Origin of the sequence: Methanolapillus ohkumae (assembly GCF_032594355.1) — an archaeon.
Classification (GTDB): Archaea; Halobacteriota; Methanosarcinia; order Methanosarcinales; family Methanosarcinaceae; genus Methanolapillus; species Methanolapillus ohkumae.
Genome location: NZ_CP131061.1, coordinates 980414 through 1038084 on the forward strand (window position 1 = coordinate 980414; position 57671 = coordinate 1038084).

The 57671-nt window shown below is 39.9% G+C and carries 54 protein-coding genes and 2 tRNA genes (2 of these 56 running past the window's edge); 15 read left to right on the top strand and 41 right to left on the bottom strand.

The genetic code is table 11. From position 1 onward, the window contains the following. On the bottom strand, nucleotides 1-207 hold the start of the coding sequence (locus MsAm2_RS04210; RefSeq protein WP_338097018.1) for a helix-turn-helix transcriptional regulator. The gene continues 582 nt to the left of window position 1, outside the view; 207 of the gene's 789 nt are visible here — the first part of the coding sequence; its start codon is at nucleotides 205-207; its stop codon lies beyond the left edge, outside the window. 373 nt (nucleotides 208-580) lie between these two features. Next, nucleotides 581-1801, bottom strand: coding sequence for a tRNA uracil 4-sulfurtransferase ThiI (gene thiI / locus MsAm2_RS04215; protein ID WP_338097019.1), 1221 nt, complete (start codon nucleotides 1799-1801; stop codon nucleotides 581-583). Nucleotides 1802-1982: 181 nt separating this feature from the next. Between thiI and MsAm2_RS04220 the strand changes: the two genes are divergently transcribed. Further along, complete coding sequence (locus MsAm2_RS04220; protein ID WP_338097020.1) at nucleotides 1983-2363, top strand: carboxymuconolactone decarboxylase family protein; 381 nt, start codon at nucleotides 1983-1985, stop codon at nucleotides 2361-2363. A gap of 62 nt (nucleotides 2364-2425) precedes the next feature. Here the strand turns inward: MsAm2_RS04220 and MsAm2_RS04225 are convergent, their stop codons facing one another. Continuing rightward, nucleotides 2426-4129, bottom strand: a complete 1704-nt coding sequence (locus MsAm2_RS04225; RefSeq protein WP_338097021.1) for a hypothetical protein — start codon at nucleotides 4127-4129, stop codon at nucleotides 2426-2428. A 1578-nt stretch (nucleotides 4130-5707) separates the two neighbouring features. Continuing rightward, the gene (locus MsAm2_RS04230) at nucleotides 5708-6424 is read right to left on the bottom strand and encodes a hypothetical protein (RefSeq protein WP_338097022.1); all 717 of its coding nucleotides are present in this window, start codon (nucleotides 6422-6424) and stop codon (nucleotides 5708-5710) included. A gap of 301 nt (nucleotides 6425-6725) precedes the next feature. Between MsAm2_RS04230 and MsAm2_RS04235 the strand changes: the two genes are divergently transcribed. Beyond that, complete coding sequence (locus MsAm2_RS04235) at nucleotides 6726-7028, top strand: DUF2551 domain-containing protein (protein ID WP_338097023.1); 303 nt, start codon at nucleotides 6726-6728, stop codon at nucleotides 7026-7028. A gap of 189 nt (nucleotides 7029-7217) precedes the next feature. Here the strand turns inward: MsAm2_RS04235 and MsAm2_RS04240 are convergent, their stop codons facing one another. The 11 genes from MsAm2_RS04240 to MsAm2_RS04290 all read right to left on the bottom strand — a co-directional run bounded on the left by MsAm2_RS04240 (nucleotide 7218) and on the right by MsAm2_RS04290 (nucleotide 21577). Next, the gene (locus MsAm2_RS04240; RefSeq protein WP_338097024.1) at nucleotides 7218-8735 is read right to left on the bottom strand and encodes a cobyric acid synthase; all 1518 of its coding nucleotides are present in this window, start codon (nucleotides 8733-8735) and stop codon (nucleotides 7218-7220) included. A 491-nt stretch (nucleotides 8736-9226) separates the two neighbouring features. Beyond that, on the bottom strand, nucleotides 9227-10051 hold the full coding sequence (locus tag MsAm2_RS04245; RefSeq protein ID WP_338097025.1) for a M48 family metallopeptidase: 825 nt from the start codon (nucleotides 10049-10051) through the stop codon (nucleotides 9227-9229). 82 nt (nucleotides 10052-10133) lie between these two features. Then, entirely contained in the window at nucleotides 10134-10436 is a 303-nt protein-coding gene (locus MsAm2_RS04250; protein WP_338097026.1) for a phosphoribosyl-ATP diphosphatase, read from the bottom strand. A gap of 188 nt (nucleotides 10437-10624) precedes the next feature. Further along, nucleotides 10625-11887 (bottom strand): 3-isopropylmalate dehydratase large subunit, encoded by a 1263-nt coding sequence (locus MsAm2_RS04255; protein WP_420846986.1) that lies wholly within the window; start codon nucleotides 11885-11887, stop codon nucleotides 10625-10627. Between the two features lie 175 nt (nucleotides 11888-12062). Beyond that, on the bottom strand, nucleotides 12063-12896 hold the full coding sequence (locus MsAm2_RS04260; RefSeq protein ID WP_338097028.1) for a YkgJ family cysteine cluster protein: 834 nt from the start codon (nucleotides 12894-12896) through the stop codon (nucleotides 12063-12065). Next, nucleotides 12893-13852, bottom strand: a complete 960-nt coding sequence (locus MsAm2_RS04265; RefSeq protein WP_338097029.1) for a class I SAM-dependent methyltransferase — start codon at nucleotides 13850-13852, stop codon at nucleotides 12893-12895. The genes MsAm2_RS04260 and MsAm2_RS04265 overlap by 4 nt, the downstream gene beginning before the upstream one ends. Before the next feature lie 68 nt (nucleotides 13853-13920). Further along, nucleotides 13921-15144 (bottom strand): beta/alpha barrel domain-containing protein, encoded by a 1224-nt coding sequence (locus MsAm2_RS04270; RefSeq protein ID WP_338097030.1) that lies wholly within the window; start codon nucleotides 15142-15144, stop codon nucleotides 13921-13923. A 128-nt stretch (nucleotides 15145-15272) separates the two neighbouring features. Next, nucleotides 15273-15839, bottom strand: a complete 567-nt coding sequence (locus tag MsAm2_RS04275; RefSeq protein ID WP_338097031.1) for a hypothetical protein — start codon at nucleotides 15837-15839, stop codon at nucleotides 15273-15275. Then, nucleotides 15836-17110, bottom strand: coding sequence for an AAA family ATPase (locus MsAm2_RS04280; protein ID WP_338097032.1), 1275 nt, complete (start codon nucleotides 17108-17110; stop codon nucleotides 15836-15838). The genes MsAm2_RS04275 and MsAm2_RS04280 overlap by 4 nt, the downstream gene beginning before the upstream one ends. A gap of 173 nt (nucleotides 17111-17283) precedes the next feature. After that, the gene (locus MsAm2_RS04285) at nucleotides 17284-19320 is read right to left on the bottom strand and encodes a threonine--tRNA ligase (protein WP_338097033.1); all 2037 of its coding nucleotides are present in this window, start codon (nucleotides 19318-19320) and stop codon (nucleotides 17284-17286) included. Nucleotides 19321-19447: 127 nt separating this feature from the next. After that, on the bottom strand, nucleotides 19448-21577 hold the full coding sequence (locus tag MsAm2_RS04290; RefSeq protein WP_338097034.1) for a phosphoadenosine phosphosulfate reductase domain-containing protein: 2130 nt from the start codon (nucleotides 21575-21577) through the stop codon (nucleotides 19448-19450). A 179-nt stretch (nucleotides 21578-21756) separates the two neighbouring features. Here MsAm2_RS04290 and MsAm2_RS04295 point away from each other — a divergent pair, with 179 nt between their 5' ends. From MsAm2_RS04295 to cutA, 8 genes are all read left to right on the top strand, one after another. Then, complete coding sequence (locus MsAm2_RS04295; RefSeq protein WP_338097035.1) at nucleotides 21757-22128, top strand: DUF3467 domain-containing protein; 372 nt, start codon at nucleotides 21757-21759, stop codon at nucleotides 22126-22128. Between the two features lie 376 nt (nucleotides 22129-22504). Then, nucleotides 22505-22882, top strand: coding sequence for a methionine-R-sulfoxide reductase (locus MsAm2_RS04300; protein ID WP_338097036.1), 378 nt, complete (start codon nucleotides 22505-22507; stop codon nucleotides 22880-22882). A 212-nt stretch (nucleotides 22883-23094) separates the two neighbouring features. Beyond that, on the top strand, nucleotides 23095-23337 hold the full coding sequence (locus MsAm2_RS04305; protein WP_338097037.1) for a HypC/HybG/HupF family hydrogenase formation chaperone: 243 nt from the start codon (nucleotides 23095-23097) through the stop codon (nucleotides 23335-23337). A gap of 40 nt (nucleotides 23338-23377) precedes the next feature. Beyond that, nucleotides 23378-24481 (top strand): hydrogenase formation protein HypD, encoded by a 1104-nt coding sequence (hypD, locus tag MsAm2_RS04310; RefSeq protein WP_338097038.1) that lies wholly within the window; start codon nucleotides 23378-23380, stop codon nucleotides 24479-24481. A 40-nt stretch (nucleotides 24482-24521) separates the two neighbouring features. After that, nucleotides 24522-24929 carry a hydrogenase/urease maturation nickel metallochaperone HypA gene (locus MsAm2_RS04315; protein ID WP_338097039.1) on the top strand — a complete coding sequence of 136 codons (408 nt, stop codon included), beginning with the start codon at nucleotides 24522-24524 and terminating at the stop codon, nucleotides 24927-24929. Nucleotides 24930-25367: 438 nt separating this feature from the next. Then, nucleotides 25368-26054: a hydrogenase nickel incorporation protein HypB gene (gene hypB / locus MsAm2_RS04320; protein WP_338097040.1), complete on the top strand. Its 687-nt coding sequence runs from the start codon at nucleotides 25368-25370 to the stop codon at nucleotides 26052-26054. 16 nt (nucleotides 26055-26070) lie between these two features. Continuing rightward, nucleotides 26071-27135 (top strand): hydrogenase expression/formation protein HypE, encoded by a 1065-nt coding sequence (hypE, locus tag MsAm2_RS04325; protein WP_338097041.1) that lies wholly within the window; start codon nucleotides 26071-26073, stop codon nucleotides 27133-27135. A 49-nt stretch (nucleotides 27136-27184) separates the two neighbouring features. Beyond that, entirely contained in the window at nucleotides 27185-27553 is a 369-nt protein-coding gene (gene cutA, locus MsAm2_RS04330; RefSeq protein WP_338097042.1) for a divalent cation tolerance protein CutA, read from the top strand. A gap of 137 nt (nucleotides 27554-27690) precedes the next feature. On the opposite strand, the gene MsAm2_RS04335 is transcribed toward cutA, so the two are convergent. Together MsAm2_RS04335 and MsAm2_RS04340 are read right to left on the bottom strand one after the other, a co-directional pair. Then, the gene (locus tag MsAm2_RS04335; RefSeq protein WP_338097043.1) at nucleotides 27691-28050 is read right to left on the bottom strand and encodes a TIGR00304 family membrane protein; all 360 of its coding nucleotides are present in this window, start codon (nucleotides 28048-28050) and stop codon (nucleotides 27691-27693) included. Nucleotides 28051-28079: 29 nt separating this feature from the next. Continuing rightward, the gene (locus tag MsAm2_RS04340; RefSeq protein ID WP_338097044.1) at nucleotides 28080-28316 is read right to left on the bottom strand and encodes a hypothetical protein; all 237 of its coding nucleotides are present in this window, start codon (nucleotides 28314-28316) and stop codon (nucleotides 28080-28082) included. A 178-nt stretch (nucleotides 28317-28494) separates the two neighbouring features. Between MsAm2_RS04340 and MsAm2_RS04345 the strand changes: the two genes are divergently transcribed. Continuing rightward, nucleotides 28495-29730, top strand: coding sequence for a proteasome-activating nucleotidase (locus tag MsAm2_RS04345; RefSeq protein ID WP_338097045.1), 1236 nt, complete (start codon nucleotides 28495-28497; stop codon nucleotides 29728-29730). A 435-nt stretch (nucleotides 29731-30165) separates the two neighbouring features. Here the strand turns inward: MsAm2_RS04345 and MsAm2_RS04350 are convergent, their stop codons facing one another. Next, nucleotides 30166-32619, bottom strand: coding sequence for a DUF5814 domain-containing protein (locus MsAm2_RS04350; RefSeq protein ID WP_338097046.1), 2454 nt, complete (start codon nucleotides 32617-32619; stop codon nucleotides 30166-30168). Here MsAm2_RS04350 and MsAm2_RS04355 point away from each other — a divergent pair. After that, nucleotides 32603-32812 (top strand): hypothetical protein, encoded by a 210-nt coding sequence (locus MsAm2_RS04355; RefSeq protein WP_338097047.1) that lies wholly within the window; start codon nucleotides 32603-32605, stop codon nucleotides 32810-32812. The genes MsAm2_RS04350 and MsAm2_RS04355 overlap by 17 nt on opposite strands. 48 nt (nucleotides 32813-32860) lie before the next feature. Here the strand turns inward: MsAm2_RS04355 and MsAm2_RS04360 are convergent, their stop codons facing one another. The 10 genes from MsAm2_RS04360 to MsAm2_RS04405 form a co-directional block, all read right to left on the bottom strand. Beyond that, nucleotides 32861-33409, bottom strand: coding sequence for a ParB N-terminal domain-containing protein (locus tag MsAm2_RS04360; RefSeq protein WP_338097048.1), 549 nt, complete (start codon nucleotides 33407-33409; stop codon nucleotides 32861-32863). A 259-nt stretch (nucleotides 33410-33668) separates the two neighbouring features. Beyond that, complete coding sequence (locus tag MsAm2_RS04365; RefSeq protein ID WP_338097049.1) at nucleotides 33669-34262, bottom strand: hypothetical protein; 594 nt, start codon at nucleotides 34260-34262, stop codon at nucleotides 33669-33671. A 436-nt stretch (nucleotides 34263-34698) separates the two neighbouring features. Next, nucleotides 34699-35997 carry a TrpB-like pyridoxal phosphate-dependent enzyme gene (locus MsAm2_RS04370; protein ID WP_338097050.1) on the bottom strand — a complete coding sequence of 433 codons (1299 nt, stop codon included), beginning with the start codon at nucleotides 35995-35997 and terminating at the stop codon, nucleotides 34699-34701. A 209-nt stretch (nucleotides 35998-36206) separates the two neighbouring features. After that, nucleotides 36207-36281, bottom strand: a tRNA-Glu gene (locus MsAm2_RS04375). 258 nt (nucleotides 36282-36539) lie between these two features. Next, on the bottom strand, nucleotides 36540-37649 hold the full coding sequence (locus MsAm2_RS04380) for a hypothetical protein (RefSeq protein WP_338097051.1): 1110 nt from the start codon (nucleotides 37647-37649) through the stop codon (nucleotides 36540-36542). Between the two features lie 93 nt (nucleotides 37650-37742). After that, nucleotides 37743-37964 carry an LSM domain-containing protein gene (locus MsAm2_RS04385; RefSeq protein ID WP_338097052.1) on the bottom strand — a complete coding sequence of 74 codons (222 nt, stop codon included), beginning with the start codon at nucleotides 37962-37964 and terminating at the stop codon, nucleotides 37743-37745. A 327-nt stretch (nucleotides 37965-38291) separates the two neighbouring features. After that, nucleotides 38292-39776: a proline--tRNA ligase gene (gene proS, locus MsAm2_RS04390; protein WP_338097053.1), complete on the bottom strand. Its 1485-nt coding sequence runs from the start codon at nucleotides 39774-39776 to the stop codon at nucleotides 38292-38294. Nucleotides 39777-39877: 101 nt separating this feature from the next. Then, complete coding sequence (locus tag MsAm2_RS04395) at nucleotides 39878-40036, bottom strand: Dabb family protein (RefSeq protein ID WP_338097054.1); 159 nt, start codon at nucleotides 40034-40036, stop codon at nucleotides 39878-39880. 6 nt (nucleotides 40037-40042) lie between these two features. Further along, nucleotides 40043-40183, bottom strand: a complete 141-nt coding sequence (locus tag MsAm2_RS04400) for a Dabb family protein (protein WP_338097055.1) — start codon at nucleotides 40181-40183, stop codon at nucleotides 40043-40045. A gap of 94 nt (nucleotides 40184-40277) precedes the next feature. Continuing rightward, entirely contained in the window at nucleotides 40278-41714 is a 1437-nt protein-coding gene (locus tag MsAm2_RS04405; RefSeq protein WP_338097056.1) for an MFS transporter, read from the bottom strand. Between the two features lie 396 nt (nucleotides 41715-42110). Between MsAm2_RS04405 and MsAm2_RS04410 the strand changes: the two genes are divergently transcribed. Beyond that, nucleotides 42111-42341 carry an Lrp/AsnC ligand binding domain-containing protein gene (locus MsAm2_RS04410; protein ID WP_338097057.1) on the top strand — a complete coding sequence of 77 codons (231 nt, stop codon included), beginning with the start codon at nucleotides 42111-42113 and terminating at the stop codon, nucleotides 42339-42341. Between the two features lie 536 nt (nucleotides 42342-42877). On the opposite strand, the gene MsAm2_RS04415 is transcribed toward MsAm2_RS04410, so the two are convergent. The 3 genes from MsAm2_RS04415 to rnz all read right to left on the bottom strand — a co-directional run bounded on the left by MsAm2_RS04415 (nucleotide 42878) and on the right by rnz (nucleotide 46762). Further along, complete coding sequence (locus tag MsAm2_RS04415) at nucleotides 42878-44371, bottom strand: aldehyde dehydrogenase family protein (protein WP_338097058.1); 1494 nt, start codon at nucleotides 44369-44371, stop codon at nucleotides 42878-42880. A gap of 137 nt (nucleotides 44372-44508) precedes the next feature. Continuing rightward, complete coding sequence (locus tag MsAm2_RS04420) at nucleotides 44509-45783, bottom strand: 3-isopropylmalate dehydratase large subunit (protein WP_338097059.1); 1275 nt, start codon at nucleotides 45781-45783, stop codon at nucleotides 44509-44511. 58 nt (nucleotides 45784-45841) lie between these two features. Further along, entirely contained in the window at nucleotides 45842-46762 is a 921-nt protein-coding gene (rnz, locus tag MsAm2_RS04425; RefSeq protein WP_338097060.1) for a ribonuclease Z, read from the bottom strand. Between the two features lie 99 nt (nucleotides 46763-46861). Here rnz and nth point away from each other — a divergent pair, with 99 nt between their 5' ends. Further along, nucleotides 46862-47734, top strand: coding sequence for an endonuclease III (gene nth, locus MsAm2_RS04430; protein WP_338097061.1), 873 nt, complete (start codon nucleotides 46862-46864; stop codon nucleotides 47732-47734). Nucleotides 47735-47782: 48 nt separating this feature from the next. On the opposite strand, the gene MsAm2_RS04435 is transcribed toward nth, so the two are convergent. The 8 genes from MsAm2_RS04435 to MsAm2_RS04470 form a co-directional block, all read right to left on the bottom strand. Further along, on the bottom strand, nucleotides 47783-48733 hold the full coding sequence (locus MsAm2_RS04435) for a hypothetical protein (RefSeq protein ID WP_338097062.1): 951 nt from the start codon (nucleotides 48731-48733) through the stop codon (nucleotides 47783-47785). 286 nt (nucleotides 48734-49019) lie between these two features. Further along, nucleotides 49020-49091 (bottom strand) — tRNA-Gly (locus MsAm2_RS04440). A gap of 704 nt (nucleotides 49092-49795) precedes the next feature. Continuing rightward, nucleotides 49796-50926 (bottom strand): TIGR04084 family radical SAM/SPASM domain-containing protein, encoded by a 1131-nt coding sequence (locus MsAm2_RS04445; RefSeq protein ID WP_338097063.1) that lies wholly within the window; start codon nucleotides 50924-50926, stop codon nucleotides 49796-49798. 108 nt (nucleotides 50927-51034) lie between these two features. Beyond that, the gene (locus tag MsAm2_RS04450) at nucleotides 51035-51493 is read right to left on the bottom strand and encodes a hypothetical protein (protein ID WP_338097064.1); all 459 of its coding nucleotides are present in this window, start codon (nucleotides 51491-51493) and stop codon (nucleotides 51035-51037) included. Nucleotides 51494-51738: 245 nt separating this feature from the next. Then, nucleotides 51739-52602, bottom strand: coding sequence for a DUF1638 domain-containing protein (locus MsAm2_RS04455; protein ID WP_338097065.1), 864 nt, complete (start codon nucleotides 52600-52602; stop codon nucleotides 51739-51741). A 430-nt stretch (nucleotides 52603-53032) separates the two neighbouring features. Continuing rightward, nucleotides 53033-53950 (bottom strand): bile acid:sodium symporter family protein, encoded by a 918-nt coding sequence (locus MsAm2_RS04460; protein ID WP_338097066.1) that lies wholly within the window; start codon nucleotides 53948-53950, stop codon nucleotides 53033-53035. An 89-nt stretch (nucleotides 53951-54039) separates the two neighbouring features. Then, nucleotides 54040-54390 (bottom strand): AzlD domain-containing protein, encoded by a 351-nt coding sequence (locus tag MsAm2_RS04465; RefSeq protein ID WP_338097067.1) that lies wholly within the window; start codon nucleotides 54388-54390, stop codon nucleotides 54040-54042. Nucleotides 54391-54393: 3 nt separating this feature from the next. Then, nucleotides 54394-55278, bottom strand: a complete 885-nt coding sequence (locus MsAm2_RS04470) for an AzlC family ABC transporter permease (RefSeq protein ID WP_338097068.1) — start codon at nucleotides 55276-55278, stop codon at nucleotides 54394-54396. Between the two features lie 398 nt (nucleotides 55279-55676). On the opposite strand from MsAm2_RS04470, the gene MsAm2_RS04475 reads away from it, so the two are divergent. After that, nucleotides 55677-56225, top strand: coding sequence for an FKBP-type peptidyl-prolyl cis-trans isomerase (locus MsAm2_RS04475; protein ID WP_338097069.1), 549 nt, complete (start codon nucleotides 55677-55679; stop codon nucleotides 56223-56225). A gap of 241 nt (nucleotides 56226-56466) precedes the next feature. Here the strand turns inward: MsAm2_RS04475 and MsAm2_RS04480 are convergent, their stop codons facing one another. Both MsAm2_RS04480 and MsAm2_RS04485 read right to left on the bottom strand, forming a co-directional pair. Continuing rightward, nucleotides 56467-56904 carry an FAD synthase family protein gene (locus MsAm2_RS04480; RefSeq protein WP_338097070.1) on the bottom strand — a complete coding sequence of 146 codons (438 nt, stop codon included), beginning with the start codon at nucleotides 56902-56904 and terminating at the stop codon, nucleotides 56467-56469. 40 nt (nucleotides 56905-56944) lie between these two features. After that, a protein-coding gene (locus MsAm2_RS04485) for a sensor histidine kinase (RefSeq protein ID WP_338097071.1) crosses the window boundary here: on the bottom strand, nucleotides 56945-57671 show its 3' portion. It continues 2 nt past the right edge of the window; 727 of the gene's 729 nt are visible here — the last part of the coding sequence; only part of the start codon is in view: it crosses the right edge, with 1 base visible at nucleotide 57671; it ends in the stop codon at nucleotides 56945-56947.

A 57671-nucleotide genomic window follows, 5' to 3' on the forward strand; every position in this document is an offset into this window, starting at 1 on the left:
AATCGGTGTTAAATGGTATTCGTTGTTGATTTTTTGAATCATATCCGCTTCAAGAAGTTCCTTGATGCGGGGATAAATTTCCGGTGTTTTCACATCGAAATAATTCTTAATTTCAACCAATGTGCGCGGCTTGTCGGAAATCAAAAAAAGCAAATCTCTTCTTTTTTCTGAAAACGTAACAAGACTTAAAAGGCCTTTTCCTTGCATGATTTTCCTCCATTTTTTCATTTTTCAAAAACAAAGCAGTTAATTATATCGATTATTATATTGTTTATTTTGTTTATTCTTTTGTTTATTATACAGGATATTATATTATTTATAATATAATTAATAAAATATTATTATATCTATCCATATAATTAATAGTTCATTCCATATGAAAATTATAGTAATCGTATAAATGAATCCATATATAAATATAAAGTTTTCGAAGTAAAAATGAACTCAAAATATAATATAAAATTAGAAAAATGTAGAAGAAGCGAAAGTATTCGGCACGTTTTATGATTTTGATACTTTATATTTAAATTATATTTAATATTTCTCATTTTATAATTTTTTTGATTATTTTATATTTTGATTATTTTATTTCAATTTCATTTTCCGGTGAAAATTCAATAATTTCGGCATCATTTACCATATTTTGAATCATTTCTTCTAAATTAAAACGGAAACGATTTTCTTCATCCAGCGCAACTGTCAGTTTAGCTTTAATTTCCGGTTTTTCAGGAACTGCCGAACACTCTTTTTCATCCGATGCCCGGATGGAATTATCAAACGTTCCGATTTTTCGTGCCAGGTCGATAATTTCCTGTTTGTCGTACGCAATGAGCGGATGATAAAGCGGTAAGCAAAGGCCGTATGTTTCACAAATCATATTTTCTGCCGTCTGAGACGCGACCTGTCCGAGAGATGATCCTGAAATTATTCCGACGGCACCTGTTTTTTTCATCACGGCGCCCGCAACTCTAAACATGGAGCGTTTGCACATCAAACAAATGTTTTTTGATGAACAGGTTTCCATCATGGATCTCATGTATTCGCCGTGCTTGATCCGGTAAAATTTATGCCGGCGGCCGGGTGCCCATGAAAAAAGAACTTGAGCGTTGTCGATGGCTTTTTCAATTGCAGTTTGACTCATGTAAGGGGAATTATCAAAAAAAATCGGAATAATATCAATGCCGCGCTTCATCATCAGCCAGGCCGCCACGGGGGAATCAATGCCACCGGACAGTAAAACCACCATTTTTCCTTGGGTCCCCGTCGGAAATCCGCCCGGACCTTTGAGGTTGTTCAAATAAACATACGATCGACTTTGTCGGACTTCAACGAAAATTTCACGGTCCGGATGAGTTAAATCAACCGATGGTGTTTTTCCGGCAGCGATGAGTTTTTCCCAAATAGCATCTCCGCAAATCCGGGCGATATCGTTTGAAGAATAAGAATGATTGCCGGATCGGCGTGCACGGACAGCGTAAGTTTGTCCGTCTTTGATTTCTTCTCCGCCGATGGTGGCGCAAAGCGCCGTTATTTCTTCCGGATCGGCCGAACAGGAAAAGGCCGGCGAGACGCTGACAACGCCAAAAACGCGGGCGATGATTTCCGGGGCAAGCGGGCTTTGGGTTTCCACAAAAATGCGCCCGAAATCTCGTAATATTTTTGAAAAAGGAATGCCGTTGGCTTTAAGCATGGCGGATATATTCATTTTTAAAATTTCTTCATATCGGTCCCGAACGCCGCGACTTTTTAAAGAGAGCTCTCCATACCGGACGATGACAATGTTTTTTTCGGGAAAAGACAAATTCATATCCCCTGATTCTGATGCTTTTTATATGAACTTTTTCATTTGGCTTTTCATTTCGGTTCTTTCATTTTTTATTACAGATGTGGTACCAAAATTTATATAAAAGATTTCAAATATTTATTTTGCTTAGTTGTTATTTGTTTGATTCAAAGTATTTCAATAGCCAGGTGGAAAAATTATGGAAAAATCAGGAAAAGAAATCGTGGATAGCATTGGCCAAAAAATGGGATTTACCCCGCACGTTCTTGAAACATTGGCCGCTCTGGATGAAGATTTTGTGAAGAGGTACGGCCACTGTGACGGCCGCCTTTTAAGTGATGGCGTGCTTCCGGCCAAGACAAAAATCTTGATGGCGCTTGCGGTGGTCGCGTCTAAACAATGCGAATATTGTGTTATGTCTCAAATGAGAAGCGCTCTTCACCACGGAGCCACCAAAGAAGAAATTATGGAAGCCATGGAAGTAATTTCCATCACTTCCGGTGCGCCGGCAGTTGCCGCTTGCCGTGAAGCGCTTCGTGTTCTTCTTTTGGAAGGAAAAACCAGTAACAAAAGGGACTAATTTCCCTTTTTTTATATTTTAATTTCTCATTATCGTTTTTTGTTATTGTTTTTCAGATTTTTTTATTCATTCAACCGTTTCTGATTGATTTTTTCGGGACCTTCAATTTCTTTTTCAATCTGTTTTACGATTGTTTTTAAAATCTTAATTCGGGCATAATATTTGTCGTCGGATTCAATGATGGTCCACGGTGCATCTTTTGTGTTTGTGCGGTCCAGCATTTGGTTGACGGCTTCGTAATATTCGTCCCATTTTTCCCGGTTTCGCCAATCCTCGTCCGTAAGTTTCCAGTGTTTGAGCGGATTCGCCGCCCGCGCGTTGAACCGGTCCAATTGTCTGTCTTTACTGACATGCATCCAAAATTTAATGACAATAATTCCCGGATCGGTCAGCATTTTCTCAAAGAGATTGATTTCATCATAAGCCCGCTGCCATTCTTCTTTTGTGCATAATTTTTCAACACGTTCCACCATCACACGTCCGTACCAGCTTCGGTCGTAAATGGAAATTTTTCCGCAGACAGGAATGCCATCTAAAAATCGCCACAAATAGTGGTGTTTTAAATCAACATCTGTCGGGGTTGCAACCGGAATCACCCGGTAAAAACGCGGGTTTAAGGATTGAACGATGCGTTTGATGCTTCCGCCTTTTCCGGCGGCGTCCCACCCTTCAAAAACCAAAACCATGGCTCTTTTCTGCGAATAAAGCACATATTGCAAAAAAGACAGCCGATTTTGATATTTTTTCAGCAGGCGTGCATATTTTTTCTTGGAATAAGATTTTGTCAAATCAACAGCAGACAAATGATCCGGAATCAAATCAAAATCAATATTTTCGTCTCTGCTTTCGTTTTCATCTCTATTTCCATTTTTGTCTCTGTTTTCATTTTTATTTTCATCTTTTATTTCAAAAACAGAATCCATAGAATCAGAATTATCATCCTTTTCATCGCGGTTCACATTTGGAACAAAGTCTTGCCGTGCGCGTTCAACGGCTGGTTTGAGTAAATCAATAATGGTTTTCATTGTTTGCAAAATCGCCAAATCCATATTCTGTTGGACCAAAATGAGTTTCCAGGGGGCATATCCGGTGTGTGTCCGATCCAAAAGTTCTTTTATGACGTAAATGTCTTCCCGGTATACTTTTTCGGTTGATCTTTTGTCAATGATGTAAGGCGTTGTCTTTTTCCATGTGTTTTTTTGGCGGAGCCGGTCGCCTTTAGACATGCCGTAGTAAATTTTAATCAAGATTCCGCCGTCATCTGCCAGTGTTTTTTCAAATCCGTTGATATTATTTACCAAATTTTCAAACCGGCTTGTATGGATGATTTCTTTTTTTGATGTTTCCGTAAATAAGGCCAATGCCGGGTCTTTTTCGGTATTTGGAATGCTGCACAGAAGCGGACCAGATTCATCCAAAAGATACTCGATGAGTCCACGCATGTACCAACTGCGGTCGAAAACTGCCAATTTTCCTTTGGGCGCGATTTTCCGGCTGAAGCGGGTCATAAATGGTTTTTTCTGCTCTTCGGATGTCGGCGCTTCCGTAAAATAAAAGTCAAATCCACGGGAGTCAAAAGGAAGAAGCTGTTGGTTAATGATTTCTCCGATAAATGAATCATACCACCCTTCAAAAATAATCGTGACAGAGAGGTTCAACCGCCGGACCTCGCGTTGCAAAACGCCCAGATCTTCTCCGTATTCTTCAATGAGGTCTTTGTATGTCTTATTTTCCGGAATTTCAATTGAAACTTTTGGAAGCACCATCGTCACACATCCTTTTTTTTTCAATAAACCTAATAGTCATCGACTTTATATTAAAATCTGATTAATGAGTTCTTAAAAAAATTGAAAAAAACTGATGATTCTTTTTTTTCAATTTTCACAAGTTTAAAATAAACTTGATATATCACGTATATTATATAAATTCGTGTGTATTTTAATAAGTTTTTAATAATCTTTTTATTCTCTATCTTTTAAAAAAGATAATTTAATATATTTATTAAAAAATCTATGAAATTAGTATATTTTTTAAAAAGTTTTTTAAAAATAGTTTTTAAAAGAACTATTTGTTTCTATAACAATTCAATTCAATAAATCTACCAACTTTTGATTAAAAAATATAAATTAAATATAGTTCTTTTAAAACATATTATTTGAAAACATATTGGATTTTTTTAAAAACCTTTAAAGATGTATAATTAAATATGGTTTTTAAAAAATATATTATTGATTATTTTATTTGATAAAGTTCTTTTAAAAATCAAAATATTATGTATGTTATTGGTTTTTGGATAAATCCGGAAGTCAAAGATCCGGCCGCAAAAAAAAAATTATTTTTTTGTAAAGGACCGGATTTAATTTGATAAATATCCTGATAAATTTGATAAAATCCAATTTGACTTAATAAAAATCAATTTTGACTTAATAACATCTAATTTTGACATAATATTTTAAAAAAATTGTTTAAAGTTTTTTTTTAAAAAACCGGATTTTTTTCTTAAATCATATTATCTTATTTTTTATTTTTTCATTAATTTTAAATCCCATAGTCTATAAGAACAATACTCTTTCTTTACAGATATTTCTCAAAAATTATCTTTTTTTCATTAAATGGGGATGAAATAGTTCTAAAACCCTCTATTCCTAAAGTATATAGAATGATTGAGTTTCCAAAAAAACCATTTTTTTGAAATTTTATTCCGGATCAAATTATATTCCTATATTCTACCAGAATAGATATTTTCCAAAAATTTTAAAATCATTTTTTAAAAAATCTATTTTTTGGAGGGTATACTTCCAAAAAATTCATTTCTTTTATCTTCTAAATTTTCGGAAGAATGGCTATATGGATGTATCTCTTTTTTAATCATTTAGTCTACACCATTTAGTTCAAAAAATATAATATAAATATAGTTAAAAATAATTGCACTGCATTATTTATTTCTGACTGTAAGTTGATAATTTATAAATATAATAATCTATTATTTCTCTAAAATATGTAATTATATTAAATTATATCATAGATATATTTTCAAATACAGCCTTTAAATTTTTACTTTTAGAATAAATTAAACCTTTAAAATTCGAACAGACAAATAACTCTCTTAATGATCAAAATAAGAGGAACCGGGAACAATAATTTGCCGCAAATTTTTGTGTAAATTTTGCCGGCCGGCAAAATTTAAATCTTTAATTTTACTCTTTTTTGAATTGATTTGTTGTCATCATATACAATGACAACAGATTTGCCGATGCGTTTTTTAAATACGATTTCAGATTTAATTTAATTTCAGATTTTATTTTAATATTTAATTTAATTTCAGATTTTATATTAGATTTATTTTAATCAATATCTATTTTAATGCCGAATATTTCTTCAAATAATTTGTATTTTTTTTTCGCCCGGTGAAAATATTGACGAACCGGTTTTTTGCCATCAGCTTTTGCCATCATGGCATCAATTTCGGCTTTTGAAAATACGGATTTTAATTGAACATCCGGAATTTGACGTAAATCGTCGGCCGATTCGATTATATCAGAATAAACCGGAATTTTGTATTTTCGGTTTGTTTTTGTTTTTATTTTTGCTTTCGATTTTGTTTTGGAAGGCTCCGGTCCGGATAAAATGATTTTTTGGTCTGAAAAACCCATGACATCGGCAGATAAATCTATGCCGCCGGCCAACAAATCCGAACCATCGGAAATTGATTTTTGATCTGGAAAATCTTTTTCCGTATTGGGTTTTTGAATTTTATCGGAATCATTGATTTCATCCGGAATACTATTTTCAAAAACAACCGGCTCCACTTCATGGATCCATGTCCAATTTGAATCATAAAGATCCACATAAAAAGAAAAGCAAGAGTCGCATTTTGAAACCACCGTATATTCCGGCTCATTGTTTTCATTGTCATTGAGTAATCTGTAAGAACTGACAGATTCCAGCCGGCCCAAACACTTGATACAGGCGCCGATTTCATTCATTTCATTATCAATCAGCGACAACGGTGTCTGTTCCAAAAAAAGACGGTTATCTTTTCGACTGTATCTGAATATCACTCAAAATCACCTGAAATTCCAAAATCAAATAGATGAATCATATAATCATATCATTTAAACATAAAGTTTATATATTTTCCACTTGCTAATATTCAAAGAATATAATAAATATCCTCATTTTTATTTATTATATTTTGACTTCAATACAAAAAACAAAACATTTTCGTTGACGCCACAATTGTAATACCATAAATTACCAAACGAAATGTTTACAGATAAAACTAATTGTTTAAAACTAAAACATTGTCACACAAATCTAAAAAAAGGGAGCTCTGAATTTATGTCATTAAAAGCCAGTATTATGACAAGACTCGAAAAATTCATTGCTGCAGACGTGACCGGATACCGGAAAAAATTCCTGAATCTCGTCATCAAATGCAAAGAATTCACCGTCGACCAAATTCATGACTTAATTTCCAAAGAATATATCGTCACGCGCAATGAGGTCGCGTCTATGGTCGGATATATCCAATCCAAGGTCGGAATCTTAAAATCACATAAAGAATCCTACAAAACACCGATTGTGTATACGGTCAAAGATGAATACGTCGATATCATTCAATTATTGGTCGGGAAAACACCTCAAAACGTCAGTTATTATTGATTTTATTTTTTAGAGTATATTTTATATTTTTGAGCGGGTGACAGGCTTGTGTCGATTTTTACATGCGCCCGCAACTGTATTTATAATTCAAAAACAAATGTTGTTGCTGCGCACGTTATGGCAACAAAATTTTTAAATTTTTCAACAAAATCAAACACGGATTTTGTTGAAAAACAAAACCACCGATTCTCATTCCAATTCCATTATTTTGTAAATTGCTTTCATATCCACATTCTTTTCAAAAACAGCTGCCAGTTCGGCAAATCCATCCTGAACAGTAAACGCTTCTTCTTCTACGTAAGAAATACCTTTTCGAGAGGCCAAATACTTCAAAAGAGCGACCCTGAAAGGTTTGTTGTCAAATAATCCATGCATGGACGTTCCAATCACCAAGCCGCCGGCACCCAAAGCACCGTCGTCTCCAAAAATAGGGGAGACGGTTTTTGTTTTTCCGCTATGGGCAAAAAAGCCTTCCAACCGGATTCCGGAAATCTGCTTTAAAATTGGACCCAAATCCGTTTTGTCGGAGGCGCCCACAGTTACCGTAATTCGAACCGGTTTTTCACTGTAACCTTCTTCTTTTTCATAAACGGTTTCACAATCCAACAAATTAAATCCAAAAAAAACATTTCCATGAGAATCGGTGAGTGTTTTTCCAAGAAACTGATAACCCTCACCGACACCGATTATCGGACAATTAAATTTTTCCCTCAATTCTAAAATTTGGTTCATCATGCCGCTTTCTTTTAAAACGGTCAAATCCAAAAGCGGTGTTCCCGAACCCGGCAAAATAATTAAATCCGGACAGATGCCGTTGTTTTTTAAATCATCGCCCGGCGAAACATACCGGACAAGCGCTTGCGATTCCAAAACCTCAAAATCATTGAAGTGGGAAATTTTCGGAAGCTGAATGACCGCAATGTTTAATCCGGTCTTCTGGCCGCATCCTTTCTTTTCATCCGGAATGGTTCCGGATCCGGCTTTTTCGTGGAAAGACATGGAATCCTCGGATGGAATGCGCAATTTAAAGTACGGCATCACCCCCAAAACCGGAATGCCGGTCATTTTTTCCAGTTGGTCCAAGCCCGGCTTTAAAATCGTCGGATCTCCCCGGAATTTGTTGATGACAAATCCTTTGACATTCTTTTTGACATCTTCCGGAAGCAGCATGACTGTTCCGTACAAACTTGCAAAAACACCGCCGCGCTCAATGTCACCCACCAAAATAATCGGCGCCTTTGTCAGGCGCGCGGTTCCGATATTGACAATGTCCCGGTCATAAAGATTGATTTCTGCCGCACCCCCGGCCCCTTCCATCACAATCACATTATAATTTTCATCCAATTTCAAAAGCGCGCGGTTTAAAATCGTAAACATCTCATCAATGGATTCATAATAATTTCCGGCACTCCGATCCGCATAATGTTCTCCAAGAACAATCACTTGAGAGGTGCTGTCTCCTTTGGGTTTGAGAACCACCGGATTCATTTCGGGGACCGGCTCGGCACCGGCGGCCCAAGCCTGAATCACTTGTGCAAAACTGATTTCTTTTCCGTCTTTGGAAACCCAGGAATTCAAGCTCATATTTTGAGCTTTAAAGGGGGCAACTTTGTATTTCTCAGACAAAATTTTACAAATCGCCGTCACCACCGAACTTTTGCCGGCATCTGAAGACGTTCCCAGAACAAGAAGTGTTTTTGCTTTCATAAAATGACCCTCTCCTTATTAAAAAATGGATTTTAAAAAACGAATTGAATCGTATTTTTCGAAAAAAAATCAATTTTCCCGAAAAAAATAAATACAATTTAAAATCCGCCATTGCAACAATTACATCCTACTTTAAAAAAACATAATAAATAAAGGATTTGGTTTGACATACTTATCCAATTTATCAGATTTAATTGATATTATCCTTTCCCTCAAAACAAAATTTCAAAATGAAGATAAGATTTTTCAAGATTTTAAAAAAGAAATAAAAATTTTATGACGAAAAACTTTGATTGATTTATTTAAAAAATAAGTCGGAACTCAATGATTTTGAGAAGATTATTTTGAAAAAATGCTTTCTCTGAAAAATGAAACTGGTTGAATGATTTAAATGAAAATTATTTTGAAAAAATGATTTTTTGAAATGAAGATAATTTTGAATAATAAAATCGTGAAAAAATCAAAAATAATGGATTAACTTGAATAATGGATTACTTGAACCCTAAAATCCATCCGTTTTCTTTGAGCCAGTTTCGTTTTTCTTTAAAATTCGGATCCATTTGCTCTACCAAATTCCAAAAGTGAGCGGAATGATTTTTGTGGCGGATGTGTGCAAGCTCATGAATAATAATATAATCAATAATCGGGGTATCTGCCTGAATCAGCGCCCAGTTCAATTTGATTTCATTTTGAGCGGTGCAGCAGCCCCATTTTCCCGTGTAATTGGCAGCCTCCACCGAGCTCGGTTTTTTGAGCAGAAGCGGCAAATATTTGTCGGCGAAAAAATCCACCCGGGCTTTGAAAAAAACATCGGCTTGCTCCCGATAAAATCCGTCCACCGCTTTCTTAATTTTTTGTTCGCATTCTTCTTGCGTTAAATGAAGCATTTTTGCCGGCAAATACGCCCGGATTTGCCCCTCCAGCAGCCGGATTTCGATTTTGTTGCTCCGGTTGTCTTCCCGCTCGACAAAAAACACGCACAGCGTATATTCCCGTCCCATATAATGAAACAAGCTGCCGTTTTTGTATGATTTTTTCAATTCACGAACCAACACGTTCTGTTTCATTTCCGCTTTTTCTAAAAGCTCAGCCACATTTTTTTCGTTGTCGAACAAAACGGACAGAATGTCTTTTGAAGACAGGCCGGCCGGCGCGCGCACGAACAAAACCGCCTCATTTTCTTCAAACCGAACGGTATATCCGATTGTTTTTTTTCGCTTGGGAGAATAAATCACCGTGCAAGGCAAGTAAAGAGAATCGGTTTTAAAAATAATATTGTGTGTCTTTTCACCGATTCCGGGCCGGATGGATGTCATAATAAGAAGATGGGAATAAAAAGATAAAATGATATGATACAAAAATTGGAAAAAGAATGGAAATGAAACAATCCAATCATTTTCATTTATGCCGGCGGTACAGTTCGGCTGCGATTTCTTCCGGCGTCACGCCGCATTCAAAAAGCATGACCATTAAATGGAAAAGCAAATCGGACGTCTCGTAAATAATTTCATTACGCTTTCCGTCCTTTGCCGCCAAAATCGTTTCCGTGGCTTCCTCGCCGACTTTTTCCAAAATTTTGTTGATGCCTTTTTTGTCGTTGAGAAGAGCGCAAACATACGAACCTTCCGGCTGTGTTTTGCTTCTGTCTTCAATGATTTGATAAATTTGAGATAAAATGGATAAATCCACCGCTTTTTGCAATTTCAGACGCTCCTGAGTGTATTGGATTTGAAGGATTTCATTCAAAAATAAAAACATTTAAAAATAAAATGTAAAAATATAAAAAAATTAATGAATAAAAAATTAATGATAAATGAAAGATTAGAATTGAAAATGGCTTTTATCTTTAAAATTATTTCCAATTCAATCCAAATTTTTCAGTCCGGTTTTTAAATTTCCCGAGGATCCGTAATTTCTCCGGTGATGGCGGATGCGCCTGCCGTTTCCGGGGAGCACAAATAAACAAAGGAATTTGGGCTTCCTTGCCGGCCTTTGAAATTTCGGTTGGATGTCGACAAGCCGACTTCTCCGTCTCCAAGCCGTCCAAATGATCCGCCCATGCATGGTCCGCAGCAAGGTGATTCCACAATCGCGCCAATGTCCATTAATTTTTCAACATATCCGGCGCGTAACGCTTTCATGTACTCGGTCCGGGACGCCGGAACAACAATCAGCCGGATGCCTTTTGCCAGCGGATTGTTTCCAATCGCATTCATCATCATTTGAATATCTTCAAACCGCCCGTTTGTGCAGGAACCGACAAAGATTTGATTGACTTTTGTGCCGACCAGTTCCGAAACCGGCTTCACGTTGTCCACATTGTGCGGGCAAGCCACTTGCGGCTCAAGATCGGACACATCATATTCCCGGATTTTTGAAAAATTAGCGTCCGCATCCGATTTCCAGTATGAATCCAATGAAAAGTTCGGAATTCTTTCTTTCAGATACTTTTCCGTCACCTGGTCCGGCTCGATTAAGCCGGCTTTTCCGCCCATTTCAATCGCCATGTTGGACATCGTCATGCGCTCAGGCATTTGCATCTTTTGAATGGCCGGCCCGGCAAATTCCGCCGCTTTGTAGCGTGCGCCTTCCACGCCGACATCTCCAATCAAATGAAGAATCAAATCTTTGGAACAAACGTGTTTAGGAAGGTTTCCACGCACATTGAATCGAAGTGTTTCCGGAACTTTAAACCAGAGTTTTCCGGACGCCAAAACCGCCGCCATGTCGGTGGACCCAAGACCCGTTGAAAACGCGCCAAAAGCCCCGTAAGCGCACGTATGAGAGTCTGTCCCGACAATAAGGTCTCCGGGCTTAACGTGACCTTTCTCGGGCAGAACCTGGTGGCAAACGCCTTCAAACACATCGTAATTTAAAATGCCTTGGTCCGTCGCGAATTTTCGCATCAAGATATGATTTTGAGCGGCATTTTGAGAATCCGCCGGAACCTGGTGGTCAAAAACAATGACGATTTTGGAAGGATCCCAGACTTTTTTGTCGTCTTTGCCCTCCATAATTTCATAAAACCCTTTCACGGAAAGCGGCCCGGTAATATCATGCGTCATGGCGCGGTCAATATCCGCAATGACGAATTCTCCTGCCGCAACATTTTTTCCGGAAGCTTTGGAAAAGATCTTTTCTGAAAGTGTCATCGGTTTTTTATTCATGAGATTCACGACCTGTTTTTAATAAATTAAATAGATTAAATAAATTGAAAAATATTCATGTGAGAATGAATCCATTTGAATTTCTCCATATTTAAATACCTTTTTCATTCATATTCAAATATAAATTATTCAGTTGAAGAAATCATTTCCGCAGAGTCAATTATTCGATGGCTTCCGTATCTGAATAAAATTCATTCCACGGAAGGAAAACTTCCGAAATTCCGGTGCTGTCGCAAATCACAAATTTTAAAAAGCCGTTTTTAAAATTTTGACCTGCTTTTTGAACAAAATCATATTTTTCCGTCGTCTTTTTTTCCAGCTCTGCCCCATGTTTTTCAAAATTTTCTTTTGTTTTTATGTAGTCATTTTTTTCTTTAAAAACCCGTTCCAGAAGGTTGGCCGCCATTTCTTTCGAAACATTTTTTTCCGTCACCGAAACGGTCTCTAAGCCGTCACATTCGCATTCAATGACATCCGCTTTGTTTTTTTCCGGGTCCATATCATAAAAATCAATGTAAAACGGATACGTTTTACATAGGAGCGGACGAACCGGATAAATTCGGCAGATATTTGTTTTCGGATCCAAAAAGACACATGTTCCATTTTGCGTTCGTTTCAGCATCCACCCAAATGTGTAAATAATGCCGTCCGTCGTAATTTGATTTCGGATCAAATCCAAATTTTTAAAAATAAGCCGGGAATCAAAAGATGGCGGTGAATTTTTTTTTGTGGAATAAAAATCCGGAAACAGCGGAACCGTAAAAGAAGAGGACGATAGATTGTTTTTCTCATGAATCGGATGGATTGAAATTGAATCATGAATTTGGACCTTATTTTGAGTCAGAAATAATTGGATAGATTGGATTTCATCCGGCATCAAAAATACGGAATTGTCACCGTCTTCGCGCGTGCAGCATTTCCCGCAGCGTTTGCAAGAAAAACCGGATGATTGAACGGTTTTTAAAACAGACGCTTCTATTTTTTCCAAACTCATCTCCTCACCTTTGAAATTTGAGCATCAATTACCACATGATAAACGCCCGGCGAATATTTTTTTATGATGCGGGTTTCCAAAATCGTTGCGAATCGATTGCATTCTTTTGCCGCGTCCATGATTTGTTGAATCGGACGGCTTGGGAAAAGTTTTTCCGGAACGGTATCATGATAATGAAGAATACCGCCTTCACTTTTAATGGCCAAAATTCCGGCATTTAAATACAAGTGCGTTGTTCCGACATATCCCATTAAAACGCGGTCAGCAATTTCTTTTGGTGTGACAAGTGCGCAGTCTCCCAAAACCGGCTCAACAATATTTTCCACTTTGTTCAGCCGGATATTTTCGCACAAGTAATGATAGGAAATCGGATTGAGTTCAATGGAAATGACCCGCGCCGGACGGGAATAAACCGCGATCGGAATGGAAAAATAACCGATTCCGGCAAACATGTCCACGACGGTTTCGCCGGCACATAACGTTGATATGCGACGTTTTTCTTCCAAATTTCCTTTGGAAAACATAATTTTGGCGGCATCCAATTTGAATTTACATTTATTTTCCAAATGGATGGTTTCTGTCAGCCAACCGGGATGAAAATTTACAGCAGCGGCAGAACTGCTCCTATTTGCGGCATCCGCATCGGCACCGGAAATGTCGGAAATCCCAATTATTTCACGATTCGGAATTCGAAATTGTCCCTCAATGCCCAAATCATTTAAAACCAAACGCACGTTGGAATCCATTTTTAAAAGAAGCTGCCCGATTTCTTTTTTTTTGTGCGCAAGTGCCGGCGGAACAGACACCAGAACAATATCTCCGATTTTTTGGCGGTTGGCCGGTAGCATTTGAATTTCATCCGGTGCTAAGACAATTTTTTTGCCATCCGGAAGCGATTGGTTTTCAAGAGAGGAAATATACTCTTTTGCAAAATCCCTTAATTTTTGAGGCAACATGTTCTTATTCTCTTGTTTCTTCCAAAAATCGGGCTTCACGGTTCTTGGTTTTTATTGGATTTTTGCAATTATTGGATTTGTTTCAGCCGCGGGTTTTTCCGCTCCATCCGTCCGACTTTAGATACCGGAACCAACTCGGAAAGAGAATTTCCGACGGCGACAATATCCATGGTCGCGTCCCGCGAATCATAAATTCCACCGACGCCGAGGCTGTCAAATAATTTCATGCCGAGAAGCTTTTCGGCCCGGACAAACTCCCGCACCTTCTCGATTTTTCCAAAGCCGCTGGACAACATCACCTGAATATGAGAAAATCCGTTTTCATCCAGCGCTTTTCGAATGGCGTAAACGCCGGAAATCGAAACGCCGGTTCCAAACCAATAAATCTCATTTTCCGGAGAAATAGAAATCGGATTTAAAAGCCCGAAAAATTTGCGAATTATTTCTTCTTTTTCCGCATTTGATTTGCCGATAAAATCGGCCATGGAAAGCGCCCCCTGTCCTATATTTTCGCCGCACGTGTCCACCCGAACCGCAAAAAGAGATGAGATCAAACGCGCAACTTTTAAGGTGTCGTCGACTTCTTGGTTGTTATAATCAATCAGAGCAATCCGTTTGATGTCTTTGGGCATGTATTTATCAAAAGCCAGGGTTGAATTTAAAACGGCATTTTCTTTACCGTCCCGCCAAGCATAAATGTTTTCCAATGCGTGCGGAATTGTGCCGACGCCTTTTTGATGGAGAATTTCAGCACCCGCGTCGGTTGCGGCGCCGGCTGCTCCCCCGCAAATGGCGGCTTTTGAAATGTCCGCGTCTTTGGAATAATGCCAGTGGCGCGCGCCAAAATATGTTACCGGTCGGCCGCCGGCCGCTTCCACAATTTGCCGCATATTGTTTTCAATCTTTTCAAAATTAAGCTTTTGCCCATCGTTTTGAATTGCAAGCGCCGAACTGATGATTCCTAAATAAACCGTTTCTAAGCGAATCAAATCTAAAACACGACCCTCGATCATGAGAAGTGTTTCCAGCGGGTTGTAAGAATCCCCGTCGGACAACGCGAAAATGTGTCCGCCGTTTTGGATCAGGTCCGAATGGTTTAAAATAAAAGAGACAGCTTCTTCCATCCCGGAAACGATACCGGGACCTTTTCGAACAAACACTTGTGCCCGCACATACGGATTTAAGCGGTCATTTTTTAAAATCTCGTAGGCCCGCAAAAAATATTTGTCGGTATATTTTTCAAGATCAATTTTCGTTCGATCGTTTTTTGTACTTGATGAGTTGAAAGCCATTACCCCACCTGGTTTTTATGGTTTTTATCGGAAATGAATCCAAATATTCGAAAATAAAAATGAAAATAATGAAAATAATGAAAAAAATATTCATAGATTGTAAATTATGATATTCATAGATTAAAAAATTATGAACTTGAAGAAATCATATTCACAAAATTTTCCTCAAATTCCTGTTGCGTATAAGTGTTGACGGTTTTAAAATGAAAATTTTGAAAATTGTTTAAACCAAATTGAATAAACGGTTTTTCTGCATAAGATGAAATCTTTTTGCCAATGAATGCTTTAGATTTTCGATATTTTTTGAACTGCTTACTGGGATGAAATTTGGATTCATTATAAACAAGAATCAAATGTACATGCTCCCTAGAATAGCGAATATTTTTTTCAACAACATCTAATAGAACTAAAAGACTTTCATAAATTTTGAGTTTAATATTCATGTTGACTTCATCATCAATTTTTCCATTTTTGAATTCAATTAAATACAACTCATCATTTCTAACAACCAAAGAATCGCAAGATTTTGGAATCGGACACCGGATTTGGTTGGCGTAACATTGCATTATTTTATCAAAATTTATGGCATCCATCGAACATGTTGTCATAAATTCCTTGGCTTTTGTGTCTTCAGATGTCTCTTTTAAAGTACTTTGAAATTCAGGATTAAAAAGCATACATTTTTCATGAATCATGAATCTGCACCCCATTCAATATCTTCTAATTTTTGTAACGGGGCAGCCAGTTTTTCATAAATTAATTCCGTATCATCCGAAACATCACGAATTGTTGCGGAAATTCCATTTTCTTCCAATTCTGCCAAGTAATATTTGCATTTGTCGTCAACATTATATTTTAAAGAAAAAACTTCGATTGCATTCAAGAAGTATGGACTGTGCGTATTGATTAAAATATTCAAATTAAAGGTTTTTTGTAATAAAACCAATATTTCCGCAAAAATAAGTTGCCACTCTGGATGCAAATGGATTTCCGGTTCATCTAAAATCAAGATGCCTTTATCCCGGATACTTCCATTTTCAATTAACCGTTTGATAATTGCAAAAGTTTTCATTCCGGTTGAAAGATTTGGTAAATAAAGGGGTTCTGACAAATTATTTTCTTTAAAAACAATACGATTATTGTTAATTTTTGAAAAATCTCCGGATATTGCCAAGTTCATTTTTTCGATTATTGGAGCCAATTTCGATTCATTACGCCCTTTGACAATAATATCTTCAATAGAATCTGAATCCAAACTGAACTTCAAATGGAGTTGACTCTTGTGATTATACATGCTTACAGGTTTTCCAGAGATTGAACCCTGAAACTCAAATTCATCAATTGAAAAAGGATTATCAATATAAATGGAATCATTAAAAAAAGAAATTGTATTTTTAAAATTGATACATTTGTTATCTGACAAAACTAATTCTAAGCTATCTTTTTTTATTTTAAGATTTATTTGAGCTTTGTTTTTAAAATTAACATGATTTGTTTGAGAATTAAATTCACTCCGAAAAACCTTTGTAATGATTTCTTTGAGTATGTAATCATTTTGAACAGACAATGTTTCAAAGATATTATTACAAAGTATATTCATTTCCTCCTTGCTTAAAATCTCCTCTAATGAAGAATTATTTAATGAAGAAACTTTCAATAAAAGGTTCAATAAATTTTCATGGTTTTTATTTTTAATATCTATTTTTAAAAAATCATCAAAAAGTGAACTCGGATAACCATAACCAATATTTTTTGGATACAAAGCCTTAGAAATATCCGACCCAATAAGATTTTTCTTTTCTTGATTTATTTTATTTTCAGATTCATAAAACGAAGTAAAAATGCAATACAACACCTTTCCAACTGTGCTTTTTCCCGTATTGTTTTCTCCGGCGATTACGGTAATTCCATTAAAATCAATCGCAGCATGGGAAATCTTAGCCACATTTTGGATGGTTAATTGCATGTTGATAACCTCAAAAATTTTAAAAATACAAATGAAGCATAAACTTGTTCTTTTATAAATATATCGAAATCGATCGGCTAATTTATAAAAATAAAATAGATGAAAAAATAAAAACAAAATAAAGTAAGATTACAAAAACAAAGTAAAATTACAATAAAATAAAAAATAAATGTTTAAGAGGCGAATTTCGCCCTCTTAGACAAATATTTCGGAAGCGGTAATGCCCGGAATGGTTTGTTTTCCGTTTCAGCTTTAATCATTTCGTTAAGAGCGTCAACGGTCATTTCCATTTTAAACGGCTTTTCCGGCTCGGATTTGGAACGAATGGTGACGGTTAAATTGCCGGTTTCGGCTTCTTTGTCGCCGATAACAACGGTGTAGGGAATCCATTCGGTTCCGGCTTCCCGGATTTTTTTGCCCAGTGTCAGTTCACGGTCATCCACATCGACCCGGTATTTGATTTTTCCGGCAATGGCATCCGCCGCGGCGAGATTCTTTTCCGTGACCGGAATCACACGCACTTGGGTCGGAGAAAGCCAGGTCGGAAGAGTCGGAACTTTGCCGGCGGCCGAGACCATCGCGGCTTTTTCGAGAAGCGCGTAAATACATCTTTCAATCGCGCCGCTTGGAGAGCAGTGCAAGATGGTCGGACGCTTGAGTTCGCCATCGGAATCGGTGTAGGTGATGTCGTAGCGTTCCGCATTTTCGACATCGATTTGAACCGTAGAGAGCGCGCTTGCTTTTTCCAAGCTGTCCACATAGTTAAATTCGAATTTGAGAACAAAATAGAAGAAGCGGGTATCCCACATTTCAATAAGAACCGGCTTGTTCACTTTCTTTACCATCGTCTCAATCAGGCTTTTGTTTTCATTGTAAAAGTCTTTCGTGAAGCGAATCGCGATTTCAAAGTCGCTGACTTTTATGCCGACGTTGTCCAAAATGTCAATACAGAATTCATATTGAGACAAAAATTGGTCGACCGCGTCCGGCATTCCGCGGCAAAGCGTGTGCATGTCGGGCATGGTAAACGCACGCAGCCGGCGCAATCCGACAAGTTCTCCACGCTGTTCCTTTCTAAAACTGTAACGGGTGAGTTCAACCATTTTAAGCGGCATATTGCGGTATGAAATCGTCATGTCGTGATTCATCAGGAATTGTCCGAAACAGGCGGCAAACCGCAAAAACAGCTGGCGTTTATCGGATTCAATCGAATATTGCCGTGCCGGGAACCGGTCCAAATACTTTTTCAGCGTCGGATGGTTCATGTCGTACATAATCGGCGTTTCGACTTCCATCGCGCCGAAATCCACAACGGTTCGGTCGACCACATACATTTCCAAAAGCGATTTCATAAGGCGGCCTTTGGGATAAAAGCGCATGTTTCCGGAGTCAGACCCGGGTTCATAGTCGGCCAGTTCCAGCCGTTTCATGAGTTCGACGTGCGGCGGCGCAGAATTAACCGCCCGGTTCTTAGAAATTTCATAATTGACAAACTTTTTCAAATTGGGATATTTGGATAAATCAAATTCCGCCGGCTCATAAAATTGACCGTCGGTCCCGAGAATTTTAAAGTACGATTTGGCGACACTTTCGGATTTTAAGGCTTCGGAAAGAACGTCGCCATCTTCGGATAATTGAACATTGGCGCCGCAAGCGTTGGCTTTCAGCGCGGCGGTTGCTTTGGTGGCCGGCATTGAGGCGGCGGATGCAGAAGAGGAAGATGATACGGAGGACGCAGAAGCCGACGGTTTTACGGACCCGCAGCAGCAGCCATCAGCACTTTCATCGTCCACGGAAATATGCTTGGAGAGTTCCGAGAGCGGGTGGCCTTTGCAACTGATTTTAAAGGATTTGTACCAGCCAAATGGTGCGCGCTTGACAATGATTTTCTCCGCAAGAAGCGCGGCTTCGATTCCTTTTAATACGGAAATTCCGACATCCGGCGTGGACAGGCTGGAACTGAGGTGGGCGTACGGATAAACCATGACTTTGTCGGCTTTGACTTGTTCCAGTGTATTTTTAATTTGAGAAACGGCTGCCGCCACAACGCCGTCCGGATTGGCTTCATCGCACTTTTCCACCGCGATAAATGCCGTCAGGGCTTCTTCAAGCCGTCCGGCTTTCATATCGTCGCCGATTTCTTCGGCCATTTTGGTTTTCTTTTTGGTTTCATACTCGATGTAATCCGAGTGAATGAGAAGCATTTGCATAAAAATTGACACCTTCGTTTATTTGAGACAATGAAATGCCATTCAATTATTTAAATTCATATATTTCTTTAAATTCAAGTTTTAATATAATAAGATCAATAAATGCAATCAATGAATTCGGACTGTTTTAGCCGCCTTTTCTGCCACGGTTAACCGGCGACTGTTTTCCTTTGGTATTTGTTCTTGTATTTGTTTTTGGTTTTGAACTTCGGCCGGAGTTTGGCTTTCCTGAATTTGTTTTTCCGGAACCGGGTGATTTTGTCGAATCGGATGTTGGGGGTTTATGGAATGTTTTTCCCAAAGATGATTTTGCCGAACCGGATGGTTTGGGTGAGCCGGACAATCTTGATGAAGACGAATTGGAACCGGACGATTTTGCCGAAGATGAATTTGAGCCGGAGGAGAATGATTTGGGGTGGTTGTTTTTATTTTTATTATTTTTATTATTTACATTATAGCCTGCCCGTTCGTTTTTGTTTCCAAAATCATCCTGCAAATCATCATTCTCATCAATACCGTTTCCGATTTGTGATTCTTTTAATTCGATGCCCAGCTCTTCCGACAATTTTACCATTTTGGGCGGCAATTTTTCCCAACGCCAAAATCCGTGATCGGTATACTCTTTGGACACGCCTTCTTTTTCCGCCCAGCCGGACAGATAATTTTCCCAAATTTTCGCAAGCTCCGGATGAATTTCCGTCATCCGGGCATATTCCGCCTGAAACGCGGCGGGGCACATCCAACAGCCGATTCGTTCCAAACCATTGTCATAAAGCGGATTGTACGGCAGTTTTCTCCAGCGGATGTAGAGCCAAACTTCAATGGCGCGCCACTCCCGAATCGGAAAAACATTGAGTTGACCGAAAACGTTGGGGTTGGTGTCCATGGCGGGAATTTTCGCGCGCATGAATGACTCATGCTTGCGTTTTCCGTCAAGAGAAATGTGATCTTTGCCGCCGCCCAGTTTGTTTCCGGAATTGAGTTTGCAGACTTTACAGCACCAGCGTGAATCTTTGGTCGGATGGTCCTTCCTTTTTAAGGTTCTCCAAAAGTCGTCGCCGGCATCAAATTCTTTATATGGAATGTTGCGCTCGGCGCAAAAGTTTCGGGCGAATTCGATGGTTTCGGGATAGTCAATTCCGGTATTAAAGAAAATTGCCGTAAAGGGCGTTGGCCGGCTTTTGTTTTGGAGTGCTTGGACCGCCAAATCCAAAACAACAAGGCTGTCTTTGCCGCCGCTGAAAGAGACGTAGACAGGTTTTTGAGCCTGTTCTTTTGCGTTGACAACACCTTTAATCGTATTGAGGGCATCTTTTCCGAGATTTTTGATGTATTCTTTATTGGCATCCACAATTTCATCCATGCCGGGTTTTTTGGACGAGAGAATCAGCGGCGCATCGGCGGCAATATTTTTGACTTTAAGGATTTGCTGCCGTTTCACATCATCGTTGCTCAGCGTGGATTTTGGGACGCCGCTTTTTTGAATTTGGAAAAAATCATCGCTTCCGACATGAGAAATTCCATAGCCGATGAGGTTTCCGCTTTTGAGAAGAATCGTTTCACCGGCCGCAATTCCGGCCGGAAAATGCTCAATCATTTCAAAGGAAATGTTTTTGCCGTTTAAGTGCGCCTTTGCCTTTTGAATTTCTACAATCCGGTTGGCGGCCGCGAAAATGTACGGCTCGGCAAAAAAGAGCCGAGCGCCATCGGGTGAAAGTTCGAAGACAAAATCCAATTTTTTCAAATCGAACCGAAGAACGCCGATAAGAAAACCGTCGGCAATGACTTCAAGCGTTTGGTCGTCGCCGGGGATTTTATTGAGCAAAAAAACGCGCCCTTCCAGCGGGTCGCAGGAAAAAAGTTTTAAAAAGTGCTTGCGGACAAGCTCAATATCATATCCTTGCGCAAAACGAACGTCAGCCGGCTGAGACAACAGAATTTCCCGTCCCGACTGTCCGCAAATGCCACATTTTTCACCAATCAGAGGCAAGTTACAGCTGCCGCACCAATAAATGGAATTGTTTTCATAAAAGACGCGATTGTTATTTTTTCCGAAATTTTTATTTTCTCTTTTATTTTTATTTTCGGTTCGGCTTTCGTTTCTGTTATTATTTTCGTTTTCGGTGCCGTTTGGATTTTTTCCTTTAGCGTAATAGCCGCCGCTCGCCGATTTTTTTTTGTTCAGATTCACATTGGAAGGATTGGAATGAAATTTGGAAGAAGAAATGAATTCTGACCCGATTGTCTGTTTTGTCATGCCTTTTCCTATCTGTTGATAGTATAAAAAGCCTTTATCATAAGTTATCAAAAGAGATGTGAAATTATGTCAAAATTTAAATGTTAAATGAACTATTCTTCCTTAACTTTTAAAGTAAAAAAGAATAAAACAAGAGTAAAAGCAAAAATAAAACAAAAATAAAACAGGATTGAACTTCCATGGAAAATGAAAACAAGCCAAAAAACAACCAAGAGCCGCAAAAAATTGAAGTCGTCGTTGAAATTTCCAAAGAGCCGGACTTTAAACAATTTTACGCGATCGGCGCGATTGGCGTCAACAATTTGTATGACTTTAGGATCAGTTTTTACAATGATGAACCGGATTTGGTCCGCGGAAACGGAATGCGAAAAATTCAGCGCAAAATCGGAAGCGAAATCATACTGTCGCCGGTTGCCGCCCTTGAACTATCCCGATGGCTGGACCAAAATGTGAAAGATTATGAGCGAAAGTTCGGCCCGATTTTCAAAAACCAAAAACAAGAAGCAGATGATGAGCATCCGAAAAGTAAAATTTTGGAAGGCTACGCTTAATCTTGTTTTTATTTTCCTATTTTCTTTTTTATGAAATTTGTCTCCGGTTTTATTTTTTTCTTAAAAACCGGATGCCAGTTTTGACTGCGTGCGCCTCCCGGCAAACCACACCGCCGGTTTTTTGCAAAATAATTTTTTTTCTGTTGCAGCAAAACAACTCTTATCCCAATCAAACAAGCCCTCCAGATTCAATCAGATGCGTTTCGCATCTGATTGAATCGGATTGTTATTGTAATCTGAAATGTATCGTGAAACAGATGCAATAAACTGGAAACTTTAGAAACAAATGTCGCAGCCACAACAAAAATACCCGCCGCCGATTTTAAATTAGAAATAAAAATTAAAAATATATAGTATAATAAATATAAATCAAGTCATGCCTGAAAATAAATCCAATCTTTTCAAAAAGTTAACCTCGGAAGAAGAACGCGTGATTATTTACAAAGGGACGGAGCCGCCCTTTTCCGGAAAACTTCTTCACAACAAAGAGCAGGGTATTTATGTTTGTAAAAGGTGCGGCGCCGCCCTATATAAATCGGACGACAAATTTGAGTCCGGATGCGGATGGCCGAGTTTTGACGATGAAATCCCGGATGTCATCCAAAGAATTCCGGACAAAGACGGTTTTCGAATTGAAATCATTTGCAAGAACTGCGGCGCGCATTTGGGACATGTTTTTGAAGGGGAACGGCTGACCGAAAAAAACATACGGCATTGTGTCAATTCCATCTCTCTTGAATTTATTCCGAAATAACTATTTTATTTATTTTTGATTTTATTTTTTGATTTTATTTGATTTTGCTTTTACAGCCCAATCAATTTAAATAAAAGTAAATTTTTTAGTTCGTCAAAGATAATGAAAAAACGTGATATAACATTTTAATATTTGCTGAGTTGAATGATTGGCTTAAATTTATTAAAATTTATTAAAATTTGCAAAACGATTGCAAGAGAGGGAAATTAAAAATGTGTATTGCTATACCCGGAAAAATTTCAAGAATTACAGGAGAAAGCAAAGCTGAGGTGGATTTTGGCGGTGTTTTTCGGGAAGTCAGTTTAGATTTGCTGGGCGGCGCATCCGAAGTTAATGTCGGCGACCACGTTTTGGTTCACGTCGGCTACGCGATTTCGGTAATTACGGAAGAGGAAGCCCGGCTGACCATTGAAGCTTTTGACATGATTTTAGAAGCGCAAGACGAACTCATATAATTTTAATTTCATCCGTAAATTATCCGTAAAAAGAGAAGAGGTGGACACTATTTCAAAAACAGATCCCATTTTGGAAAATCCGGTTGAAATTCAAAAAAAATTGATTGAGACGATTTCAAAAGAGCCGAAAGCCGCCCGAATTATGCATATTTGCGGAACCCACGAGCGGACGATTTCCAAATTCGGAATCCGAAGCCTTTTGCCGCCTGAAATTGAAGTTTTAAGCGGTCCCGGATGCCCGGTTTGCGTGACGCCGGACAACGACATCGACACCGCGATTATCCTGGCAAAAAAAGGACTTACCGTCGTTACTTTTGGAGACATGCTCCGCGTGCCCGGAACCGAAGAAAGTTTGTTTGACGCCCGTGCCGAAGGCGCCGATGTGCGGATGGTATATTCCATCGACGACGCCGTAAAAATCGCAAATGAAAATCCGGAAAAGAAAATTGTGTTTTTAGCCATCGGATTTGAAACCACCATTCCAACAACCGCCGCCGCCATTTTGCGCGGCCTCCCATCCAATTTTTATATTTTTACGTCTCTTAAATTAACTCCGCCGGCCATTGACCTTCTGATTCAGGACATCAACGTCGACGCCTTTATCGCACCCGGACATGTTGCCGTCATTACGGGAACGGCCCCCTTTTCCAGTTTTGAAAAAATGGGATATCCGGTTGTTGTTGCCGGCTTTGAATCTTATGACATTTTGCTTGCGGTGGCGATGCTTCAAAAGCAGCTCAAAGAAGGCGCGGCGAAAATTGAAAACGCATACCCAAGAGCGGTCAAGGCGGAAGGCAACAAAATCGCGCTGAAGATGATGGATGACGTGTTTGACGTTTCCGATTCCGATTGGCGCGGCCTTGGAACAATTCCGAATTCCGGATTTGTTTTAAAAGAAAAATATAAGGATCACAACGCCGCTATTTTATTTTATGACTTATATAAAGACGAATTGACGCGTTTGGAAGAAGTCCGGAAAAAGAAAAAGAAAAACTGCATTTGTGCAACGATTTTGACCGGAAAAGCAACGCCTGAAAAATGTCCGATGTTTAAAAAAGCATGTACGCCTTCAACGCCGGTTGGTCCGTGTATGGTCAGCGACGAAGGCATGTGCCACAGCTGGTACAAATACAACCGGGATTAACAATACAGTTTCAAAACCCGTTGGCAAATAATGCAAAATAATGAAAAGACCGGAGATTGAAAAATCAATGCATGAATACTCATTGGCGATGGACCTAATGGAAAATGTTCTCTTCGTTGCGCAGGAAAATGATGCGGCCATCGTGAACAAAATCAGCATAAAAGTCGGGAAATTAGCGCATATCAACCCGATTCAATTGGAATTTTGCCTCCAATCTATTGCGGAAGATACCATTGCAAAAGATGCGGTTTATGTTTTTGAGGCCGTGCCACCTGAAATCAAATGTGTTTGCGGGTTTTTTGGAAAAGCGGAAGAATCGGAAAGAATAAGCAAATCCGATGTGGATATTTTGGAATATTTGATTTCTCTGAAATGTCCGGTTTGCGGCAAAGATGCAGAAGCGGTCGGCGGCAGGGATTTGATGATTGAGTCCATAGATATTGATTAACAATAATCTCTATTAATCTCTATTAATATCTCTAATATTTCTTACAAAACTTTAATTTGTCAAATAAAATTTGCCAAAAAAGTGAGACTTAATTGTTTGAAATCATTTTAAAGCCAAACTTTGAAATGAAATAACAAATTATTTTTAAAATGTGATTTGATTTTGTTTCATAATATAGATTTTAAAAGACATATATTTTTTAAAGATCTTAAAACCTAAAAAATGTACCACTAAATTTTGAATGATCTATTAAAATTAAAGTTTCAATAAAAGAATATGTTTTAAGAACTATTTTAAAATAAATTTATCAAAACATCATTTTCAAAACACATTTAATATTATTTTTCAAAAATAACTCAATTATATCTATTCAAATTATTATCTAATAATTAAAATCATAAAATCATAAAATCATAAAATCAAATACGGTGAAATAAAATGCGGATGCAATTCTTAAATGTTTCTCATATTATCAGTATGAAACACGATGTTTTTAAAGAAAATAAAGATTTAGCGGGTAAAAATAAAAAAGCGCTTTCCGACGCCGGTGTTTTTTCCGTCAACATCATGGGCGCGATCGGTTCCGGAAAAACAACGATGATTGAAGAAGCGATTAAAGCCTTAAAAGACAAATACAAAATCGCCGTCATTGCCGGCGATGTGATTGCGGACATGGACGCGTCCCGTTTTATCCGGCACGGTGTCACCACCATTCCGGCCAACACCGGAAAGGAATGTCATTTGGACGCCCATTTGGTCAACCATTCTTTAAAAGGCATCAATTTAAAAGAGTATGACATTTTGTTCATTGAAAATGTCGGCAATTTAATTTGCCCGACCGACTTTGATTTGGGAGAAGACATGAAAATTGTCATCGTCAGCGTGAGTGAAGGCGACGACATCATTTTAAAACATCCGGTCATTTTTAAAACGTCTGACTTGGCCGTCATTAACAAGATCGATATTGCGGATGCGGTCGGCGTTGATCCGGCAACGATGGTTCGAGACATTGCCTTCCTTAACCCAAAACTTCCAGTTCTGTTGACATCTAAAAAAGACAAAGCCACCGTTGATTCCTGGATATCCGTTATTGAAAAAGGAATTTTAAGCAAAAAGAAACAATAATGGCGGATGATGGAATTTGGCAAAAGCAAATAAGATTTCAATGGAACACGGCGCCGGCGGCGAACAAATGCAGTCGCTGATTGGAAATACGATTTTGAAAAACTTAACAAAAACCAGTGCCGGAACAGTGGGTTTGGACGCTTTGGATGATGGCGCCAGCATTACACTTTTAAAGGGTATGGATGGCTTTTCTGCCGAAAAGACGGAACTCATCATGACCACCGACAGCCACGTCGTCAAGCCGATTTTTTTCCCGGGCGGCGACATTGGGCGCGTTTCCGTTTGCGGTGCCATCAATGATTTGTCCGTCATGGGCGCGCGTCCGCTGGCGCTCAGCTGCGGCATGATTATCCCGGAAGGATTTGACATCATTGACCTTGAAAAAATTGTCCGCTCCATGAATGTGGTTTTGGAAGAAGTCGGCGTTCCAATTATTACGGGAGACACAAAAACCGTAGAAGGAAGCGCTTTGGACTCCATCATGATTAACATTGCCGGAATCGGCATCTGCGATTCTCCGGTTCGGGACAGCGGGCTGTCGCCGGGTGATAAAATCATTGTCACCGGCTACATTGCCGACCACGGGGTTGCGCTTTTGACTAAACGGGAAGGGTTTGAATTCAATTCTGATTTGGAATCCGACGTCGCCCCGGTTTGGAAAATGATTGAACCGGCTTTGTCGGTTCGAACCAAAGACAACAAAAAGGCGGTTTCCGCCATGAAAGATCCGACACGTGGCGGAATTGCGGATTCCCTCAATGAAATGGCACAAAAAAGCAAAGTCGGGATTCGAATTTATGAAGAAAAAATTCCGATTCGGGAAGCTGTTGTCACCTCCTGCGAAATGCTTGGCCTCGACCCCTTGGAAATCGCAAACGAAGGAAAGGTTGTCATGGGCGTTCATCCGGATTTCGCCGACGAAATTTTAAAAATCATCCGGCAGCATCCGTATGGCAAAAATGCCGCCATTATTGGGGAAGTAAACACTGAAAAGCCCGGAAAAGTTATTTTGGAATCAGCCCTTGGAAGCACCCGATATGTAGATGTTCCAACCGGAGACCCGATTCCGCGGGTTTGCTAAATGATCGCTGTCGCAAAGCATCGGCGCACGTGAAGTGCATCATTTTTAGATGAAGAATAAAAAAGAAAAGGGTGAAGTTTTGATGGATCAAAATGAAAAATCCGGCATGTCTTACATTTTCATTTATACGACTTTTCCGACCAAGAAATCCGCCAAAAAAATTACAAAAAAGTTGATCAAAAGACGGGAAATTGTTTGCGCGAACATCCGAAAACATACGGCAGTTTATGTCTACGGCGGTAAGAATTATGATGAAAAAGAATTCGGCTGCATTTTTAAAACCCGGGAAGACAAATGGACGGCTGTCCAATCCTTTGTTTTAAAAAAACATCCGTATGAGACGCCGGTTTTAATGAAAGTTCAAATCGATGATTCAAATGCCGGTTTTTGGAATTGGATCGATGAGAATTTGGACTAATTTTTCTTTTTTTTAGATCATAAAGTGGGAGGCGGTTTTTGTGACAACAAAAAAACTGCTGTTGAATTCTATTTCTTTTTTACGAAATTTGTTGCCATAACGCGCGTACCGGCCGCCGCAAAACGCAAAAATTCTAATTATTTCAAAACTACGAAAATCAATATTAGATAAACTAAAACCGTCATCAAAAAGAACAAAAGCGCATATTTGAAGTTCTTTTTATCCAAACGAACCCCGCCGTTTCCAAAAAGAATCGGAAACGGTCCCAGCATAATCATGCCGCCTGTTTTAATTGGAGTTTCATCCAAATCCGAATTTGAGCTTTTGATTTGAGAATCGGAAAAATCCGGTCCGTCCGGGTTTAAATCATTAAAATTTGGTCCGTAAGGATTGTTTTTTCTGTCCCGTCGGGACAAAAGATAAAAAATGGCGGTCAGGAAAATGGAACCAAAAACCGACAAAAGAATGCTTGGCCAAAACAAAAATTGAATTTCCATGGTCCTTCCTCATTGTGAAAGAAATGAAATTAATACCTGCGCCAGAAAAACACATACAGGATAATGATCACCAAAACAAAAATGAGAACGTTGGTCACAAAATCCGGCGTCGCTCCAAATGTAATCTTTCCGATTTGAATCGGAGAGCCTGAGTCCGCAACATCTTCGCTGAGGCGCATGGTTAAAATAAAACAAAAAACCAAAATCAAGAGAAGCACAACAAAAATAATACCGGCCCGCTTGAAAAAACCGTCTGAAAATTTCATGATGTAAATCATCACCCTGCTTTCTTTATATAAATATTCCTGATTCTTAGGCTTTGGTGATATGGACTAAATTAATTATCGGCTTTTTATTCCATTTTTAATTCTATTTTTAATTCTATTTTAGAAAAAGATTATTAATATCCAAGCCTTTGACGTAAGCATGTCAGAAAACGACCTTATGAATCCCATTCCTTTGGAACACTCCAACAAGGAGCAAGCGCTCATTTTGGAAAATGAAGAGCTTTTGCATAAAATAAAAACAATGACGGAAGACTTGTCCGCCGCCCGAATTGAGAACGGGGAACTCAAAGCAAATGTCCTTAAAATGACTCAAATCGTTGAGGACCACCGCTGGGAAATCCGGCGCCTGAAAAACCAAGTGGAAGAGCTTACCAAAACCCCATTTTTCATTGCGACCGTGATGGAAGTCTTTGGTGAACACGTTTTAATTAAGCTTCATGGCAACAACCAAGAAATTCTTACCCATACTTCTCCGGATTTCCAAGACGAAATAGAGCCCGGAATGCGGGTTGCGGTTAATGGGGCCGCCTATGTGATTATGGAAACCATCAGTCAATCCACCGACGTTCGTGCGCAAGTCATGGAACTCATCCAGTCCCCCAACGTCAGCTACGACATGGTTGGCGGTCTTTCAGATGTGATTTTAGAAGTCATTGAAACGGTTGAGCTTCCGCTTACCCATCCTGAACTTTTCGAGAAAATCGGAATTGAACCGCCTTCCGGCGTCCTTCTTTACGGAAGTCCCGGAACCGGAAAAACATTAATTGCAAAAGCCGTTGCCACCCAAGCCAACGCCACTTTTATCCGGATGTCGGGCTCCGATCTCGTTCAAAAATTCGTCGGCGAAGGCGCACGTCTTGTCAAAGATATTTTTGCGATGGCTCGCTCAAAAGCACCGGCTATTCTTTTCATTGATGAAATCGATGCTGTCGGCGGAACTCGGACTTTTGATGGAACCAGCGGTTCGGCCGAAGTCAACCGGACCATGCTTCAATTGCTGGCCGAAATGGACGGATTTGATGGTCGCGGCGATGTCAAAATTATGGCTGCAACCAACCGAAAAGATCTTCTTGACCCCGCTCTTCTGCGTCCGGGACGGTTTGACCGTGCGATTGAGGTGCCGATGCCGGATGAAAAAGCCCGGGGAGAAATTCTTCAAATCCATACCCGAAAAATGAATCTCGGCACGGATGTCGACTTGGAAAAACTCGCAAAACAAACAGCCGGGTTTTCAGGCGCGGACCTCAATGCCGTTTCTCGGGAAGCCGGTATTTTTGTCTTGCGCCGGCGCGGAAATGTCGTGACCATGCCGGATTTCCTGGAAGCCATTAAAAAAGTGAAGCGGGACGAGCAAAATAATAAAAACGCAGTCCCAAGCAATATGTTCATGTAAAAATTCGCTCCCGTTGGTCGCGAATTTTTCAAAGGGCGGGGGGACAACTTCCCGCCAAAGATTTGCTGCGCAAATAAGCGCTCCCGTTGGTCGCGAATTTTTCAAAGGGTGGATTTGCCGCTAAAAGAGTTCGCTTACGCGAACTTGAGCGGTAAATAGCCGCTCTTGCTGAAATATTCCATGGGACGGTGCGGACACGCGCGTGCGATGTGCATCATTTTTTAAAAAACATTCAGCAAAAAGGATTGCCTATTTTTTTTGATTTTGTCTTTGAATTTTAAGCCTTATTTTTTGTGACTGACGCCACTTTTGCTGTTATGATTCTCTTAGGCGGCGCCGGCACGCGCGATGTGCATCATTTTTTAAAAACTGCTCATAAATCCAATTCGCTGGTTTTTTAAAAGAGTGAACAAAACGAATGCCGTATTTTTGAGTTCATCCCTGAATTTTCAGCCTCATTTCTTTTGCCGCCGCCGCAATCTCATTTTTCTTTACGGTTTTCGCAATCAGCTCAATCGCTTCCAAATTTCGGACGGCGTCTTCCAAATAGGAAAAAACATCGCCGGCATACGCGGAAATTCCATAATCGTCTTCCAGCTTTCGAATGATTTCAATCGGCTCTAATCCCTTGGTTCGAAGAAGAATAATTTTTTCGGAGAATTTCCGCTCGGCACAGCCGCAATATGGAGACTCCGCGCAAGAACACACAAACATGTCGGCGGCAAAATTGAGAAGCAGCTTTTGATACTTGGGACTGACATCTTTTAAATTAGAGCCGTCAAAAATAATGTCCATAAACGCGCCTTGAAAAACACGTGACGGCAGATTCATACGCAAATCTTTGGAAATTTGCTCGGCATACTTAAATGTCGCCGCGGTGAAAAAATCCAAATTCGTAATAATGTGAAGAACGGAAATGTTTGCGGCAATCGAATCCACAATCATGTAGGTTTTGGATACCGACAAAAAATAAGCGGACGCGATTTGCCCGAGACGGGTTTGCCGAATTTCCTTGCCCAAAAGCTCAATGAATTTGAATTTTTGAAGCTTAATAAGCATCATGTTTTCGGAAAAACTTCCAAACATCGACCGGTGAATTTTAGACAAATCTAAGCGGGAACTGGTGACGGAAACCGATGCCAATAGTTCTTCCAATTGCTCTTCTTCATCGTAATCGAATTTTTCTTCCAAAAGACCGCCTTTGAGAAGCGCGATCGCAATTTCTTCTTCTGTCTCTTTTGTGCCGGACAAATAGGATTTTCCGGGAACCGGCATGAGAACAACAATTCCCCGGTCATGGTAATCGGGACGCCCGGCCCGCCCGCTCATTTGAAGAAAATCGGAAACAGACAGCCATTCAATGCCCATGGCCATCGATTCAAAAATGACTTGCGATGCCGGAAAATCAACGCCGGCCGCCAAAGCCGCTGTGGTCACGACCACCGGAATTTCACCCCGGCCGAATTTGTTTTCAACGACTTTGCGTTCGTTGAGATTGAGGCCGGCGTGGTAAAATGCGGCCGGAATGCCTTGCGATTGGAGCGCGCCCGCAATTGTATGGCAGTTGACCCGGGAATTTGTAAAAATAATCGTCTGCCCACGGTGTCCTTTGGAGGATTTCATCGCGTATTCGTCTTGAATCAATTGCGCCATCAGCCGGTTTTTCTCATGCTCCTGCGCAAAAATCAAATGCCGCTCAATCGGAACCGGGCGGTGTTCATAAACCACCAAATTCGAATCCAGTTTTTTTGCGAAATAATCGGGATTCGCGACGGTTGCGGAGAGATAAATGAATTGCGTTTCCGGAAAAGTATACCGCAGGCGTGCAATCAATCCATCCAGACGGTGGCCGCGCTCGGGATCGGTGAGCATATGAACTTCGTCAATGACAACGGTGCCGACTTTTCCGAGGCTGTCGGCATTTCCGAGCCGTAAAATATGGTCGATGCCTTCATAGGTTCCGACAATGATGTCGGAATCAAGTGTTTTTCTCATGGCGGATGTTGATTTGGTTTTGATGAGTTCGGCGCCGATTTTGATCGAAACCGATAAATCAATTTCAGAATAGCGTTTTTGGAATTGATCATATTTTTGATTCGCAAGCGCGACAAGCGGCACCAGATAAAGCATTTTTCCTTTGCCGTTGAGAATGTTTTCAATGCCGGCAATTTCGCCGACCAATGTTTTTCCGGTTGCGGTCGCCGACACGACAAGCAAATTTTTTCCCAAGAGAAGACCTGCGTCGACCGCAAGCGATTGAACGGGAAGAAGCGTTTCGGATTTGGACAGCAACAAATTCTTCAGCCGCTTGTGAATCGGCAGTTTTTTGATGCCGGTGAGTTTTTCGGCCGTTACTGATTTAACGGTATCGTATTTTGTGACTTCCGGGTCCAGCCGTCCGGCTGAAAGCATCGCCACCGTTTTTTCGAAATCTTTGGTCCGCAGAAGTGTTTCATAAAAGAAATCAACGGTGGTGTCGCCCATGTTTTGCCGGGAATTTTTCAAGACTTTGCGCAACTCATCTTTGGCGCAGTCGGGGCATATTTTTTCTTTGTGATAGCGAACGGAGGATTTGTTGATAAAATTGAAGCGTTGGGCCATTCGGCAGAACCGGCAGATGTTCACGTTTTCATATTTGAGCTGGTAAGCGCAAAGCAAGCTGCTGAGTTCCTTTTCCCGGTCAGGCGAGCCGCCGGATGCCACCATAATCCGGTTGGCTTTTTTAAGCAGGTTGATGAAGTCTTTGGATTGGAAATATTCCTCATCGGACAATTCTTTTCCTTCCCGTTTGAGAATTCGGATTTTGTGCGGGCGAAAGCCGGCCGTATTTTCTTTGAGCTCCAGCTCTCCGGTCCAAAGCGGCTCCTTGTTCTTGTCCAAAATGATCATGACGGTCCATTTCGGACCTTTTTCGGCAAATAAAATCCACAACATCGGATACATGAAAAGAAAAGAAGGGTTAAAAACCTTATTGAAAAATTCGCTCCCTTTGGTCGCGAATTTTTTAAAGGGCGGGGGAACAGCTGCCGCCAAAGTTCGCTTTGCGAACAGCTCCCTTCGGTCGCAATTAAATGCAAACTAAAAAATAACATCAATCGGCACAAACTAAAAAATAAAAAAATGCTTTGATTCATTTCCTTTTATGGAAAATAAAAATCAAAGCAGCAAATACTGAAAAACCCATGAAAAGCGTAAAACTTGGAATAGGGCTTCCGTCTTTTTCCGCCGGCTGATTGTCGGATAAATTGAGGGATCCGTTGGCACCATCTTCTATGCGTCGAATGATAATCGGCACATTCTCAATACCATGTTCTTTTCCAATATTTGTAATAATCGTTACCATCCGATCTAATTCTTCTTCGGAAATATTGCAGTCCATGCGAATAGCAATCATAAAATATCCACTTGTTGATGCTCCAATTCCATTCACACATTTAGAACGAGGCATGAGAAGTTTCTCATCATGAATTTCAGTTACCATGCTATCCAGAATCGGCCAATACTGTGCAGCTTCCTCTTCTGTCGGCTCTTTTCCTGTGATTCTCAGTAAATTGGGGTCTTCCGATGTGGAAGAAGTTATATTTTCTTCACTGGAATCCGCCAGAGTAAGTCCTGTTAAGAAAGAAAAACAAAATAAAGCGGTTAGTATAAATAAGCATGAGTGGATGAATTTTTTCATATTCGTCCTCCTTGTTTCTTATTTATGATAAAATCTTTTTTCAAGAAGAGATTTCTTTTGAATTATATAAAACAATTCTGAATAAAAATAATAGAAAAGAAAATAAATCCATATTTTTTTAAAAAAACGTCCGCCGCCAAAAAAAAGGAAACGTCACCGGTTTTGAATGTAGTTTTAAAAAACCGGCAATCGATTGGTTTTATTTTAAATTTCAAAATGAGCTTATTATTTGTTTGAATATTATTAGAATTTTTTAAAATTATTTAACAATATTATTAAAAGCTGTTGTCAAGCCATCAAAAATACTTGTATATCCGATTAGAAGAGGCACACCATTAAACTCTTCGATAACAATTGGCACATTGTAAATCCCTTCTTTGAATGCATATTTGTTTACAAGACATTGGATATTTTCTAAATCTTCTTGAGAAAGTTCATTTACCCTTTGAGGATTAATGGAAATACAAATGTATCCGGATGCCGTACTGCCGCAATATTGAACGGTACCACCATTTTTCTCTAAATATTTTTGAAAATCCTTATCTTTTTGAACTGAATCAACGATTCGTTCAAGTTTTATTCGCCATTCATAAGCTTCTTTTCCGCCAACCGATGGAACCGACCCATAAAAAGCAATTGTTGTCTCTTGAGTTGTTTTTTCATCAAACAAACCAGGATCTAAAGAGCGTGTATTATTATAAATCTCCTTCATTTCCTCATCCGTCAAATTCAAATGATTTGGATTTCTGAGACTTTTTTCTTCCGATTTATTTTCTAAAATGATTACAATAGACCCTAAAAAAACGAGGGCTATAAGCATAAAAACAAGAAAAGTTTTAATCTTAAAATTCATGATGTAACATATTCATAACAAAGTTAAATAAAAGCCAAAAATAAAAAAATGAAAATAAAAATGGCATATTAAACCATTTTTATGTTAATGTTTTTGTTTGAGTTGTATATGGTTTATGAAAAATTCGCGACCGAAGGGAGCTGTTCGCGAAGCGAACTTTGGCTGTAAGTTGTCCCCCCGCCCTTTGAAAAATTCGCGACCGAAAGGGAGCATATTCGCGAAAGCGAACTTTGGCTGTAAGTTGTCCCCCCGCCCTTTGAAAAATTCGCGACCGAAAGGGAGCATATTCGCGAAAGCGAACTTGTGGCGGGAGTTGTCCCCCCGCCCTTTGAAAAATTCGCGACCGAAAGGGAGAATATTCGCGAAAGCGAACTTGTGGCGGGAGTTGTCCCCCCGCCCTTTGAAAAATTCGCGACCGAAAGGGAGCGAATTTTTTTTACACAATCTTTCCTTCCAAAAACTCCTGATAGTAAGTCATGTCCAAAAGTCCATGTCCGCTGAGATTGAAAACAATGGTTTTCTCTTCGCCGGTTTTCTTGCATTCGATGGCTTTGTTAATCGCGCTGCAAATCGCGTGCGTCGACTCGGGCGCCGCCGTAATTCCTTCCGTTTGAGAGAAGAGAACGCCGGCATTGAACACATCTTTTTGGCCAAGGGCTTCGGCGGTGATGATTTTGTCGGCATACAAATTGCTGATGATGGGAGAACAGCCGTGGTACCGAAGACCTCCCGCATGCATGCTGGGCGGAACGAATTCGCATCCGAGCGTATACATTTTCAATTTGGGCGTCAATTGACCGGTGTCGCCGAAATCATAACGGTATTCGCCTTGGGTCAGAGACGGGCAGGATTCCGGCTCAACCGCAATGATTTGCGTGTCCAAATTCTTGTTCATTTTGTCTTTGACAAACGGAAACGCAAGACCGCCGAAGTTGCTGCCGCCGCCGCAACACGCAATCACATAGTCCGGATAGTCTTCAATCATTTCAAATTGCTTCTGTGTCTCAAGACCGATAATGGTTTGGTGAAGCATGACGTGATTTAAAACGCTGCCGAGGGTGTAGCGGGTATTGGGCGTGGAAAGTGCATCTTCCACCGCTTCCGAAATCGCGATTCCAAGCGTTCCCGGGGTATCAGGGGTTTCCTTTAAAACCCGGCGTCCATATTCGGTGAGATTGCTTGGGGACGCCGCGACTTTTCCATTCCAGAGATTCATGAGTGTTTTTCGGTGCGGTTTTTGCGCGAAACTGGAACGGACCATGTAGATCATGCATTCCAGGCCGAAATGGTTGCAAGCAAACGCGAGCGCGCTTCCCCATTGACCGGCACCGGTTTCAGTCGTCAGCCTTTGGCTGCCTTGTTTCATATTGTAATACACTTGCGGGATGGAGGAGTTGGTTTTGTGGCTTCCGGTCGGGCTTTCTCCTTCGTATTTGTAATAGATTTTGGCCGGGGTTTTGAGATATTTTTCCAAATTCACCGCGCGGCGGAGAGGATTTGGACGGAATAATTTGTACAAATCCAACACTTCCGCCGGAATGTCAATGTATTGTTCCATGCTCATTTCCTGGCGGATTAATTCTTTCGCAAAAATCGGTTCCAATTCCGCAGCCGTCGCAACTTTACCGGTGGCCGGGTTGACCGGCGGTTCGAGTGGTGTTTTCAAATCCGGAACGATGTTGTACCACTTCTTCGGCATATCGTTCTCATCCAACTGAACTTTATAATAATCCATAATTTTAAAACTCCTTTTGAGATTTGTTTAATGTTTTTTGCAATACATAAATGTATAAATTAATACATCAAAGTCCTAAACCAATCAAAGGTATATAAATTTGGTGCTTGATAAAAAAGAAAAGGAAGAAATTGGGAAAAAGAAATCGAAAACAAGCCTTTATAAATAAAATTAAAAAAAATGAAAACAGTTTCGCCTGATATAAAAAATGCTCTGGTCGGGATTCGAACCCGAGTCGTCGGCTCGAAAGGCCGGAATGATTGGCCGAGCTACACTACCAGAGCAAATGAATAAATGAATATTAGAATTGGACGATACCCACGATATCGTTTTTAAAATAAACATGTTGACGCATTCCTATTTACAGGTCAGCGTTGTGAGCATAAAAAGGCACATCTTCTATATATATATTTTGGTAAGATGGAGCGATGTTGTTTTTTCGAAAAATACCGAATAAAAGACTCAAAATAAAAACAAGATGAAATTAAAAAAAGAAAAAACAAAAGAAAAATGAAAACGAAAGAATGAATTAAAAATAAAAATCAATATTCCTCGTCTTCAAAACCATCGTCGGCAAATCCTTCGCCGAATTCATTCGAGAATTCGGATGGTTCAGGCATTTGGGATACGACCGGTACAGTTTCCTCATAATGCGTTTCGCTATAGCCGAAACTGTTTTTCAGCTCTTCCGGTTTATCATGTAAATTGATAATCCAAAACGTCAACGCTGGACAGTATTCCGGACGGCATTCACCGCTGCAGCCGGTACAGGGGGAAAAAATGTCACCCACCATCAAAACTTCAAAGTTTTTCTCATTGATTTCCTCTTTGGCTTTAAGCAAATATGTTTGAGTTCCGCCAACCGTTGCTTTTTCTCGCATGACTAATTCCGAGTCTAACAACTTCTTGATGATACGGGAACATTTGCGGCTATCGATATCCAATTCTTTCCAGATTTCATTTTGATAAATGCCGCCTTTTTTGTTCAAAATAACATCATAAACCGCCTGCTCAATGTCTTCAGTTGAGTCGTCGGCATCTTCATCCAAATCCATTATTTCCGGTTCAACAGTTTTTGAATTCTTAGCTTTTGCCTTGGATTCTTTTGCCGCCGCGACTTTTGTTTCTTTTGCCGCCGCGACTTTTGTTTCTTTTGCCGCCGCGACTTTTGTTTCTTTTGCCGCTGTGGCTTTTGTTTCTTTTGCCGCTGTGGCTTTTGTTTCTTTTGCTGCCACCGGCTTTGTTGTTTTTGCTGCCACTGTTTTTGATTCCCTCGTTGTTGCAGTTTTTGTTTCTTTTGCCACCGATTCTGTTTTTACAGATTTTGCTGCCGTCGGCTTTGATGCCTTTACGGCTGCCTCTTTTGTTACTTTGGATACTGTCGTTTTTGTATCCTTTGTTGCCGCGGTCTTTGCGGCCAAAGATGCCGTCACCTTTTTTTGAGCAACATTCGCCTTTGTTCTTTGAGAAGCCGCCGCTTGAATATCTTGAGCTATGTTTTTTGAAGATTTTACGGTTTTTGCGGAATTTGAACTTTTTGCCACCGCTGCCGGTTTTGTTGCCGTTGCTTTCTTTGGAGAAGACACACCTTTCGGTTTTTGAACAGCCGTAGATTTCGTTTCTTTAATTTTCGTATTCGCCGCTTTTGCCATGGTACACGATTCCTAAACCTGGGGATTCAAAGGACAGAGTAAACAGATTGTAATAACAGACAGAATTGATGCTTGATCTTGATTTATTCCGGCTTACTCAAGCGGTGTGATCAAAATGATATTGTTTCCTCTCAAAACAACAGACCCGAGAGATCTTTCCTTTTGACCGTTGACAATCTCAACCGTATCAATCAAATGCAAATTCATATAGTCATCCACCGTGCTTAAAGTTCCTTCTAAAAGATTAGAATCGCCTTTCATCTCTACAAGAACACGTGACCCGATAATTTTTTGGACTTTCTTATTTGGGAACAAAATAATCCCTCACTTCTTTTATTGAAAAATAAAATAGCAAATAAAATAAAAATAAAAGAAATTCAATGAAAAATCAACAAAATTCTTGAAATTTCTTGAAATTTCTTGAAAATTCAAACATTCATGAAAACGAATGTGGGATGCTTAAATGCTTTTATTGCATATAAACATTACATTCATTTCTTGATATGATTTTTAATTTAATGAATAAATTAAATATCTTAAGTAATTTGATACCATGAAGTGATTTAATAATTTTAGATTTAATACAAATTTCATACAATTTTTTATATAAAATATGTTCAAATAAATTATACATTTAATGATTTAATAAGTTTTAGCAACGTAAACAATCTTGGGCGTGATTTTCCCGCATGCCGGACAAGTTCCGGAGTCACCGCTTTGGTGAATTGGAATTCCTAAAATACCTGCACCAATTTCGTCTTCCATTCTTTTGCCGCATTCCGTGCTTTCACACCAAGAAATCGTCGCAACGCCTTTTTGGATAGCCTCTTTAACCTCCGGCAAACTCTTGCACGGGAAAATCAAAGCATTTTGCCGCACCTTTGCAGCGTCATACAAATCATCACCCATGGCGGATAATCTGGACTTCACTTCGTCGGCAATATTGTCCAATGGCACAAATTCTTTTTTGCCGGTGTCACGACGAACCAAAACGGCGGAATTCTTTTCAAGGTCTTTCGGACCGATTTCAATCCGAAGACAGACCCCTTTTAATTCCCATTTGTAATATTTAGCGCCCGGGCGCAAGTCGCTGGCATCTGTTTCCACGCGGATTCCTTCCTTTTTCAAAGAATCCACCACCTTGTCGCACGCCGCCATGATTTTTTCCGTTCCTTCTTTGAAGAGAACCGGAATCACAACCACCTGAATCGGCGCCGCAACCGGCGGCAAAACAAGTCCCTTGTCGTCGCCGTGAAGCGAAATAAGCGCAGCAATCGACCGCTCGGAAATGCCGTAACAAGTCTGATTCGCCAAAACCTGTTCACCATTTTCATTTTCATACGTAATGTCATACGTTTTCGCAAAATTGGTTCCCAAATGGTGGACCGTTCCGATTTGAAGCGTTTTTCCATCCGGCATAATCGCATCCAGCGCAATTGTATAGTCGCCGCCCGGGAATTTGTCCCAGTCCGGGCGCTTGGAAACCAAAACCGGAATAGAAATTTTACGGTAAATGTCTAAGTACAATAAAACAGCCTCATCGACTTGTGCTTTGGCATCGTCCCATGTGGCATGAACAGTATGTGCTTCCTTAAAAGATGTAATTTCACGTAACCGGATAAGCGGGCGGGTGTGTTTGGTTTCATACCGGAATGTGTTAACGATTTGATACAATTTAATCGGCAAATCCGCGTGAGAGCGCACCCAAAGTTTGTACATCGGATAAATCGCGGTTTCGCTGGTCGGGCGAAGCGCCAAATTGACATCCAGAGGCGTTTTTCCGCCATGTGTCACCCAATAAACTTCATTTTCAAAACCCTTGATATGTTCCGCTTCTTTCATGAATTCATTTTCCGGAATCAAAAGTGGAAATAGAGTTTCCTCATGGCCGGAATTATCCAAAACGTCCCGAATAATCGAATACACACGTTTTCGAATCCCAAACCCAAACGGATACCAAACATACAATCCTTTAACCGGATAGCGGACATCCATAATTTTTCCGATATCAATAATCGTGTTGAACCATTCGCTGAAATTTGATTTTGGCGGCAAAACCGCCTCTTTTTCAGAATTGTCGGCAGGTTTTTTTGCCCCACTGACATCTTTTCCGGAACTGTTTGTCATAAATTCACCAATTTTCCAAAAAGGTTATAATTACAAAAAATTATAAAAAATAAACGATTAAACCCAAAAATGATCATCAATCAAAATCATCAAATGACTTATCAATCAAATTCATAATCAATTGAACACCTTCCCGAATTGACACTTTTGACAAATTCGGCCACTTCGACATGAAGCGGATTTTTTTGATAAATACGCATTTTTTCTTCGGATTGAAAATCACAAATCAAAATGACGTCGGCATTTTTTTCCGCCGGCAACGCATTCTATTCCACCCGGATGCTTAAAATTTCGGGAATTTTTCCGTAGAGTCCTTCCAGCTTTTCTTTAATCAGGCAGGCATTTTTGCCGGCCGAGTTTCCCATCGCTTCCTCACAAAGAGTCCACATCACAATATGTCTGAGCATGGTTGACAACAACGGTTTATTGATATTAAGATTTTTTTGTCCGGCAAACGGCCGTTTTGTCAAAACGAATGATTTGCCGAAAGAATTAAATTTTTTACACATCGCAATTTTTGCTTGCCGTTCCGCGGGCATAGGAGAAAGCGGCGCCGATGAGACAGAGAACGGCACTGAGAATAAAAACGGCGTGCATCGCGTTTAAGAAACTTGGAATGACTTCCGGACCAAGCATGTCTGTACTTCCAACAAAGAAAGAAATGCTGCCCATCGCAAGCGCCATAGAAAGAGCCATTCCGGCCTGCCGCATGACCGCGAGGACGGAACTTGCGCTGCTGTAATCTTTTTTGCCGACCGAATTCATAATAGAAGACGTGTTGGGCGCCGCGAAGAATGCAAAACCAAATCCGATAACAATTTCAAAAGCAATCACGACCGGAATCGGTGTGTTTCCTGAAAGTGTTGTCAAAAGCAAGAGCCCGCCGGCCAAAATAATCATTCCGAATGTGGATAAATACCGGCTTTCGATTTTGTCCGACATTCTTCCAATCAGCGGAGAAAAAATCGCCTGGATGACCGGTTGCGCGAGCAAGACGAGACCGGCTGTTTGCGCCGTCAAATTGTCGACGGATTGCAAATACAAACTCATGAAAAACACAATGGAATAGGTTGCCGCATAATTTAAAAAGGATGCGAAATTGGATCGGGCGAACATTTTGTTTTGAAAAAATAATTTGACTTTCATCACCGGGAAAGATTGCCTTTTCTCATACAAAATGAAAGCCGGCAGAGAAATTAAACCAATGACCGAGCACACAATGGCCCAGTTGTTGGGAAGATTGGTCAGCCCGATAATCAAAAAGAAAACCGTTATCGCATAGAAAAGGGTTCCTGCCCAGTCAAACGGTTCTCCTTTGGATTCGGCAAAATCGCCTTTTAAGCCGTAGCTGATCAAAAGACCGCCGAGAATAGAGATTGGGATCAGCAAAAAGAATAAACTTTGCCAACCAAAATTGTCAGTCATAATGCCGCCGACAACCGGTCCTAAGGAAAATCCGATGTAAATGAACCCGACGTTAATTCCAAACGCGGTTCCTCTTTCTTTGGGCGGATAGACGGAGCTGATGATGGCCGAAGCGGTTGAAAAAATGCAAGACATGCCGATACCGTCTAAGAACCGCAGCAAAACCAAAATGTCATAAGTTGGTGAAAACGGTGCCAAAAACGATGTAATGACAACGATGACCGTGCCGAGTAAAAATACTTTTTTCCGACCGAAAAGGTCTGCCAGCCGCGCCACCGGAATCAAAAATAAAACTGATGCCAAAAGATAAGCAGTGGACATCCAGCCGAGCGCGTGTGCCGTTACTTGAAAGGTTTCTCCGATTTGCGGCAGAGATAAATTGACCATCGCTCCGGCAAAAGGCGTCATGAAAGCTGCAATAGAAGCACCGGCCAAAATGAGTTTTTTCTCTTTGGACGAATAAACACGAGGAACAGGACAAGAAGATTCGGTTGCGAGGGAATGAGATGTCATAAAGATCAAGAGAGAGAATTATTGGGGGTAATTGAAAAATTGGATAATAAAACAATTTTTAATATTTTTTTATTTTAAATTTTATTTTAAATTTTATTTTTTATTTTAAATTTTATTTTTTAATTTTTAATTTTTTAATAATTCTACGTGGCCATTATTATTTATTTAATGAAATAAAATTTGCAGAATAATGAAAATAATTAATTAAAGGAATTAAAGACCAAATGATAACGACTATGTATATATAGTTGAGCCACCCGTTTATTTTTATGTTTTTGAGCGGAAAAAAAGTAAACTTTCAATTCCGGTTTTTAAAATTTTTTTGATAATGAAAAATTTATATACAAAAATACTAAATTTGGTTCACCGATTAATATTAAATGGGAGGAAACAAAAATGGTCATTGGAGTTACCATGTTAAACGTGTTGCCCGGTTCTGAAAAAACAGCTTACAAGGATTTAAAATCCTCAACCGGCGTCAAAGATGTTTACCATGTTTTTGGGGAATTTGACTTTGTCGTCATCATGGAATTGGAAACCCTTCGGGAATTAAATGATGTGGTGGACAAAATCCGGGAAAATCCGAATGTCACCGCAACGCAAACAATTGTCGGAGCCGAGCTTTAATTGAAAAATGAATGAGATGACACGGGAGTTTTCTCATTCAATCTTTTATTTTGCATTTTTTGTTTTATTTTGAGTGATCCTGTTTTTGAGTTTTATTTTGGCGGCGGCATACGTATGCGTTATGGCGTCTGCATTAAGAAAAAAATTATAAAAACAGGAAGTCGGATTTTTTTTAAAGAAATTAAATTTCCGGGTTCTTTTCAAATTTTGCTACTGCTGCATTTGTTTACAGTTTTGAGCATTGCTGCATTTGTTTACAGTTTTGAGCATTGCTGCATTTGTTTACAGTTTTGAGCATTGCTGCATTTGTTTACAGTTTTGAGCATTGCTGCAATCTGTTTACAGTTTTGAGCATTGCTGCAATCTGTTTACAGTTTTGAGCATTGCTGCAATCTGATTTTCACATCCATTTTCCAATATTGCATTCCGAGAAATTCGAGATGCAAAGCATCTCGAATTTTCGGGATGATTTGAATGAATGGAATAAAATGAGAAAATAAGTAAAAATGAAAATAAGTAAAATGAGTGAAAAAGAGTCAAAGCATCGTATTTTTAATCACAACGGTTTTTGTTTCTAAATAATCTTCCAAGACACGGTATCCGTTTTCCCGGCCAAGCCCGCTTTCTTTCACACCGCCAAAAGGCAAAGACGGCAAAACCCGGGAATGCTGATTCACCCACACCACCCCGGCTTTTAACTCTTGGACGGCTTTTTGAACACGTTTTAAATCATTTGTCCAAACGGAAGCCCCAAGACCGAATTTGGTGTCGTTCGCCCGCAAAACCGCCTCATCCAAATCTTTGACCGGAACCAAAACCATAATCGGGCCAAAGATTTCCTCTGTCAATAGGACGGAATCGTTGGAAATGTCGGAAACGACCGTCGGCTCAATGAAAAAACCGCCTTTCAAATTACCGGTAAGTTGCGGAACTTTTCCGCCGGCCAAAACAGATTCTTGAGGAACGAACCGCAAAATGGAAAGAATCGATTCCCACTGCGTTTTATCACAAATGGGTCCCAATGTCGTATTTTTGTCAAGACCGTTTCCAACTTTAATCTTGGAAACCTCGCGAAGAACCTGATCTTTAAAATCGTCGAAAATGGATTCAAAAACAAAAATGCGTTTGGGCGAAACACATGCCTGCCCGCAATTAAAAAACCGTGCCCGAACCGCTTCCGCCGCACATGTTTGAATGTTAACATCGTCACAAATAATCATCGCGTCACTGCCGCCCAGTTCCAGTGTCAATCTTTTGCCCGCCGATCCGATCGAACCACCCGAATCACCCAAACTATTCGAAACACCCAAACCATCCGCAATCTGCCGCCGTACAGACTTTCCGGCATCAATGCTTCCGGTAAATGAGATTTTACAGATTTGAGGCGATTTTGCAAAAACGCCGGCGGCTAATTCCCCATTTGCCGGAATCACATTTAAAACGCCGGATGGCAACCCCAATTCATAAAATATTTCGGCAAGCTTTAAAACCGTCAGCGGACAGGTTGTCGATGGCTTCACGACAACCGCGTTCCCGCAAAGAAGCGCTGGAATGACTTTCCAGGAAAAAATAAGTGCCGGAAGATTCCACGGCAAAATCGCGGCACAAACCCCAAGCGGTTGTTTAATCGTAAAAGCATAACCGTTTGTGTTTTCATAAAAATCAGAGTGAAAGGACGAATAAAGGCCGGCAAAATAATCTATAACTTCCGTAACGCCTTCAATTTCACGGCGGGATTCAAAAAGAGGCTTTCCTTGCTCTTTTGTAAGAAGAACGGCAAGTTCTTCTTTTTGTTTTTCAGATTTCAGTGCCGTCGAAATTTGAAGAAGAATAAGTCCGCGCTCTTGAGCGCTTTTTTTAGACCAAGATTCAAAAGCCAAAGCCGATGAAGAAATAGCATCAAAAACAGTTTTTTCATCTGCTAAAAAAACAGTGCCGACAAGTTCACCAGTCGCCGGATTAAAAACGTCTTTCGAATACAATTTTTCGGCAAGATTTGGAAAACGCATTTGACCGGAAATGAACATCATAGACACCTTTTTCATGTTTTGTTATGAATTTTTAATTATTTGTGGATGGATGATTTCTTGATTAATCTTTTGAGGGATAATTTCCTGATTATTTTTGAGGGATAATTTCCTGATTATTTTTGAGAGATAATTCAACATTATAAAAATTCGCGTGGGTCCGTAATTTCGCCCGTGAGCGCCGATGCGGCCACCGTTGCGGGGGACCCGAGAAAAACGTTGCCGCCTTTTCCCATGCGTCCCCTGAAATTGCGATTCGCGGTCGACAAACATGTCTCCCCCTCTGCAATAATTCCTTGATGCGCACCCAAACAGGGGCCGCACCCGGGCGTAATAAAACTGACACCGGCTTTAACGAGCGTTTCAAAAATGCCGGAAGAGACGGCTTCCAACAAAACGCTTCTTGAAGCGGGTGTCGCAATCGTTCGGACCTTGACGGTTTTTCCTTTTAAAATTTCCGCCGCGGTCGCCAAATCCTCCAACCGACCGTTGGTACAGGTTCCAATAAAAGCCTGATCAATCGGCGTTCCGGCGACTTTTAAGACCGGTTCCACGTTATCGACTTCATGCGGACAGGCAACCTGCGGTTCGATGTCGGCCGCATCATAATATTTTTCCCGGCAGAACACGGCGTCCGGATCCGAATAAACCGGTGTGTAATCGGCTGCCGCGCGTCCTTTTAAGAAGGCGAATGTTTTGTCATCCGGAGGGACAATTCCGCTTTTAGCGCCCATCTCAATTGCCATATTGCACAGCGTCATCCGACCGGCAACCGACAAATCCGCAATGGCAGAGCCATAAAATTCCACCGCTTTGTAGGTCGCGCCGGAAATGCCGGTTTTTCCAACCAGATAAAGTGTCAAATCTTTAGCGTAAACACCTTTTTTCAGAGTCCCGTCCACCGTCATTTTAATGGTTTCGGGAACCTTAAACCACAGTTTTCCGGAGGCAAAAATTTCAGCCATGTCAGTAGCACCGACGCCGGTTCCAAAGGCACCAAATGCGCCGTAGGTGCAGGAGTGAGAATCCGCGCCGATAATCAATTTTCCGGGAAGAGCAAAACCTTTTTCCGGTAGAACTTGATGGCAAATTCCTTCTCCGCCTTCATAAAAATGAGAAATGCCTTGCTCACGGACAAATTCCCGCGTATTTTTTTGAAGAGCGGCTGCGGCTTCCGTGGCTGCCGGAACCAAATGGTCGAACGGAAGAATAATTTTTTCCGGGTCCCACACTTTTGAGATGCCCATTTCCCGAAAAGAATGAAGCGCAAGAACGCTTGTCCCATCGTGCGCCATGGCATAATCAATATTTGCCGACACAAAATCGTTGGCAGAAACATTTTTTCCGGATGTCCGGCTGAATATTTTCTCACTGATCGTTCCCTGCATAAATTGTCCACCAAACCTATTTTTCATAAATAAATTTTAATTTATAATTTTTAATTTTTTTAAAAAGATTTTATTAAACGTCTTGTTATTCATCCCGGTTTTTAAGATCAATTTCCATGAGATCTTGTGCGATCATTGTGTTTTCAAATTCGGTTTTGGCTTCGTCCAAAACCGGGGCGACATCTTCCGAAAAGCGCTGGCTGATATGGGTCAGAATCAATTGCCGGACATTGTATTTTTTGGCCAGTTTGGCGACCCCTTTGGCGGTTGAATGTGCCCATTCGTCTGCGTTTTCTTTCATATCGGACGTAAAGGTCGCTTCATGAATCACGGCATCGGCATCTTGTGCTTCATAAAAGAATAAGTCGGTTTCACGGGTATCTCCACTGTATGCGATTTTTAAGCCGGGACGTTTCGGACCGACGACCATGTCCGACGACACCACCGTTTTGTTGGGAAGGGTAATGCTTTGCCCGCTATGCAGTTTTGAAAAAGCCGGACCCGGCGCGACGCCGAGTTCGACGGCGCGGTCCCGAAGGAAGCGTCCCGGGCGCTCATCTTCTTCTAAAACAAAACCGAGCGCCGGCCGGTCATGGTCCGCCCGAACCGCTTTGACGCTGTACCCGTCATAGCGAACAATGTCGCCCGGGGAAAGTTCAACGACTTTGAGCGGGAATTTAAGTTTGTGCATGCCGAGTTTTGAAAACGCGTCCATGATTTCATCAATCCCAAACGGCCCGTAAACGGCGATTTCTTCCATTTGTCCTAAAAACGCAAGCGTTTGAAGAAGTCCCGGGAGTCCCAAGATATGGTCGCCGTGAAAGTGGGACAGAAAAATGGAGTGAAGTTTCATCATGCCGGTTTTTGCGCGCATCATTTGCTGCTGCGTTCCCTCGCCGCAATCAAAAAGAATCATTTCTCCTTCCCGTTGAATTAGAATGGAAGAAGTGTTCCGGTCTTTGGAAGGAAAACCTCCACCGGTTCCGAGAAATACAATTTTAATCATTGGGTTTTAAAAGACACAGGAATTATTTAAATTCATTCAAATCATTTCAATGTCATTTTACAGATTTTTGTCAATTTTATGAGTGAGGGGTGGAATTAAATGACGGATTCAATCAAAAAAACGGCGGCAAAACCCGCATCCAAAACAACAATGAAAAGTGAAACGAAAATAAAATCAAAACCGGCAGCAAAACCGGCAGCAAAACCGGCAGCAAAACCGGCAGCAAAACCGGCAGCAAAACCATCTAAAAACCAATCGATTATGCCGGTTTCGGATTTAAAAACCAAAAGCAAAACCTATCCGTTGTCTTCTCTTCCCGTATTTCCGGTGTCGGGCCTTTTGGATAATCGTAAAAATTTCAACGCGATTTGGGAAATTTTAAGCGGACTGTATCCGAAGCCGGAAATTGAATTGGATTTTAAAACTCCGTTTGAGCTTTTGGCGGCCACCATCATGTCCGCGCAGTGTACCGATGTTCAAGTCAATGCGGTCACCAAAACTCTTTTTCCAAAATATCAAAAAATTTCAGATTATGCCAACGCCGACCCGGACGTGTTTGAAAAGGAAATCTATTCCACCGGATTTTACCGGATGAAAACCAAACACATCATCGAATGCGCTCAAATCATCATCAAAAATTACAATTCAAACGTGCCGGACACGATGGAAGAATTGGTGAAGCTTCCCGGGGTCGGCCGAAAAACCGCCAACATCGTTTTGGCGCGCGGCTATGGAATTATTGACGGAATCGCCGTGGATACGCATGTTAAAAGATTGTCAAACAAACTGGGATTTACGGAAAATGATGATCCCGAGAAAATCGAAAAAGATTTGATGAAGTTGGCCAAAAAAGAAGATTATGATGATTTGTCGCTGACACTTATTTTCCATGGACGGCGCGTTTGCAACGCGCAGCGGCCGAAATGTACTGTTTGCGCGATTTGGGAATTGTGTCCGGCGGCAATTTTGTAAAAAATAAAAAAGTAATCATAATTATGATTACTTTTGTTTTTTAGAGATTTACTTTTTTTTGAAAACATTTACTTCCATTTTATCGGACTGAATATTTCGCTCCGTAGCATATATCTTTATTTTATCCTCAGAGAAAATTTGTATACCAGCACCGTAACGGAAATGTACACCTATTGAAGGCATAAGATTATGAGAGTGCTTTGTATACAAATGTTTTCGACCTTCTTCATTACCGATTTTTTGTTTTACTAAATTTAACTCTTTTTTATCTATATCAACATGATATAGATCCAACCAATCTTCATAGGTTAAACTACTTGGCTGAGCTCTAAATCCAACCATGTATACTTTTTCAGTTTTATCTGTAAGCAATGCAATTGACTGATAAGCACCATCATCGCCCCAATGCTTATAAGAAGAAGTAAATATTTTTTCAAATTTTGCAGATTCTAATATTTCACTTTTAGCACGATAAAAATCAATGGAAAAGTTGTTAACAGAAACTGCAATTAGATAATAATTTTCATTTTTTACTATATAGTTAGTTATACCAACACCCATACTTCCTTTGTCTCGATGAATATCAAATTTATTAATGTGTTTTGCACTATTTGTCATTGAATCAAAGAGAAATAAGGAAATATAAGAGTCTTTGCCGCTTTGGTCTCCACCTTTTTCAATTCCACAAAGGAAATAATCCCCAATACACTGCATTCCTCCCGGATGATTAAAATTTTCATATGGTGTTTTGCTCATAACTAATTTCTGATCTTCTTTACCAATATAAAATAGACCTCTTGAGAGGTGACCACTATGTGATAAAATAAAAGTATCTTTAATTTTTGTAAATCCCTGAATGTGGCAGGGCTCAAAAGGCATTTTTGGCAATTCTTCTACCTTTAAAGTAAATAATTCTCCATTTGTAGGTAGATCTTGAAAACATTTTACAACATCGTTTAATCTTATATTTTTATCTTTAAATGCATTTTCATCTGACATATTTAGCCTCCGATGTCCATATCATACACCAACAGATAACTTTTGATATGAAACATCAAAATATAATAAATAACAATTACATATATATTTTATTGATTGTTTTTTTATAATATTTAAATTTTTTAATATTATAAAATATAAAATATAGATAAAATATATAGTGATATCGGCAGTTATAGATTATAAAACAATTAGATCTTTTAACTCAAAAAATATTGAATTAAAATACGTTGAAAAAAAATGGAAATATCATAAAACATATAATATTTTTTGAAAAAAAGTTGCATGCATCGTTCGGGATTCGAACCCGAGTTTGCGGCTTGGAAGGCCGCAGTCATAGCCGCTAGACCAACGATGCATAAGTAAAACAATAAACAAAAGAATTGATTTTTTAAAAAAACCATTTCGGGAAATCCCGAATCAAGCAATCCAAAAAGAGATTGATTTTATTTAAATATTGTGGTGAAGAATAACGAAGAACAAAACCGCTCAAAAATCACAAGCAAACCGCCCGCAAATTCAAATGTTTTTGCATTTGTGTTTGCGGAAATTTTTTCTAAATATTTCCGATTTTTTACAGTTTGCTGCAATCAGCTTCTAATTTTACGGTTTGCTGCATCAGCTTCTAATTTTACGGTTTGCTGCATCAGCTTCTAATTTTACGGTTTGCTGCAATCTATTTTAACGATATGTTTTTGGCGCCGTCGCCGCGCGTTATGGCAACAACTTTTTTAAAAATACAATAAAAACCGGAAGGCGGCTTTGCTGAAAAGTTTTCAATTTTATAGTTTTCTGCATCTGTTTTTAATTTTATAGTTTGCTGCATCTGTTGCTAATTTTGTAGCTGCTGCCGTATCTACAAATATCTATTCATCCTAACAATCCGAGAAATTCGGACGCGGGTACGCGTCCGAATTTTCGGGACATTTTGTCCGGATAGAAATAATTGAAAAATAGAAAAAACAATTGCGACCGAAAGGGAGCTGTTCGCGAAAGCGAACCTTGGCGGCAAGTTGTCCCCCCGCCTTTGAAAATTCCGAAGCGAAGCGAAGGAATTTTCTGTTACGGAATTATCTCGCAACTGTTGTATTTTATGTGAGAGGAAAAGTCCTCAAGGTCGATTTTTTTCGTACGGATGAGTTCTTCAACTTCCGGTTTTACCCGCAAAAGCGCTGAAATCAGGAAACGAATCGTTTGACAAACTTCCCTAAACCCTTCAATTCCCCACTTCATCGTTACATTCGCATACAAGCAGCGACCGCCGCAAATTTCAAGGACGTCACAATTTTTACATTCCCCGGAGACATGAATCACGCGCAAACGGTTTGGGTTTTCATGAAAAATGTCGCCCGAATAATAATCGCTCATCCCGCTCATCACGGGACAGGGAGACAATTTGCCGTCGGTTTGAACATTGTATTCCGTCCAGCCGGCCCCGCACCGCAGGTGCGTTTTTTGACCCCTCAAGAGAGAATCCATGATATTGACAAACGGATACATTTGAAGAACAATTCCCGTTCTCATCGCCTCTACCCAAGCATCCACCAGCTTTTGAATTCCCGGATTGTAGCTTTCATTCGCCCAGCGGCAAAACGTTTCGCGCCGGGTTTTGTAATCATTTCTCCAAAAAAGAGCGTTGAGCTGCCAGTGAACGCTGTCAAACGAAAAATCCGGATTGTCCAAAAGATGCAAAACGCTTGCGAAAATATCGGTTTCTTCCTGAACCGTCATCCGAGCAATGATTTCGCCCGTAAAACCTTTTTGGCGCACGATGTTGGCATTTTTTGCAATTGTATCGTAAACGCCCGCTCCACGGTAATAATCCGTCAATTCACGATTGCCGTCAATGGAAATAGAAATCGTATGCAATCGTTGGAGATAGTCCGCCGGCACGCGGTCCAAAAGTGTACCGTTTGTGTGAAGCAAAAAAGTCTGGGCCGGAAGAGAATCCATCATCTCCATCATCTTGTCCATTTCAAGAAGCGGCTCCCCACCATAAAAAATAACAACGGCCTCTTTGTCTTTGGCTATAAAATCACAAAGCGCGCGGGTTTCATATGTGATGGTTTCGGGAACATCGTAGTCAACCGAAATTCCGTCGTCAAAATCATCAAAACAGTCGCAAACTTCACCGTAACAATACCGGCATTCCAAATCGCACGCCATTGTCAACGTCACAAAAAAGTTAACCATAATTTCCCGTATTCCAATTTTATTCTTTTTTTAATTTTTCATGGATTACGGGAAGAAATGTATTTAAGACTATTGATTTTAATGTTTTGATTTTTAAATTAAACAACATTACTCATGTTGCTTTTTTTGGCTGTTGAGTTTGGCTTTGGATTGCCCCTGAATCGGTTTTAACGGAATCCGGTCAATGCTGTACGCAAAAAGGATGCCGAGAACCAATTGAATGATTAAGAAAATTCCGATGCCGGTCAGCATGTGTTGCAAAACGATTTCCGGGAACAAATTGAAATAGAGCCCAACAAAAAGACCAATGAGCGACAGCAAAAATAAAATTTCATATATGAATAAACGTTTGTTTTGCTTGGACACTTGGAAATACCGAAGCAAAAGGAACCAGACAACGATGTTGATGATGAGAAGCGCGATGATGATGTAAGTTGCAAGCGGCAATAAATTTTCGGCCGTAATCGCTTCTCCGGACGGCAAAAAGAAGTATTTCAGCACAATAATCGCCAAAACACTGACCATAAAGTTCATCACGCCCAGCTTTTCTTGTTTTGTCAGACTCATGTTATTTTTCTCCAAAATAGGTAAACCGTTTATTTTTCAATAAACATTTTTTTTCAATAAACAATAGATAAAACTAAAACAATAGAGAAAACTAAAACAATAGATAAATCATAATCCCAATAAATTTAATTAAGACTTGTGGTCTTTTTTTAAAAAATTTCTGTTTTTTCAGGTTTTTGTTTTTTGAATTTATATCTTTAATTTTCATTTTTTAAATTTATGTCCTTGATTTCCATTTTTCAAGTTTATGTCTTTTCCATGATTTGTTTTAATTTCAGGAAACAATCCTCAAACATGTCTTGGTGTCCGCCCGAAAGGTCAAAAACTTCAAAATTGTACCGGTCGGCAAATTTTTGAATGTTTTCGGAAACATTTTTCGTATAGGTCAGCCCGGTATCCAAGTTGGCGACCCGTTTATAATTGGATGCTTCAAACATGAATTTATTCATTTCAAAGATTTGCTCATCTGTCAATTTGTAAGCGGATCCCTTCTTTTTGTATTCAAAAAACTCATCAATCGTTGCCGCATACATCGGAGTAAAAATAAAAGTGCCGACCCCGCCAAAACTTTTCAGCAAGCTGGAATATGTATCCCGGCTTCCGAGTGTCGCCCCAATGCAATCGTCCGCAATCACGCCGTTTTTGTCCCGCAGAATCACAATCGGACATGTGTCTTTGAAATCATCTTCCACATTTCCAAGAACATTGCCGCAAAGACCGTACAGCAGCAAAATACCGTCCACTTTTTGTGAAAATTCGGAAATTCGGTCGTATACTTCTACTTTGAGTCGTTTGGGTAATTCATGAAGACCAAGTTCCAATTGCCAAACCACAAGCGACAAGCTGGATGATGAATCGGAAACCGAATCGGAAACCGAATCGGAAACCGAATCGGAAACCGAATTCAATTCGGATTTGTTTAAATCGGGAAGCTCAGAAATGCTTCCAATCGGCCGAAAATCAATTTGACATTCCCGAAGTTTGGACGTAAATTCAATATGCTCACCGTTTCCGACCACATAAACATTTTTGATTTCCGGATTTTTCTCAATTAAATAAATAATTTCATCCTGAAGCATCTTGCAGGCTAAAATTCCCATCATTGCCATTTCAAACACACCACTTGAAAAAATTAATTCAAAATATGATATAAGATAGAGATTTAAATAAATAAACCCAACTGTTAAAAATTTTAAAACTATCTGCCCAAACATAGACATAAGAACAAAAATAAAATCATAAACAGATGCAGCAAAATAAAACCATAAACAGATGCAGCAAAATAAAACCATAAACAGATGCGATAAACTCAAAATTTAAAAAGAATGAATCCTATCCAAAATATCCTATTTAAAAAAAGCCGTCTTCCGTATTTGTTAAGAGAAATCTAAAAGGTGATGCTGTAATGCACGCGGCGAAACGGCAAAAATGAAAAAATAAAAAAATAAAAAACCACTGTTGTAAAATTAAAAAAGAAAATGAATTCTTTCTTAGGAGTTTTTTTTCAGAAAACAATTCATTCTCTTGAATTTGAAAAAATTATTTAGACCCGGGAGGTGAGCCGGCATTTGTTCCAGCCGTTCCTTGTATTCCCGGACCGCCGTATTTTCTCATTAATATCGCAACCGGCAAGGCGAATATCAATATGATGACAATGTAAGTCATCAAATATGGCGTTAAGTTGTAGCTTGCGAAAAACGTTGCCGAAAGGGATAAAGTGACACCGAAATTTTTCGCGATCGTTACCATGGAAACTGTTTTCTTTTCGAGTTTGTTTCCCAAAGTCAAAAAACCGGCCAGGAAATTCAAAAGCAGAATCAAGAAGAAAATGAAGGCGACAAAAAGACCGACATCGATAATGTTGCTGATATTGGGAACCAAGTACGAAAGAATCACACCGACCAATCCCAAATTGGACAAAACCAAGAGAGGTTTTTTGAGTTTATCCGCCCATGCCGGCTTTGTGCCACGGAGAAGAAGGCCAAGTCCCATCGGAATTAAAACAAGAACGATCAAATTCGCGATGATGGATATGGAATCAATTTGGACGTCTCCCGGCAAAAAGATGTGGGATGTAAACGGAACAATGAATACAACCGCAATGGACAAAACCGCCAAAAGCGCAATTGACATCGGCTCGTCTCCATGCGCCAATTGGACATTTTTCGGACCACCGGATGCCCCCGCAATTAAATTAATTAAAATGGCTGTCAACGCCACCGCAGGATAGACTTCCCCCAAGGAGGTTTGAAAAATTTGTGTAATCGCCACCGCAAAAAGTGGGCTTAATACCAAATTGATGACAAGAGCGGACAGCAAAACTTTCGGCATTTTAAACGATTTTGAAATATCTTGAAGGGTCATGGTGGTTCCCATTTCAATCATCGTCGCGTAAATGAACAAAATCAGTAAATACGGTTGAACGGATACCAAAAAGGCATTTATTTGGTCAATCAATTGAAAAATCTCCTTTCTTTAATTTATCAAATTTAATGAATCTTACAAAAAATACAATAACAAATTTACAAAAAATACAATACAAAATATTAAGCCGTAGAACCGGTGACGGAGGGCAAAAAGAATTCAATCACAAAAACAGCAACAACGCTGATGATGATGATGTAAACCATTTTGACTTTCATCAAGGATAATAAAAACGCGATTCCGCCGCCAATTACAGCTGAAACCGGACTGCTTGTCGCTTGAAAGATTTTTGGAAATGTCAGCACACCTAAAATTCCGTAAGGGACGAGCTTGAAAAAATTTTCCCAATAGCCGGTAATTTTAATATTGCGCATCGCAAAAAGCGGAACGACACGCGGAATAAAAGTAGCGATACTCATTGCGATAATCAGCAAAATCAAATAATTGACGTTTCCCAAGCTGTATGGAAGCATGAATCAACGTTCCTCCTCGTTTGTTGAAGTTGCGGATGACAAAGAAGAGGCGGACGTGCTTTGCCCTTCCAAAAAAACCGGAATTGCCGGCGGATTTTTGGATTTATTCTTTTTCTCTTTTCTCTCGTTCCAAGTCAGATAATACGCACCGGACGCGGCACAAATCACCGGAATAATAATAAAATCGAAGGATTCCGGCAAAGCATTTAAAATCGGAATGTCCGCAACAAATGTATTGATGATAGCGGCGGCCGCGAAAATGAGAAGCACCATTTTGAGTTTGAGCATTTCCTCGCCGGTCAGCACCAAATACAAAGCATAAATCGCAATTCCAAGCGCGCTGAGAACGGAAGCCGGAATAAATCCGCCAAATAACGCGCCGATAAAAGTCGCTAAAATCCACAAAAGATAAGAAACCCCTTCAAGCCCCAGCGCATAATAACCCTGGATTTTGGAATCCCGGGCGGAGAGAAGTCCAAATGTCTGGTCGGTAATCCCAAATCCCAATGCGGCCCGCATTTTGGAGGAAATATCAGCGTCCATTTTTTCTTCCGCAGTCGCGCTGGTCAAAAGTCCTTTGATGTTGATAAAAAAAGTAGTTATCGCAATTTGAATTCCACTAGACCCTGCTTGAATCATGTCTAAAGAATTGAATTGGGCCGCTGCCGAATAAACCAAAACGGACATCAGAAGCGTTGCCCACAGCGGCAAAGGTTCGCTTCCGGTCACGGACAAAACGCCAAAACTGAGCGCAATTGGAACGCTGCCGATTGCAATATTCATGCCATCTTTGGCGCCGGCAATCATCAGGTCTTTTTTCCCTTCCGGAAGAGAAGAAAAATGAGGCAAACGATGTTTTTGTCCGGGATGGGAAGAATCAGTGGTCAAAAAAACAGTCCTCTCTCTAGTTTGATCTGTTGAACCGTTTTTCCAATACGTATATTATAATTTGTATAATAATATATATTAAAATTATATATAATTTTCGTTAAAGCAAAAAAAGTTTCCATTTTTGGATTTTTCTAATCAAATCCTCAAGAATTGTCATCATCATTCTTTTTAAATGGCAACTTTTTTAAATGAGATACTCTATTTCATAAACAAATGGTTTTACAATCCTGCGAATCATCTTGGACAATTTCAATATGTAACGGCAGTATTTTGTAGGAACACAATCAGAATGAGTTTTGAATTTGTTTTATAAATTCATTTATAATTCCATAAATCGTTTAAATGATTATTATTTTAATTATATTTTTGAATAAAAATGTATTTGGGTATTATCCATGGCAAAAAAAGTAAATCCAGCAATGTATATCGCCGGCGGTTTTTTCCTCCTTCTTTTCATTTTTGGGGTCATTGCGGTTGTCTTATATCCGACGCCGTACACGGTTGAGTCCCATGTCGAACTTGGAGACACCGTCGCTGTTGAGTATGTCGGAACATTCGACAACGGAACCGTTTTTGACTCCAACGAAGGAAAGCTTCCATTGGTTTTCACAGTCGGCGAACATGAAGTAGTCAAAGGTTTTGAAGATGCCGTTCTTGGAATGACGGTCGGGGAAACAAAAGAAGTCCGGATTGCGCCCGAAGACGCTTACCCGTATAATGAAGATGCTGTGGTGTCTTACAAAAGATCCGATGTGATTGAAATGCTCGGATCCGTTCCCGAAGTCGGCGCACAAGTCCGGGCCGGAATCTATTCCGGTGTTGTGACATCTGTCAATGATACAACCGTCGTTGTCGACTTTAATCCGCCGGTTGCCGGTCAATACTTGAATTTTAAGATCACTGTGCTTGAAATCAAAGAAGACGAGTCGTTGGAACACAGTTAAAACTACAAATAAAAATAACAAAAATAAAATGGGCAAAGCCGGAAATATCCCGGCTTTGCCTTTTTTTATTCATATCGGCTGGTTTTGTTTTTGGTTGGTTTTGTTTTTGGTTGGTTTTGTTTTTGGTTGATTTTGTTTTTGGTTGATTTTGTTTTATTTCGCGATGGCCTGCACGCACGTTGTGGCAATCAATTTTTAAAAAACAGATAAACCGGACAAACGATTTGTTTTTTGGATTTAATCAATCTTTGAAACACCTTTTTTGCAAAATTTCCGCAATGATTTTTCGGCTGCTGTACATATCTTCTTCCGAGCCCGTATCTGCTTTTAAAAGGCGGACAATTTTCGGATGAAAACCTCGCGCGTTTAAATCTTTTTTCAAATTTTCCTCATCGATTTGCTGGTTAAATCCCAAAACAATGATATCCGGCTGAATAATATGAAGCGGTTCAAAATAGTCCGTCAGGCTTCCAAGAACCGCGCAATCCACCGGTTTTAAAGATTGAACCATCAAAAGACGTTGGTTTTCAGGAATAATCGGCTTTGGCTTGTTGGCAATATTGACATCCCGCCCGATAATGACATAAAGTTCGTCTCCCAAAGACTTGGCTTGCTCCAAAAAAGAGAGATGCCCCGGATGCAAAATATCAAAAGTTCCGGTAGCTAAAACGCGTGTCAATTGCAATCCTCCAAAAGTCTCAAAAATCAAAAATTAAGAATTAAATACCTGAATCGTCATCGGAAAATGGAAGAATCAGCGAAAGCGTTGTTTTTTCCGGCGTGGTTTCTTTTAAAACCAAATCTCCGCCGTACCGGAGCGCCATCACTTTTGACAGATACAATCCGAGACCAAAACCGGTGCTTTCCGGACCTTTGACGCCGGGATAAAAAAGAGAACTATGAATCGACTCCGGAATTGGGTCGCCGTAATTTGTCACATCAATCCGGCATTTTCGGATGCTGCCGTCAACGGATTGTGAAATCGAAATCTGAACCGGTTCATTAACATTTCCGTAAAGGGAAACATTGGAAAATAAAAATTCAAATATGGCCGGCAAATTCCGGTCTCCTAAAACAACGCCGTCTTCTCCCTCAATAGAAAAAGACAAATTCGGAAACTTAAAAACTGCCTTTTCAATGGCGTTTAACAAAGAACAGGGAACCGGAACAATTTCGCGGTAAAGATAACGCTCCACCTCTTTAAACCGGGATAAATAATCCAAGCTTTTGTAAGAAGCTTCCGCAATTTTATCTAAGTATTTTTCATCATTTTTCATATGATATAATTCAAGAGACATCAAAATAACACTGAAATAATTTTGCAAATCATGGCGCAAAAGACCGAAAACTTCAATTCCCGTTTCGGAATAATCCGGCGGACTAGCTTGAGCTGTTTCGCTTATCAGAGAAGAAGGCTCACAGTTGGATGTTCTTGAATTTTCAGGC

Excerpts from the sequence above, each read along its gene's own strand:
- MsAm2_RS04220 (WP_338097020.1), top strand. The coding sequence starts at position 1,983 with ATGGAAAAATCAGGAAAAGAAATCGTGGATAGCATTGGCCAAAAAATG.
- MsAm2_RS04225 (WP_338097021.1), bottom strand. The coding sequence starts at position 4,129 with ATGGTGCTTCCAAAAGTTTCAATTGAAATTCCGGAAAATAAGACATAC.
- MsAm2_RS04235 (WP_338097023.1), top strand. The coding sequence starts at position 6,726 with ATGACAAGACTCGAAAAATTCATTGCTGCAGACGTGACCGGATACCGG.
- MsAm2_RS04240 (WP_338097024.1), bottom strand. The coding sequence starts at position 8,735 with ATGAAAGCAAAAACACTTCTTGTTCTGGGAACGTCTTCAGATGCCGGC.
- MsAm2_RS04245 (WP_338097025.1), bottom strand. The coding sequence starts at position 10,051 with ATGACATCCATCCGGCCCGGAATCGGTGAAAAGACACACAATATTATT.
- MsAm2_RS04255 (WP_420846986.1), bottom strand. The coding sequence starts at position 11,887 with ATGACACTTTCAGAAAAGATCTTTTCCAAAGCTTCCGGAAAAAATGTT.
- MsAm2_RS04260 (WP_338097028.1), bottom strand. The coding sequence starts at position 12,896 with ATGAGTTTGGAAAAAATAGAAGCGTCTGTTTTAAAAACCGTTCAATCA.
- MsAm2_RS04265 (WP_338097029.1), bottom strand. The coding sequence starts at position 13,852 with ATGTTGCCTCAAAAATTAAGGGATTTTGCAAAAGAGTATATTTCCTCT.
- MsAm2_RS04270 (WP_338097030.1), bottom strand. The coding sequence starts at position 15,144 with ATGGCTTTCAACTCATCAAGTACAAAAAACGATCGAACGAAAATTGAT.
- MsAm2_RS04275 (WP_338097031.1), bottom strand. The coding sequence starts at position 15,839 with ATGATTCATGAAAAATGTATGCTTTTTAATCCTGAATTTCAAAGTACT.
- MsAm2_RS04280 (WP_338097032.1), bottom strand. The coding sequence starts at position 17,110 with ATGCAATTAACCATCCAAAATGTGGCTAAGATTTCCCATGCTGCGATT.
- MsAm2_RS04285 (WP_338097033.1), bottom strand. The coding sequence starts at position 19,320 with ATGCAAATGCTTCTCATTCACTCGGATTACATCGAGTATGAAACCAAA.
- MsAm2_RS04290 (WP_338097034.1), bottom strand. The coding sequence starts at position 21,577 with ATGACAAAACAGACAATCGGGTCAGAATTCATTTCTTCTTCCAAATTT.
- MsAm2_RS04295 (WP_338097035.1), top strand. The coding sequence starts at position 21,757 with ATGGAAAATGAAAACAAGCCAAAAAACAACCAAGAGCCGCAAAAAATT.
- MsAm2_RS04300 (WP_338097036.1), top strand. The coding sequence starts at position 22,505 with ATGCCTGAAAATAAATCCAATCTTTTCAAAAAGTTAACCTCGGAAGAA.
- MsAm2_RS04305 (WP_338097037.1), top strand. The coding sequence starts at position 23,095 with ATGTGTATTGCTATACCCGGAAAAATTTCAAGAATTACAGGAGAAAGC.
- MsAm2_RS04315 (WP_338097039.1), top strand. The coding sequence starts at position 24,522 with ATGAAAAGACCGGAGATTGAAAAATCAATGCATGAATACTCATTGGCG.
- hypB (WP_338097040.1), top strand. The coding sequence starts at position 25,368 with ATGCGGATGCAATTCTTAAATGTTTCTCATATTATCAGTATGAAACAC.
- cutA (WP_338097042.1), top strand. The coding sequence starts at position 27,185 with ATGAAGAATAAAAAAGAAAAGGGTGAAGTTTTGATGGATCAAAATGAA.
- MsAm2_RS04335 (WP_338097043.1), bottom strand. The coding sequence starts at position 28,050 with ATGGAAATTCAATTTTTGTTTTGGCCAAGCATTCTTTTGTCGGTTTTT.
- MsAm2_RS04340 (WP_338097044.1), bottom strand. The coding sequence starts at position 28,316 with ATGAAATTTTCAGACGGTTTTTTCAAGCGGGCCGGTATTATTTTTGTT.
- MsAm2_RS04345 (WP_338097045.1), top strand. The coding sequence starts at position 28,495 with ATGAATCCCATTCCTTTGGAACACTCCAACAAGGAGCAAGCGCTCATT.
- MsAm2_RS04350 (WP_338097046.1), bottom strand. The coding sequence starts at position 32,619 with ATGATCATTTTGGACAAGAACAAGGAGCCGCTTTGGACCGGAGAGCTG.
- MsAm2_RS04360 (WP_338097048.1), bottom strand. The coding sequence starts at position 33,409 with ATGAAAAAATTCATCCACTCATGCTTATTTATACTAACCGCTTTATTT.
- MsAm2_RS04365 (WP_338097049.1), bottom strand. The coding sequence starts at position 34,262 with ATGAATTTTAAGATTAAAACTTTTCTTGTTTTTATGCTTATAGCCCTC.
- MsAm2_RS04370 (WP_338097050.1), bottom strand. The coding sequence starts at position 35,997 with ATGGATTATTATAAAGTTCAGTTGGATGAGAACGATATGCCGAAGAAG.
- MsAm2_RS04380 (WP_338097051.1), bottom strand. The coding sequence starts at position 37,649 with ATGGCAAAAGCGGCGAATACGAAAATTAAAGAAACGAAATCTACGGCT.
- proS (WP_338097053.1), bottom strand. The coding sequence starts at position 39,776 with ATGACAAACAGTTCCGGAAAAGATGTCAGTGGGGCAAAAAAACCTGCC.
- MsAm2_RS04400 (WP_338097055.1), bottom strand. The coding sequence starts at position 40,183 with ATGCTCAGACATATTGTGATGTGGACTCTTTGTGAGGAAGCGATGGGA.
- MsAm2_RS04405 (WP_338097056.1), bottom strand. The coding sequence starts at position 41,714 with ATGACATCTCATTCCCTCGCAACCGAATCTTCTTGTCCTGTTCCTCGT.
- MsAm2_RS04410 (WP_338097057.1), top strand. The coding sequence starts at position 42,111 with ATGGTCATTGGAGTTACCATGTTAAACGTGTTGCCCGGTTCTGAAAAA.
- MsAm2_RS04415 (WP_338097058.1), bottom strand. The coding sequence starts at position 44,371 with ATGATGTTCATTTCCGGTCAAATGCGTTTTCCAAATCTTGCCGAAAAA.
- MsAm2_RS04420 (WP_338097059.1), bottom strand. The coding sequence starts at position 45,783 with ATGAAAAATAGGTTTGGTGGACAATTTATGCAGGGAACGATCAGTGAG.
- rnz (WP_338097060.1), bottom strand. The coding sequence starts at position 46,762 with ATGATTAAAATTGTATTTCTCGGAACCGGTGGAGGTTTTCCTTCCAAA.
- nth (WP_338097061.1), top strand. The coding sequence starts at position 46,862 with ATGACGGATTCAATCAAAAAAACGGCGGCAAAACCCGCATCCAAAACA.
- MsAm2_RS04435 (WP_338097062.1), bottom strand. The coding sequence starts at position 48,733 with ATGTCAGATGAAAATGCATTTAAAGATAAAAATATAAGATTAAACGAT.
- MsAm2_RS04445 (WP_338097063.1), bottom strand. The coding sequence starts at position 50,926 with ATGGTTAACTTTTTTGTGACGTTGACAATGGCGTGCGATTTGGAATGC.
- MsAm2_RS04450 (WP_338097064.1), bottom strand. The coding sequence starts at position 51,493 with ATGAGTCTGACAAAACAAGAAAAGCTGGGCGTGATGAACTTTATGGTC.
- MsAm2_RS04455 (WP_338097065.1), bottom strand. The coding sequence starts at position 52,602 with ATGGCAATGATGGGAATTTTAGCCTGCAAGATGCTTCAGGATGAAATT.
- MsAm2_RS04465 (WP_338097067.1), bottom strand. The coding sequence starts at position 54,390 with ATGCTTCCATACAGCTTGGGAAACGTCAATTATTTGATTTTGCTGATT.
- MsAm2_RS04475 (WP_338097069.1), top strand. The coding sequence starts at position 55,677 with ATGGCAAAAAAAGTAAATCCAGCAATGTATATCGCCGGCGGTTTTTTC.